We start from the raw sequence: 57,671 nt of genomic DNA, 5'->3' as shown, positions 1-57,671 counted from the left end.
AATCTGCATAGTCATTAGGAATGGCGCGGCGAATATCAAAATTACGACCGGTTGCCACTACTTTGGCATCAAAGCTGTTTTTCCAATCTAAAATACCTTGCGCAAATAAACGCCCAGCAGGAACGTCGGCATTCAGACTATCAATGCGTAGTTGACTGTTGGCAATGACTGCGCGCCCTTGATAATGTCCTGAAGGAATGTCTTTAGCGGTCAAGTCCGTATTGATACGCAAGCGTATCTCAGAGATAACGCCTGATGCCGTCGCTGTACCACTTTTTAGATGGATATTTTGACTGTCTGCATAGGGAACAAGGATATCATCCCACTGAAGTTTGGCTTGGAACGGTGCGCCATCATCTAGTCCTTGTACAACAATATCACCACTCACATCACTGTCATTATAGCGGCTACGTACCTTGCCTACGGTACGTTTTAGGCTACCAGTTGCTGTGATATTGAGCGGGTCTACGTAGACTTTCTCTAACGCACTGACTTCAGCAATTGCCGTAAGATCTAGCGGGTAGTCGCCTTGCAGATCGATATTACCTTTTAATGCACTGATTTTTACAATATCGGCGTAGTGTAGGTCGCCACGACCAACGGTGACTTCACTGCCTACCCATGTTAAATCACGCGCGGTAATATCATGAATGACGATATCATCTCTAGTAACCTGTTTATAAATAATGGTTTTTACTTTTGCTTGATCAAAACGCAGATTGACCGGCAAACTGAGGGTTTTATAGTCGAAGGCTTCGCCCGTTGGCGGCTTGTTATTGATAATTTCAATGGTTTGTATGTCTGCATCGCGCAAATGTACTTCTTTGGCAAAAACCGCGCGCCAGCCTATTTTGACGTATGCCTTATCTACCAGTACCTCAAGATCATCGGTCGCTCTGATGTCGATATCAGTGACCCAAATACCATCGCGCAGGTTACCGCGACCATACTTAAACCCAATACCCGTTTCCGCACTGATTTTCTCTAAAATAAACTTAGTACCTGATTCAGTACCAGCCGCATACAAAAATATGGCGAACATAATCGCCAGCACGATAAGAATGAGCACCATCAGTTTTAGCAAAAAAGACAGTGGGTACCATCGTCTTACTGCACGGGCATCTCGCTGTGCCGGATCTTCATCCAAAGGCTTATTAGGCAGGGTATTTTTGGTCAACATGACACTCAACTACGTTAAAGAATGATTACCAGCAATCGCTAGAATAAAAACAGCACTGTTTTTGATGTATATATTAGGTCATTAATCTCAAGTATCTAATACTAACGACCTCATACTAAATATTTATAGAGGCGATCCGATAAACAAATGTAACCTAACGGGAATACTCTCTTCTGTTACACCAGCCGCAACATCCACGCGCACAACGCCTACCGGCGACGCCCAGCGGATACCAACACCCACACCAACTTTGGTGTCTGTATCAAAATCTTTGTCATAAGCGTTACCGACATCGGTGAAAAATGCACCACGAAAGCCCGGTCTAAATTCATAGTTATATTCTGCACTACCAACCGCAAGGATTTGTCCACCCGTCAGATAACCTTTATCAATTGGCGATAAGCTTTCGTAGTCATAACCACGAATACTTTGATCACCACCGGCAAAGAAGCGTAATTTATAAGGTACCTCATAAAAGTCATCTGCCCAAATATAACCCGCATTGACGCTACCAAGTACTTGGTGTTTATCATCCGTACCAAAGCTATAAATACCGCTCACGCCAGCGCGAACGATTGCCAAGTCAGTATCACTCAGTGCTTTTTCAGCACCGGCTTCAATGGCATAATACTGGCGTATGCCGCGAGTAGGATTGGTTGCGCTATCCATATCAGCTTTACTGACGCCATAACCAAATAATAATGCTTGCTGGCGCGGTTTAGAGGAAGAAAAGCGTATAGGAAGATCGTCTATATCTGCCTCATCAACACCCGTTTCTAACTCATCTAAACGGTAGCGAGCAGAGTAGCTACGATTCCAGCCATTTTCACGGCGGATGTTACGTGTTAATGCCGCTTTTAAGGTTTTAGTAGACAAATCAAAAGTGCCTTCACCTTGATCAATGACTTCTTCTTCATAAGTTAAACGTGCCTCTAACTTATCATTTAAAGGATGGTTCCATGGCCGGCTCGCATAAACACCGACATTTTTAGTAATCCTTGAAACTTCTGTTTCCACCCCTGCTTGATAGCCTTTACGGTTGAGCAGATTATAATCTATTTTAGCGGTTGCGCGGACACCGGTATCCGTACCATAACCAAGACCGACTTGGGCGTCGCGTGGTTTACTAGCAGAAACGAATACGTATAATGGTACTTTTTTACTCTCTAACACTTCCTGTGGTGTTTTACGTCCTGCCAATGTAGGGGGGACAAAGTTTTCGTCAGCCAGTATGTTTTCCTCATCGGGAAATATTTTTTGCGCGATATCACTAATAGTGTCACTGATTTTACCTAAAATACTATTTGATTCTTGGTCTTTTTCGTCTAACACGCGATCATTTGGCAAACGACTTAGGCGCTCCGCTTTTTGTTTAATCGCTTGCAGCTTCTCAACTGTTTCTTCGTCAGCTTCAAACTCAATGGCTGCGATATCAGCAGCGTCGACTTTTTCTCCACTATTGGTGTAAAGAACACCATCATTACCAGTACTGTCATTTTGACTGGCACCACTAACATCGGAGGCGATATCAAGCTCGTCATTTGTCGTATCATTATCACCACTACTATTTGGTGAGTTATCAAATGCTAAGGTGCTACTTTCAGTGCGCTCATCTGGTGGAAAAATCGACTCAACGTTGACGGTATTAAAATAGCGGGTTGACGACAAATCATTACTGAACTTGGTCACGGCTGGGCGATAAAAAGGATCACCCGCCTTAAAGTCGAGCAATTGCCTTAATAATGATAATTCAACCGGTAGCTTTTCAGGGTCGCGAGTCAGCGTACCCGACTCTTCATCGTAAGTAAAAAATACCACTTCATCAAACTGGTAACGCTCACCGGTATTATAAACCAGCGACACATCAGCGGCATTATCCGGCAAGATAATATCGACTGATTTATTTAGCCAATATTGGTCGAAATAACCGTAGGTATTACTGAGTGATTCAAGGGCGGATTTACTGTCTTTATAGACGCGATGATTAAAGATATCGCCTTCTTTTGGCGGCAAGTCTTTCTCTAACGCGGCAAATTCTGCTTGTTCGCTACCTTCACCGCGAATATCAACAATACGGCTATCGACGCGTACCGGTTCACCCAATTTTTCAATGATGACATCGATAGTGTCAGCATTAGGCTGGCGCAAACGCAAGGTCACATCGTAGTAACCAACGGCTTTTGCCGCATCCAACGCAGTCTGACGTAAGCGCGGTAGCGCTGCCGTAAATTCAACGACAGATTGGACAGTGGTCTCATCGAGTGCCGCCTTAATGTTTTTAATTGGCTGCACATCATCATCGGCTTTAATTAACTTTGGTTTCGTATTAGCAGCATTATTGCTTGCATTGTCAGCCGCTGCTTGTTGTAAATAGATCGTTGTTTCGATATGCGGTAGCGTTATCGCGCCAGCATTAAACAAACGATTATAGAGTCGCTTAACGATGTTGCCTTTGTTACGCGCCATTGGTTTGGGCTTTTCGGCTTGCTCAATACTTTCACTTACTGCCTGAGTATCATTTTGATAATCGGGCAAATAATCATCAGGATCAATGCCATCTGACAGCGCGTTTTCTCCATTATTTGAACTATTAACATTGGCTAAAATGTCATTATCAACGGCTTGATTAGCGTTGCCGCTACTGACAGAGTCACTGACATTAATGGGACGTGCCATAATTTCAGCGGTCTCTGCACGTTCAGCTGCGCTTTCATTAATGCCTAATGTCTCTAGATTACTCGGTGTTGGAATATTGGTCGCATCCAAGCCCACGTCCAGCCCAATCGGCGGCGTGCTGTCATCTAAAGTGGCTACAGGCGCATCAAAGTCATTATTGCTATTACCAGCGTTGCCAATGCCTTCTATATCTTGCGCATTCTGCCTGTCCATCGCTGCCAGCTCGCGATCAATCTCTTCAGGGGTCATCATTTGATAACCTTGCTGCTGTATCGCTGCGGCTTGTTGTACTAAATCTTCATTAGTATCAGTTATTTGTTTGTTGTCCAAACCATCGATATCATTATTTAAATTATTATCGATACCATCCTTGATATCGTTAACGCTATCAAAGTCATTTCTATTTGATTGAGTGCCAGCGTTGCTGTTAGTCTTTTCATCTGATTTTTCTGAATTAGGCTTTTTAATGCCTAAGTTTTGCTCGCTATAATCATCCAATACGGACTGCTCAATAATACCTTGGTCGACAGCTTTCTTTAAGCGCAAAGCATCCAAAGCGATATCGAGCTGTCTATCGTCATTAGAAAGCGGCGGTAACTCAGAAGGTGCTTTTGCCGTTGCTGCCTGAGCCTCGAGGGCATTATTTTTGATGAGCTGGCTATTATTAACGGTGCTGCTATTCAAATCAGCAGTGGTAGCAGCAAAAGCGGCTGGCGCGATGCCAAAGCCGACCAAGCTCGTGGTCAAGGCACTAAAAAGCGCTGTGCGGGTAAAACAAAGACGCGAGCTATCAGGTGACATAACCGATAAGTTGCGCGCTTGCGTTGAAGGCTGGTATTTCATATTTATTCCCTATCACCTCACGCGGTACAAGGTTACTAACGATAGCAACTGTTAAGTCTTACCGGTGAATAAACTTATCGCAGTTCACTGAGATTATTTGCTTACGAATTTGCTTGGTATCGTTTGGGCCATGATCGCTTGAGCACTACTTTGAATATTAGCGCCTAAATGATGACCCGCAATAAACTGTGTTGAGTGCTGGCAAATCCTTGCTAGCGCTTGCTCTTTCAGGCTTTTATCCGCTAAAACTTACAAATCATAACTTAGTTAATTATTAAATCATAGCATTGGGCGCATGTATTTTTACCAAAGCCTTGCTATTATACGGCTTAACATTGATAAAACCTATGTCATATTTAGATAAGTTTTTGATAGCGTTGATAATTATCGATATTGCTTATTGATAAATTGACAGCTGCGTTATCTGTTTTCCTTCTCATTTATTAGCCGCGACCCATCTGTAGGAATTTTCATGGCCAATCAGTTTCAGTTATTTAAGCGCCGCCGTTTTAGTGCCATGTTTTTTACCCAGTTTTTGGGGGCGTTTAACGACAATATTTTTAAGCAAGCGCTGATATTAGTCCTGACCTACACTGCTGCTAGCCAGCTTGGGATTGAGGTCAGTATTTTGAATAACTTGGCAGCGATGCTGTTTATTTTGCCTTATTTCCTATTTTCAGCGCTCGCAGGACAAATCGCTGATAAGTTTGAAAAGTCTAAACTGACCCGCTTTACCAAGCTGCTTGAGCTGTCAATTATGGTGATTGCGGCAGTGGGCTTTGTATTTGAGTGGTACACACTATTGTTTGTCGCGTTATTTTTGATGGGCACACAATCTACCTTTTTTGGGCCTATTAAATACGCCTATTTACCACAAGCGATGAAAGAAGATGAATTGGTCGGTGCCAATGGCTTATTTCAAATGGGCACGTCACTGGCTATATTACTCGGTATGATTATGGCGGGCGTCCTAACCCAAGTACCGCAGCCACTATATTGGATTAGCGTGACGGTATTACTAGTCGCGATATTAGGTTATTTTGCAGCACGATCTATACCCACCATGCCAGCGATGCAGCCTGACTTAAAGATTAATTGGAATATTTTTACTACCAGTATGTCAGCCGTACGCTACTTATATTCGTTACGGTTTTTATTCTTTGTCATTTTAGGTAATAGCTGGTTCTGGTTTTATGGGGCAACATTTTTGACCCAAACACCTGAATTTAGTAAAGTTATCTTACATGGTGATGAGTCAGTGGTGATTTTCCTACTGACCTTATTCTCAGTTGGAGTATCCATTGGTTCATTGTTATGTAAAAGATTGACCAGAAATCAGGTCAGCTTACGCCTATTACCCTTTGGCATCGCTGGTTTAAGTATTTTTGCTATCGACTTATATTTTTCACTGTCAGGGTTATCTATTGATGTCGGTACGGATGCTTTAATAGGCATGAGCGGGCTATTTAATATCACTGGTAGCTGGCGTGTCTTTATCGACTTGTTCTTTTTGGGCTTTAGTGGCGGCTTATACATCGTGCCTTTATATGCGTCTATGCAGGCGTATGCGCCCAAAAGTCACCGGGCGCGCATCGTCGGTGCCAACAATATCTTCAATGCCATTTTTATGGTCAGCTCAGCGATTTTTTCTATCGTCGTATTAAACAGCTTAGGGATGTCACTACCACAATTATTCCTAGTCACGGGCTTGCTGAATATTGCCTTCGGGATATTTTTATATCTGAAGCTGAATAAGCATATCAAGCATGCAAGCATCCAAACTCATGATGATGAACTTAATAGAAACGATTAGAACGTTGGAAAATTTGAACCCACAGTACTGATAGCCACTGTCATTATAAGTTGGACGTTGAGCGCATAATTATAATGCTGACAATCTGTATTGTTTGCTATAGTAATGTTTGTGAGTAAGTTGTTATAGTCGATACCCTTTAAAACATTCAATAGTAAAAGTATATTCTTAGTAAACTTCGTAAATAAAGCCATCAGGAGTGAACCATGGCCCTGCGTCCCTTATCAAAAATCGATCAATTACTGCTTGGAGTAGACAAGGCATTGCGAGCTGTCGTACCGCATTCGAACCCTAGCACCCGTCCACTGCCTGTAAGCAGTGACGAGATTCCTGAGCTGAGTATCACTGAGGCGCGTCATGTTGCAGGATTGATGCGTATTAATCATACCGGCGAAGTATGCGCGCAAGGGCTGTATCATGGGCAAGCATTGACGGCAAAAGATGATAATGTCAAACAAGCTATGCAGCAATCCGCTGAAGAAGAAGTCGACCATTTGGTCTGGTGCGAGACCCGTTTAGATGAGCTTGGCAGCCATCCCAGTATTTTTACGCCATTATGGTACGGCATGTCATTTGGTCTTGGGGCGGTAGCAGGTGCCATCTCTAACGAGTTTAGTTTGGGTTTTGTTGCTGAAACTGAGGCGCAAGTCAGCGAGCATCTACAAGACCACATTGGACAGCTGCCGGTGCAAGATCAGCGCTCAAGAGAAATATTAGCGCAAATGGATATTGAGGAATTGCATCATCGCGAGTTAGCTCTCATCAATGGCGGTGCAGCATTGTCGCCACCCGTACGCCATACCATGCGTTGGATGGCCAATCGAATGAAAGCCACAGCTTATCATCTATAATCATCGATATAGCAAGCCATATTCTTTGCTATAAATGATGCAGATAATGGGTCAGTATTTACTTTTAACAATCCTACTACTGATAGCATTGAGAGTAATTTGCTACGGTATTAAAAATTTGTACGATTTTGCTATAACAATTCTATATTATCGCGACAGCACTATTCATCAATGGATTTATTAATAACGACCAAATAAACAAGATAATTATTAAACATAACTATTAAACAAGGTAACGATTTTTATGAAAGCAATCAGCCAACCGAATATCTCTAACAAAGCGCATAAATTTGCGACCTTAACGGCATTAGCTGCCGCATGTGCCATGATGCTACCTGCTCCTGTGAATGCTGCAGAAAACGATACCGCGGCCGCCTCTGCTAACGCCGCGGTCCCTAGCGCAATCGATTCAAGCAAACGCGTGATTCGCCGAGCTCAACCTAACGCTGCCGTCAGTACTCCTCAACCTGAGGCGCAGTTAAATACTAATACTGCTCAAGTAAATAATGCACAACAAAGCAATGTGCAACCAAACCGTACACCTTTAAACGAGGCTCAGTCGCAAGCCAATCAAGAGCTTGAATTAACAGGCACTACTCGGGTTTATGAGCGTGGACCAATGACTGCAACCGGCATTGATTTGCGCGGTGGTCAGCTAGCAAATATCCCAACACCACAAGTACAGCTGTCAGATATCAGCTTTGTACCTACGATGTTGATACCGCAACAAAAAGGCCTTGGCACCGATAAATTGGACGTTAGCTTATTAGATGACTTTATTAAAGACGTATCGCCAAATGCACGCCACTACCCACCAAACTTCCCTAACCGCACCCAACGTCACAACGCTCGTGAAAAAATCAAAGTAATGACGGATTGGATTGAGCCTTATGCCAAATCGCCAAATGCCTCGTATGATGTACTGCTTCGTGCGGCTAAGCTGAATGGTATGGGTCGTAACTTGGATTTGGGGTCAGAATATACGGTACGCGGCGGACAATATGTTGATCGTGCTATCAAAGTTAAGCCTGATAGCGGTGAAGCCAACTTTTTATATGGTTTGATGTTGTCAGAAGGTGGCGGTTTTAAAGAAGGACAAAAATATCTCGATAAAGCAGTCAGTCTAGGCTACACCGAAGCAGAGCAAAGTTTGGCACAATCAGATTTGTTAAGTGATCGTCGTGACAAAGCATTAGAGCGTCTACGTCGCCTTGAGCAACAAGTACCTAATAACGCCCTCATTCGTCAACAAATCAAGCTTGTAGAAGATGGCAAATTTTATATCTGGGACATCCCAGCACCAAATGTTAATGTTAAACCAACTATGTAAACATTATCCACTTAAAGATAATGGCTAACGTATAGTTAGCCATCAAAAAGCGCTCTCAAATTATAATCATAAATAATTTGAGAGTGTTACTTTAGCGTCTTTTTTTATCTTGTCACAACGGCAATATATAAAAAGACGCTTTTTTCTGCCTAGCATAAGCGCTAAGTAGACCACACCTGTATAACTCCTTATCGAACGATATTTTGAGTATATTTCTTTTATTTTGAACAAACTTTATTCATTTTTATTTAGCAAAATGTATCAATAAAACTTGGTAATATTTGAATATAAGGCATCAAATATAATAGTCGAACCACAAAAGTTACGTTACACTCATGCTGATATAGTAAGCACTTAATTATGCATTTCTGACCATTATTAACTGGAATTACCTATGATTTTTGCTGACCCTGTCAATAATGCGCTGACACCCACCAATAAAAACATCAAGCCTGTTGCCCTATTGGCATTGGTATCAGTAATGGCAGTATTGCCTGCTTGTAGCACCGTTTCTGTCAATAAACAGGCGTCCGCAAAGACCATTTCTGCCCAGCGCGGCAATATTGTTACTGATGATAAACTCAGCACTGATACTGCATCGGTCTTACTGTCAGCAGGACTTAATGAGCAAGCCTGTATGCAGCAATTTGACTTATGCCTAACGCAGCTGAATGACAGCATGCTCAATGAACATTACCGCCCAGCGTTGGCGGTTTTTTCGGAGCTATACTATGCTAAAGCGCGCGAGCTGGCAAAGTCGCAAGACTGCCAAAATGCGCTTGCCCGCCCGCCACTTGATCCTTATTATGCCAACGCGTCATTAGACGATGCTGCTGCCAAGGTACAAAAAGAAAAAACGAATAAATGCTTAGTGAGCTATCAAGGACAGCTATTTGACGCCATTAAATCAAGTTATACTTACTTGTTTTATGACAGTTTAGTCCATGATTTTGAAGGAGCGGATAAAGAGAAAGGCAGGACTAAACAGCAAAATCGTATCCCAAGCGATATCGACATCCAAACCCAAGACATCTATAACGCTGCCAGCAATGACGTCATTACCCAGCTATATCAACCGGAAGGTGGCACCAATAGAATGATGGGCGATATAAAAGTGGTGTATCTACCAACGACGGCTAATAGCAGCGATAACAGTGAGCAAGCAGCGATTGCTAATCGAACACCACTTAGCGGTAAGCCTACCGATCAAGTCAAAGTAATGAAGGTAAAACTAGACAATTATAACCTTAATGTCTATTTGCCCAACGAAAACAACTATCTAAAAAATGCCAATCAACAAACCTCAGCGCTTGCTGATTTGGTCTCAACTTACGAGCTGCGTCTGTCTGGACTCAACTCAATCAGCAAACGACCCGGATTGGGTATCAGCTTGGTTGCTTCATTGGACGATCGCTATACCACCACTATCCGTCAGTTATTGGTATCCTCGCTATCAGGTCGACTAAATAAAGAAGCCAGTGATGGCAGTATAGACAACAATACACGGGACAAGGCACAGGAAAGTGACGCCAGCTCACGCATTTATCCGACTGGACATTTATTGATGACGGGGCTGATTAAGCCAACTGGCGATAGCGTGCTCGACACCCTCAGTAGTGAGCAGCTCGATATACATCTGTACAATCCTTACCGCAGCGAAAGCGCTTCTATCTTAGGCGATGATTACCCACTTGCAGCCAACTTCTCTGCCGGTTATGGATTATGGCTGGCAGAAAACCAGCTGGACGGCGTGGGCTATTTAAACCTGATTACCCGCCAAAAAGAAGCCAGTCTGCCAAAACTCTTTATGCTCGAGCCTTATGATCCCGATAAACGAGTGATTATTATGCTGCATGGTTTGGCCTCGAGTCCGGCAACTTGGGTCAACTTAACCAACGATATTTTTAATGATGATAAGTTACGTAATAACTATCAAGTATGGCAAATATTTTATCCAACCAACTTACCTATTTTAGAAAATCGCTATCAAATTCAAAAGCTAATCAATACGACTTATCAGCAAACAGACCCTAAAGGGCAAAACCTCTCCAGCAAAAACAGCGTCATTATCAGCCATAGTATGGGCGGTATCATTGCTCGTATGATGCTGTCTGATGATAATTTGGCAAACAATTTGGATGCATTAGACGACAAGGATTTACTGGCCAACAGTAGCCAACGTCAGGTCGATGCGATGCTAAAACAAGCGCTTACTAATAAAGAGCTGCGTAACCGGTTTGAGTTAAGCGCGCTACCACAAGTCGACACAGCGGTATTCTTGTCCTCGCCTTTTCAAGGTACTGACTATGCCGATCGTTGGTTTACCCGCGCTTTACGCCGCATTATTTATCTACCCGTTGGTTTGGTAAAAACAGTCACGGACAATTTAGCGACTATTGCCATCCAAGGTGACTTGGCACAAAACCCTTTCGGCGCGCTATATTTGCAAAATGGTGCCAGTCAATTAAGTGATAAATCTTCTTTTATTCAATTAACGAAAGACATCAGTATTAATAAGCGTATTACGTATCATTCGATAATCGCCAATAACGATGCCGATATCACTAAAGGTCTTGCAGAGATGCAACCAGCGGGTGTCAAACTTGATTTATCGCAAGAAATTACAGAGGATGACGATAGTGCAATCGAAGCTACCGATACAAGTAATACAGATAATGCAGGCGCTGATACAGATAAGTTGTCGAGTAAAGCGCTTGTCGCCGCCGTCACAGTCGATGGAGAGATTGGCCAAGCATTAACCTCACGTCTATCAGATGGTATCGTGCCCTATACCAGCGCTCATCTTGATGATGCAGCGTCGGAGACCGTCATCAATGGCGGTCATAGTATTCAAGAGAATCCACAAACGATTTTGACTCTGCGACGTATCTTGCATCAACAATTACAGCACTAACTTAGCAAGTTATGTATTATCTTTCTTATAATCTATAGCGAAAATTGTTATTAAAAAATGTTTTTTTAGATTACTATTATGTGTCTATTAATAACCTTACTTAAACAATGGCTTTTTTAAAAATAACATTGTTGATAAATTATGACTAATAGGTGTGTATTAAGAAGTTCCCCTAACTTGCGTGTATGCATGGTCAGGCGCATAATACTTGAACAGTAGATATTATTAACACTGTCATAGAATGCATATTTAATAGTTTATAAGGACATAAATTATTTAATTTAACTAAATAGTGCTGATTAAAACTACCTTGGTTAAAATGTCATCTAAACGACAGTAATAGCTAAATAACACTTAGCCATTGTCCCTAGCAATTATCGTCCTGATTAATGGACCGTTACGGACAGTTACTTCAGCGTATCATGGAAGCTAGCGCTATTCAGCTAACAGATAAGGGTAACCATTTATGTTCGCTACATTTATGATCAGTCAGCTTGATGCGCTGATGCTCGCGCGAATTCAATTTGCTTTTGTTATTTCATGGCATATTGTCTTTCCGGCTTTCTCCATCGGACTTGCCAGCTTTCTAACTGTCTTAGAGTTTCGCTGGCTTAAAACTGGTGAGCCTATTTATGCAGAAGTTTATAAGCACTGGGTAAAAATATTTGCCGTAGTGTTTGGGATGGGTGTGGTATCGGGTGTGGTGATGTCCTACCAATTCGGTACCAACTGGGCGGTATTCTCTGATAAAGCAGGGAACGTCATAGGTCCATTACTCGCCTATGAAGTATTAACCGCCTTTTTCTTAGAAGCGTCGTTCTTAGGAATCATGCTCTTTGGTTGGGGACGCGTTAGTAAACGCATGCACTTTGCCTCTACGGCGATTGTCGCTATCGGTACGCTGATATCGGGTTTTTGGATATTAGCTGCCAACAGTTTTATGCAGACGCCACAAGGTTTTATGGTCGGTGCGGATGGTCTACTTTATCCGACCAATTGGTTAGAAATCATTTTTAATCCCTCATTCCCTTACCGTTATGCACACATGATGACCGCAGCCTTTTTGACCACTGCTTTTGTTATCGGTGGTATTGGTGCTTATTATCTACAATCAAAAAAACATATCGAACATCGCAAACATGGTCGTGTCATGCTAGGTATGGCAATGGTGATGGCCATTTTTGTCGCGCCAGCACAGGTACTTATTGGTGATATGCATGGTCTAAACACTTTAGAGCATCAACCAGCTAAAGTAGCGGCGATGGAAGGTCTGTGGGAAAATGAGCGCGGTGCGCCCTTGGTTTTATTCGGCATTCCAGATCAAAAAGCGGAAAAAAACCATTATGAAATTAAAATCCCTTATGTCTCGGGTTTAATTTTAACCCACTCATTAGACGGCGAAGTTAAAGGGCTTAAAAACTGGGCACCAGAAGACCGACCGTACGTTCCCATTGTTTTTTGGTCATTCCGCGTCATGGTTGCTATTGGTACATTAATGGTAATTGTAGGTCTATTTAGTCTCTATAAATACTTTAAAAAACAACAGTTCGATCCTGAAAGTAAATGGTTCCACCGTGCTTGGATGATGATGACGCCACTTGGTTTTATCGCCCTACTTGCAGGTTGGTTTGTTACCGAAACCGGTCGTCAGCCATGGACAGTATATGGGGTGATTCGTACTGCTGAGAGCATGTCTCCGGTTGCTGCCCAACAAGTCGCAACGACACTGATTGGCTTTATTGTCCTATATATCATCGTATTTGGCGCAGGTAGCCTTTATATTCTTCGTTTAATCGCTGAAGGTCCTAAACCTTATGAGGACCCTGCTGATGATAATTTCTATGAGCACTCCATCACTGAAGGTCAAGGTCGCACGTTAAGTGGTGATAGTAACGCCAGTGATAACATGGAACAAAACTCATCTGAAAACAGTTCAGATAAAGATCTTGATAAGCCTGCCGATGACGTCGATGACGGAGGATTACGCTAATGTTTAACTTTGGTGATGTATTAGATTTACCCCTCATTTGGGGCGGTTTAATCGCTTTAGCAGTCTTCATCTATGTATTACTCGATGGCTTTGATTTGGGCTGCGGTATCTTATTCCCGTTTGCTGGCTCTGATAAAAACCGTAGCCGCATGATGAACTCTATCGCTCCTTTTTGGGATGGTAATGAGACGTGGTTGGTATTAGGCGGCGGTGGCTTGTTTGCCGCATTCCCAGTTGCTTATGGCATCATTATGACCGGTCTTTATCTACCTGTTACCTTTATGCTGTTCGGTTTAATCATGCGTGGCGTGGCGTTTGAATTTCGTTTCAAAGCCTCTTCACATCGTTATGTATGGGATTATTTCTTTTTTATCGGTTCTGTCGTTGCAACCTTCTTCCAAGGAATCATGCTCGGTGCTTTAGTTCAAGGATTAGAGGCGAGCAATCGCTTATATACTGGCGGTCCTTTTGATTGGTTCACACCGTTTTCTATCGCTTGTGGTATTGCACTCATGATCGGTTATGCGCTACTCGGTTCAACGTGGCTGATTATCAAAACTGAGCATAAGCTACAAATATGGGCACGTAAAGTATCTGGTTGGATGTTGTCTGCATTGATTGTAGCAATGATTGCAGTCACGATATTTATGTACTTCTCAGATATTAATGCGCTTGAAGGCTGGTTTAGTTTCCCAGGTCTACTGTATCTTGCACCGATGCCAATTATCGTTGTGCTGTTATTTTTCTTGATGCGCAAAGATTTGACATCAGAGCGTGAATATCGCCCGTTCTTATTAACGGTAGCACTATTTTTAATGGGTTATATTGGCGTATGTTTTGCCATTTTTCCATATATCGTGCCGTATCAGATGACGATTTATGAAGCGGCTGCCGCTGATACCTCACTATCATTTATGTTAATTGGTGCCGGCATCATGCTACCGATTATCCTCAGTTATACCGCTTTTGCCTATTATACGTTTAAAGGTAAAACCGATCATGAGCATATGTATTAAGCAGCATTTTATATCCTAAGCTTTCAGGAGAATATTATGAAAAATCTTACTAAAAAACAATCGCAATGGGCATGGTTCATTGGCTTATATTTCGCAGGTTTTTTGACTATTTTTATTATTGCGCAGCTGATTAAACTGGCAATGGGCGTTTGATAGCCATTTTTATTTATCTTTGTATGCATAAAAAAAGCAGCGTCGATTATTATCAACGCTGCTTTTTTTATGTGAGGCTACTTATATAAAATTAGGGCGCATCATCAATTAGCACTTTTATATATTTAGTAGTCTTAAAATGGCTAAACTTTGCTAAAAATCGTTAGAAGTGTTATCAAGACATTCATATTTACAGTGATTTATTCCTTGTTTAGCGGTAACTTTCCTCATTTAAGCCTCATAATCTAAACGATAATAGCCCATAGTATATAAATAATGTTTATAGCCTATCATTTACCAGACAAGCAATAAAGCTAGGATCGGTATTACAACCTTTTTATTTGGAATAGGTTACTTTTTAGATTTAGTTAAGGCCAAGTCGATTAACCAGCCAATTATGACGTACTGCAAAGTGCCTAGCGTTAAAAAAGCGAGGAAAATGGCAGTTATACTATTAAGGGGTAGGAGGGGAAAAAGCAAAGAAGTGGGCAAATCTATAGCTGCTGGTATGAGCCAAAAAAGCTGGTGTTGTGCGTCTTTCTCACTAAATATATATATTACAGTTACCACGGGAATGAATAAAAGATGGGCAATGCCAAATGATTTCCAAAACCGCTTTTTGGTATAGCGACTGATAATTAGATGTGTAGGCACAATTAACAGTGCTAAGCCAACCCCTGCCATAATAACTAACGACCAATATGACATTTGATGGCTCTCTTATGTTAATTAGACGCTGTTTTTATTTTTATTTAAATTTACCCTTATTATCTAGCTATATCAATGATTTGCTATGCCCATTCCTTTACTTTCAATAAATTCATTTACTTGCGTCAAGCGCTCAGGCGTACCAACATCGATCCAGTTATCTTTAATCACTTCAGCGGTGATTTGGAACTTTATCATGGCTTGCTTGAGCAATGGTGCCAGTGCCGCTGGTTGACCTGATACCAAGCCATCGACCACTCTAGGCGACATGACGCTAATACCTGCAAAAGTATATTTATCAGCATCGCCGATCGCTTGCTCACTAGCCAAGCCATTGTTGATAACAAAATCGCCAGCATTATTATGCTCTGGATTATCAATCAATAATAAATGCGCACGCTGGTCTGCGCCTAGCTCATAAGTGGTTAGCTTAGTAAAATCAAACGTCGTCCACACATCAGAGTTGACTAAGATAAATGGCGCATCTTGTAGTTTTCCCGTTTGTAGCGCTTTGAAAATACCACCAGCCGTTTCTAATGGCTCATCATTTTCAAGAGACCAATGCAACTGCACGCCAAATTGCGAGCCGTCACCTAACGTATCCATCAGTTTTTCTGCAAGCCAAGACGCATTAACTGTAATATCCGTGATACCAGCCGCTTGTAACGCTTTGATGTGCCAGACAATGAGCGGCTGCCCGCCAACTTCTACTAAGGGCTTAGGTGTTTCAAGTGTCAACGGACGCAGGCGCGTGCCCTTACCCGCTGCCAAAATCATTGCTTGCGTTATTGCGGACATAACCGCTCCTTTTTCTTATTTTTATCACATTAAAAATTAAGATGAAAACTATCGATACTTTATAACAACCTATCAAATGACGTTCATTAAATGTATTGCTGCACAAACTTACTCTGATATGCGGGCAGTACCGTATCTCTCAACCATTCATTAAAAGGTGCAACCGTTTGTTGCATAGGATGGCTACCATACTCTTCAAGCCATTCCAGCTCAAAAATAAAATCACGCATAACCTTAGGAATATCCGCTAGATAGCGACTTTTACCATCGCGCTCATAAAGCCTGATAAAGATGCCTAATACCTTTAGATGTCGCTGTACGCCCATCACATTCACATCACTCTCAAACTGTTCTGCACTGTTTGCCGTCTCGAGCCCTGCTTGCTGCTGCAATTGCCAAAAATCATGAATCCAGCAGCTCACTTGATGCTCTGACCAATCGACATAAGCATCACGAAGCAGTGACACCAAATCATAACTATAAGCACCAATCACAGCATCTTGAAAATCAATCACCCCTAAATGCGTTTTATCCGCCTGATCTTGCATTAAATTACGGCTGTGGTAATCACGATGGACGATCACGTGTGGCTGCAATAAAATCTCATTTATTAAGGCTGATTTTAGATTTTCCCATAACGTTTTATTAAGCGCTACACCGATATGAGGAATAAACCAATCGCTAAATAAATCCATCTCACGGGTCAATAGTGCCGTATCATAGTCTGGCAATTGGTAATCTGATTTTGCCGTCGCGACTGGCACCGTTTGTAGCGCGATTAACGTATGCATCGCCAATTGATAGTAATCGTTAATCTGTGCAGGGGTCGCATCAACGAGTAAATGCGCAAACTCTACCGTACCAAAATCTTGTAATACCAAAAATCCCTTTGTCACATCTTGGGCTACCAGCGTTGGGACATTGATGGCCGGTGACATCAACTTTGCCACATTGATAAACTGCTGCAAAGCATCTTGTTCATCAGCAGAATCCATGACAATATAGCGCGCTGTTTTTGTCGCATTATTCTCATCATTATCCAATAATTGGATACGGTGATATTGGCGCGCGCTAGCATCACCAGGCAGGCTATCGAGAATAAATTTTTGCTCTATAAATACTTGCTGTAACCAGGTTTCTAGCTGCTGCTGGCGAGTATTTGTAACAGTTACGGTCGGCTCTAACATTGTTTTATCGATCATAGTTTTATCGGTCATAAAAGGCATCGCAGGTTAAATATAAATCGTAAATAACTAAATTAGTGATAAGTGTGGCAAATACTTGCTAAAATAGTGGGCACTTAACCCACAATAGCAGCTGTCTTAAATCTATTGATGCATTAGGCAATATTTGCGGCTCACTACAAATTCAGCCTCTCTCTCAAGAATGGCTTGGTTATCTGATAAATTTTGACAATTTGATAATTAGTGTAGCTGATTTGATTTTTTTTGACTATGATTAGTCGTCATTATATGTAAAACGTCCCAGATTTTAAGATTATATTATTTATTATTCATTTTTTAAGCGCCAAATATAGCTGAAATATGGTCAATAGACCAAATGTCGCAATCCAATAGGCTCTACAATCATAGGTGTGCCCTTGTTATATTCTCCGCTCTACCAAAGCATCCGTTTGATTTTATTTGGTGCCTTAGGCTTATCCAGCTTAACCGTGAGTGCTGCTATCACTAATACTGATTCGCTGACGCCTGAGCTATTGACCGCTGATAGCTCTAGCCGTTATGTCACTGACGGCGTGACGAATTCCACTAGTAATAGTGGTAATAATAATAGCGGCAATAGTAATAGCGACAACAATAACAGTATCAATCAAGACATCAGTTATCCAAGCGAGAGCAATCAGAATACGGACTATAAAGAAATAAATACTGCAGCTGATGCTAATAACACGGTTTTAACTAGCAACGCACCTTTGGATAATAGCAATTTAAATGTTACTGAAATTAATGAAAATAGTGATGATTCCTTTATACAGCCACTAGAGACCAACAACGACCGTCATCCAAATAATAGTACGGCGCGAGCAACTAACAGCATCACACCTGAGCCAAAAACTGACAACAGCAAACTTGATGTCAGCGACGAGAGTATTCAAGATAGCCTCATGCGTTTGGCAGAATTTTATGAATTGACTCCCGATACTGATACCTCAACGGTAAGCAATGCTGACAATGTGGCAGACTCTGAAGCAGATAATATTCAGAATACGCTGATGCCTACAGCGCAAGCTATTCCAACAGTAGGTAGAAATTTACAGCTACTGCCAAACACCGTCGATAGCGCCCAACGCTGCGAAGGTCAATGGGTCTATCCAAAGAAAAACCCTAATTATCAACGAGCTATCAATGAGACTGGCGCTAGTAATGGTCAACCAACACCCAATCTAAACGGTATTCCCAATAACCAAGCGCCGCTATTTGCAGAGTCAGATTATGGTTATTACGATAGTGTCGATTATGCCGAGCTATCAGGCAATGTCATTATCGACCAAGGTACCCAGCATATCGAAGCGGACAAAATCGTACTGGACTTGAGCAAAGGCGTGGCTGCGGCGCAAGGTAAAGTGATGTTTACTGACCAAGCTACTGGTAAAAACAATACGTCTACTACTCAAGCTCAAAATACCAATAATCAAAGAAACAACGCCCCAAATAACAATAGAACTAGCCTCACTGACAAGACAACACAAGGCGGTCTCATCGGTGTCGCGGACGGCTTAAACTACAATACTGAAACCGGACAATCAACTGCCACTAATGTGGCCTTTGCTAGTGTGGAATTGCAAGCACACGGCTATGCCAAGCGCCTAAATCGACCTAATGACAGCCAATATGAGCTAGATGAGGTAATGTATAGCACCTGTCCACCAACCAATCGTAAATGGCAATTTGAAGCCAAAAGTATTGACTTGGATACCGATACTGGCCGAGGCGAAGCCTATAATACGACTTTCCGTATCGCTGATGTGCCGGTGTTCTACTTGCCTTATTTTAATTTTCCTATAGATAATCGTCGCAGTACTGGGGTTTTATTACCTAGTGCTAGCTTTGGAAGTAAAAGTGGGCTTGAAGTTGATATACCGTACTATCTCAATTTAGCACCCAACTACGATGCGACGCTTAACACCCATATCTATACCAATCGTAATCCGATGCTCTCAGGTGAATTTCGCTATTTGACTGAGAATTATGGCGAAGGGATTTTTAACGGCTCCTACTTACCCAATGATAAAGAGTATGACGGCGAAGATCGCAGCAGCTTATTTTATGATCATTATTGGTCATCGACCAGCATTCCACGCTTAAGCGGTGATGCTAAGTATAGCTATGTGTCTGATGCAGACTATCTGAACGATTTTGATACGTTAGGTTTATTAGACAATACTTTAAACCTTCCTCGCCGTGCCCAACTTAATTATTATAACGATTATGTCGATGGCGAGCTAAAAGTCGAGACCTTTCAAACCCTCGATGCTTTTAACAATAATGGACAGCCATTACAAGATAAAGATAAGCCTTACTCGCGTCTACCACAGCTCAAACTTAACTATCGACTGCCTTGGGCAAAGAGTTTTGATATCACTGGTGTGAGTGATTCGGCTTATTTTAAAAAGTCCATCGATGACGGTTCTGAGAATGAGAAAAGTGGTGCACGTATTTACAATAAAATCAGCGCTGCTTATCCAATCGAAAAATCTTGGGGCTACATCAAGCCAGAACTGAGCTTACAGCATCTATATACGTCTTATGATGAAGACAGCTTAGCGGACAACCAACTCAATAAAGGCGATGGTAACCAGTCGATATTTGTACCACAAGCCAGTATTGATGCGGGTTTACATTTTTACCAAGCCGGCTCACCGTTTGGTGCATTTGACGATACATTAGGCGGTTATCGTTTACTTAGCCCACGCTTAAAATACACCTACTCGCCTTACAAAGACCAAAATGAGATTCCTAACTTTAATACCCGTATTGCTTCTATCAACTACGAGCAGCTGTTTTCGGACAGCTGGTTCTTAGGACATGACCGCCTGCAAGATTTACATGCTTTTACCCCTGGCATTAATTATCGTTACATCGATGCAACGGGTGTGACACGTTTTGATGGTAACATCGCAGAGCAGTTTTATATCGATGATGGGCGTGTCACACTTGAAGATGAAAAACCTGTCTTTACCTCATCTTCTTCAGGATTGGTATGGGATACCAGCACCCAACCTTATAATAACGTATGGGTTGACGTGAGTGGTGCTCTTACCAAAAGCTATGATTTAAATTATATTACTACTGAGCTACGTTATCAGCCATCTGATAATAGCTTATTTAATGTGGGTTTTGTTAAGCGGCAGGCTGATGAAAATACCAACCAGCTACCACTGTCTGCATTGACAGCATCCGCGGTTTTCCCCATTAATAATAACTGGCGTGTATTGGCTCAAGGTCAATATGATTATAATCGTGATAAAATACTCGATTCTTTAATCGGTGTTGATTACGAGGATTGCTGTTTTGGTTTTGCCGTTTATGGCCGTCGTTACTATAATGACTTAAATGTTAAAGACAAACCCACACAAGCGATTATGGCAGAGATTAGACTCAATGGTCTTGGCAGTGGCAGCAGTCGTTTAACACGATTACTTGCTGATAAAGTATTAGGTTTTGAGCCTGTCCAAAGCGCTTGGAAAGATTAATAGCGCGGCAGAAACAAGCCTAATTGCTAGCTAATTAAGTATTATATAAAAGCGTTTGTACCTTATTATAAACAACCAAAGTCGCTACTTGATTATTATTATTTAACAATCAAAGTATCATAAGCGGATTTAAACGATTACCATCCGATGCAATGACATTGATGAGGAGCATCATGAGATTTTTTTCTTTACGCCACACGAGCAAAGCCGTAGTTCTATCTATGGGGCTAACCACCGCGCTGGCATTAAGTGTCAACGCCCAAGCAGCCACCGTTAAACCTGCAAAAGCACAAGCGACTACCGCTGCTGAGCAAAATGGCATAACTCGTTTAACGCCTGCCAATAGTACCGACGGCATCATTGCATTGGTCAATGAAAACGCTATCTTAAAAAGTGATTTAGTCGCTGCTATTGCTCAGACTCAGGCGCGTGCTAAAGCTGCTGGTGAACCGATTGCTAATTCAGCACAGTTACAGTCCGAAGTATTAAATGCGCTCATTTTGCGTGAGTTACAGTTGTCATTGGTCAAACGTGTTGGGTTAAATCCTGATGAAGCGGCTATCAATCAACGCTTAGGACAAATTGCGCAAGCGGAAGGTCTCAACAGTATTGGTGCTTTGCAGCAGCGTTTAGATTCAGCACAGCCTGGTAGCTATGCCACTCTACGTGCACAATTGATTGAAGATGCCGCAATACAAGCCTTGCAACAACGTCAAATCACTAACCGCGTGCGCATTAGTGAACAAGATATTGATGCATTTTTAGCCTCCCCTGAAGCCAAACGTTTAAATCAAAGCGAATACCAAACGGTCCACGTTCGTGTTCCGTACATAGATGACTACAGCCGATTATCAGAAGCACAGCGTGACGAAGCGCTAAAGGTAGCACAGAAATTACGTACACGTCTGCTTGCACCAAATGTCGATGTTGCTGAAGCCATTGCGGCAAGCCAAGGCAGCTATCCTATTCCACTACAAGGTGGAGATATGGGCTTTCATAAAGCAGCTGCCCTACCTACAGAGCTGTCGAGCGAAATTACTAAACTTGATGTCGGCGCAGTGAGTGCACCATTAGTGACCCCAGAAGGCATTGATATCATCAAACTGGCTAATAAAAAATCCAGTGATACCACGCTTGTACCTCAGTGGAACACTCGTCATATATTAGTCAAAGTCGATGAGTTGCAGACTGATGCGCTTGCTGAGCAAAAGATTAACGATCTCTATAATCAACTACGTAGTGGTGCTGATTTTGCTAGTCTGGCATCAACTTACTCAGATGATCCCGGCTCAGCAGGACGCGGTGGCGATCTAGATTGGGTTGGTGAAGAGCAGATGATTGGACCGTTTGAAGCCATGATGAAGAATACTGCGGTTGGTGATTATTCTGCCCCGTTTAAAACTCAGTTTGGTTGGCACATACTAAAAGTTGAAGGTAAGCGTCAGCAGGATGTCAGCGATGAATACCGTCGTAATATGGCACGCCAAGCGCTATATCAACGCTTAGCACCACAAGCCAAGGAAGATTGGCTGCAAGAGCTGCGTTCAGGCGCTTATATTCAAGTGCTTGGTTAACCAATGTTTATTTAATGAGTGCTTGGCTAGCTCTTTATATGCTAGCTAACTAAATAGCAGCTAAAGCGTTTTATAAAAAAAGGGTATATGCCAACGCATATACCCTTTTTATTGTCTGAATAGCTTTATAGTTACTATTCATTCTGCGCGCGTTCACGAGCTTTTTTTACGCTTGAGCAATTAACTCATGTACTTTTTCACTTCCGGCTAACACACATCATTCATAAGCAGATTTTGGCTGAGGCTCAGCATTAGAGGTTTTACTCAAGTCTTCTTCAAGATTGTCTTTCTCAAGAGCATCTTTTGGAAAATCACTCATATTCCATTCCTTTCAATATGTATGAATATCTAAACGATAACAGAATAGCCAATATAGAAGCAGCAGAAGCATTGAGTTATTCGATATTTAGAATTAATCGTCTCAACATAGGTGTTTAGAAAACATTAGTATTTAAAAATAGCTCTAAAACTTACACACAAAGAAAAGCCCCGAACCTAGGGCGATTGGTTCGGGGCTATGGCGTTTCATATTATTATTGTTATTTCTTCCGTATTGACTCATCCTAAGTCATAAACAGTAACTTATAAGACAGCGGGCTGACCTGTCCTTTTATTAATACTGTCTCAACACTGCATCCTTACGTATCCTTGTGTTGATGGATGTATTCTAAGACAATTGATGTGCGGCGACTAGAGGCTAAAGACCTTATTTGATGTAAGCATTTGCTTACGTCTAGATGGCTCGCTTCAAGAGAGCTTATGACCCCATTTAAGTTTATTATTTATCGCTATTATTCTGTGTTTCTGCGTGCTCTTGAGATAGTTTGCTGCCCTCTTTCTTACCCGCTTTAATTTTATTTTCTGTCTCTTTAAAGTCTTCTGCTTGGGCGGTAGGAGCATTTTTCTCCTGTTTAACCTCCTTTTCTGGCTCATATTGCAATGTCGTCATAACAGGAAAATGGTCAGAGCCGATAGAAGGTAGGCGCTTGATATCCACTACGGTAAAACAAGGACTATGAAAAATATGATCGAGCGCCCAGCGTAGAAATGGGTAATTAGCGTGAAAAGTATTGATAAAATGCCGTCCAATACGTGGATCTAGCAGCCCTGAGATACGCTGAAAGCGACGGGTTGTCTTTGACCAAGCGACATCATTGAGATCCCCCGCCAATATGGCTGTTTGCTTATGATCTTTGATATGCTTTCCAACCATTAGTAGCTCTGCATCGCGGGTAGTAGATTTGTCTGCTTCCGTTGGACTTGGTGGCATCGGATGCAGACAGTATAGCCAGATGACTTGCCCTCCTTGCAAGCGCATCTGCGTATGAATCGAAGGGATATCATCAATTATCAAGTATTTAACCTCAGGGTCTATCAATTCAAGCTTAGAATATAGATGCATACCATACAAATTATCTAAGGGTACTTTTACAGTATAAGGATAATCTGTTTCAACTTGATTGAGCGCTTGCTCCCATTTTTCATCGCTTTCTAAGGTGATTAATATATCAGGCTGCTTCTGTTGTACTAATTCAACCAATTTGTAGGTATCGTCATTGGTCGTTAGTACATTTGAGACCATGATTTTTAACTGATACTCGTGCACATCCGGCTTATCTTTAGCATCTAGTACTTCTTTTTTCCATAGCATGGTATACGGCAACACCATTCTGAGCTGAAACGCTAAGGCAATACTCAACAACCCAAATAGCAGCCACTGTCCTAGCTGCCATTCTGAGCCAAACGCCACCATACCGATCCATGCAATGATGCCTAGTATCATAATTTGAATACGAGGAAAATCTACACCGCGTACCCACCAATGATCAAGTGGTAGCCAGCCCCAAATCGTTACAAAGGCGATTAGTCCCGCTAACCACTGTGCGCCATAATATAGTAGGGAGAAATCCATAATGTGTATCGACCGTTTATTAAATTAATGGCTAAGCCAATGATTATGCACATCGTCAGTTAGGTAATTCAGTACTGTTAATATTTAAACTGATAGTAGCTGCTTACTTTTAGTAGCTGCTTACTTTAGCATTTCATAAGACCAGCGCCTACTATTGAACATTAATTAGGCCATATCTACTATAAAACGTTACAGTTTCAGCCTTTCAGATATACTGAGTAAAATTTATAAATCTTCCTTCTACTGATTACTGACTGAAATCAGTAAACCTAGCGAATATCATCGTCATAACCATAACGTAACGTTATAATGAGCATAGCTATTAATGTATGAAAAACCCCTAGAACCGTCTAAAAAAACTTGCTTTTTGGCGCTATTCACGGCATTGTTATCGGTTGGTGATGCAACAATTTATTGTAAAAAGGATTAAGTTTCATGAGTAATTTAACAGTAGGCTTGGTAGGCTGGCGCGGTATGGTAGGGTCAGTATTGATACAACGTATGACGGAAGAAAAAGACTTCAACGGTATCACACCGGTGTTTTTTTCAACCAGCAATGCAGGCGGTGATGCGCCAAGCTTCGATGGTATTAAGACCAGCCAACTAAAAGATGCTCATGATATTGAAGCACTAGCTGCTTGTGATGTAATTATTACCTGCCAAGGTGGCGATTATACCTCAAAGGTACATCAACCCCTGCGTGATAGCGGCTGGAATGGCTACTGGATTGATGCGGCAAGCACATTACGCATGGAAGATGACAGCATCATTGTTCTTGATCCAGTTAACCGCAGTGTGATTGATAGCGCCCTAGCGAATGGCAAAAAAGACTTTATCGGTGGTAACTGTACCGTATCGCTCATGCTAATGGCCATTGGAGAACTATTTAATAAAGGTTGGGTCGAATGGGTCAGCGCCATGACTTATCAAGCGGCTAGTGGTTCTGGTGCCAACAACATGCGCGAGTTAATCGAAGGTATGGGTGTGCTACACAATGCGGTCAAAGACGAGCTTGCCAATCCTGCTAGTGCGATACTAGAGATTGATAAAAAAATTGCTGAAACTCAACGCTCAGCTGATTTCCCTAAGCAATACTTTGGTGTGCCGTTGGCCGGTAGCTTAATTCCATATATCGACTCGCAGCTGGAAAATAAACAATCACGCGAAGAATGGAAAGGTGGTGTTGAAACCAACAAAATCCTTGGTAATTCAGAAGCAGATAAGATTGCTATCGATGGCATGTGTGTACGCGTTGGCGCAATGCGCTGTCATGCACAAGGCTTAACCATTAAGCTTAAAAAAGACATTCCGCTAGAAGAGATCGAAGCTGCACTCAGAAATAGCGGTAATGAATGGCTAGATATGGTTGAAGATGATAAAGAAGCTACTATCAACCGTTTAACGCCAGTTGCAGTAACAGGTACGTTGACCGTAGCAATTGGTCGCCTGCGTAAGCTCAATATGGGGCCTGAATATCTAGGGGCGTTCACCGTCGGTGACCAGCTACTATGGGGCGCAGCTGAGCCATTACGCCGCATGCTCAATATCATTCGTGAACAAAATAACTAAGCTATATATTTTGAATATGAGATACAAAAGAGACAGCAAATGCTGTCTTTTTTTATGGGTTATTGTTGCTCATAAGCAATCATAATTTCATTGCGACGCATAAAAGGCAACGTCCAAGGTGGATTATAACGGGCCAGTTCAGGTGCGCCTGTAACCATTAATTTTTGCGTTTGCATCCAAGATTGCAACTCTGCAGTTTTAACAGCAACCTTCTCATTGCCAGCTAACCCCGAAAACTTAATAACACCATAAGTCTGTGCAGGCACTTCAATAATCGTGACGTCAGGATTGTTTGGTTTGGGCAGTGTTTGCATGGTGAATTGGCTTGGCATGGTAAATTGTACGCGCCATTTACCATCAGTTTCTTGCATACTCACTGGTGCAGTCATGGCAATTTTTTGCGACTCATTATCACCCTTCTTTGTTTCGGGCTGCATGGTCACAGGAGCTGTCATACTTATTTTACTACTTTCTCCACTTGGCGCCGTATTATTGCCAAATATATAGTCTGCTAAAATCTTAAATCCTGCACGACTAGCCGTATCTTGGTCACCGGAAACCCAAGTTTGTGCGACCAGTTGACTCTCATAGCGACGCAGCTCAAAATCTTCGATTTGTGACAAGATAGTATAATTCGGTTCTTCGGTAGCCATAGCTGCTCCTGATATCAATAATGTACTGGTGAATAATACGCCACTTAACGTCAAGCTACTCAACAAGCTGGTTGCTTTAATCATGTCATGCCTCAACTATCGAAAAGTATCATGTCACCGCTTTTATATTTCTTCTACTCTAGCAATGACTCGATAACGATGTCTGTAGCTTTTGGTTATGGCTAGATACGAACACCCCATAAAATCTGTATTAGAGAAACTTCGATGTCCAAAAAAAACCTAACAATGCTATAATTAGCGCCATTTCCATAGCTTACATAGCGGTTATTATATGCAATTTGTCTTACATAAAACGGCCAGCGGCGACACGCGTGCACGCCGCGGTACAGTTCATCTCAATCACGGCGACGTACAAACGCCTGCTTTTATGCCGGTTGGTACTTACGGTACGGTTAAAGGTATGCTGCCACGTGATATCGAAGCCATTGGCGCTGACATTATCCTTGGTAACACCTTTCATTTATGGCTGCGTCCTGGTACGGATATTATTGATAAATTTGGTGGCTTGCATAAATTTATGCATTGGGATAAGCCGATCTTGACCGACTCAGGCGGATTCCAAGTATTTAGTCTCGGTGCGATGCGTAAAATTACTGAAGAAGGTGTGACGTTTAAATCACCTATCGATGGTGCAAAAGTATTTTTGTCACCAGAAAAGTCTATGCAGATTCAATATAGCTTGAACTCAGACATCGTCATGCAATTTGATGAATGTACGCCCTATCCAGCGACTCATGAAGAAGCGAAAAAATCTTTAGAGTTATCACTACGCTGGGGCCAGCGCTGCGTTGATGAACATAAAAAGCTTGGTAGCACCAATGCTTTATTTGGCATCATTCAAGGTAGTATGTATGCCGATTTGCGTAAGCAATCACTTGAAGGTCTACTCGAGATTGGTTTTGATGGTTATGCCATCGGTGGTTTGTCTGTTGGTGAACCAAAAGAAGAAATGATAGACGTTCTAGATTATATCGCAGATGATATGCCAGCCAATAAACCACGTTATTTGATGGGCGTCGGCAAGCCTGAAGACCTCGTTGAAGGGGTACGTCGCGGTGTTGATATGTTCGATTGCGTGATGCCGACGCGTAATGCGCGTAATGGTCATTACTTTGTCACTGGTGACGCAGACAATGCGGGCGTGGTACGTATACGTAACAGCCAATATCGCACCGATGAAGGTCCTTTAGATCCTGAATGTGACTGCTATACCTGTCAGAACTTCAGTCGTGCTTATTTATCGCATTTGAATAAATGTAAAGAAATGCTGGGTGCGCAATTAGCAACGATTCATAACTTACGTTACTATCAACGTTTGATGCAAGGTATCAGAGACGCGATTGAACAAGATAAATTTGATGAATTTGTGCATGAATTTTATAGTAAACGCGGACAAATGGTTCCTGAGTTAAATTTACGCTAACTATTATTCATTTTAAAACCAAATTCTATCGCTATTATTTATATCTCATTTTCATTTCTATCATCATTAAAATACAAAAAGGGCTTAAGATAATCTTAAGCCCTTTTTTATTGCGTGTAGTTTACATGTCGCTATCGATGTTCGTTTTTAATTAAACATAATTCACAATTTAGTCTTAGCGTAACGCTTTTAACCTACTAGCGCTGCAACAAATACCACAATGATAGCAATTGGCGCAACAAATTTAGTTATGATCTGCCAAATTTGCCAAGTACTATTCGATAAATTAAGCTCTTGCTGGATGCTACGTTGATCCATTCTCCAAGCAAAGAATATAATGCCTGCAAGACCCGTTAATGGTAATAAGAACTTACTGGTTAATTTGTCTAACGCATCAAATATGCCGTTACCCATGATGGTAAAGTCAGCCCATAAGTTGAATGACAAGAGCGCTGCGATACCCAATAACCAAATCACCGTACTTGCAGTGATAGTCGACATGGTGCGGTTCATCGACGTGCGCTCTTCTAAGAACTCAACACTTGGCTCTAGTAACGATATTGACGACGTCACTGCAGCAAAAGTAATCAATAAGAAGAACAAAGTACCGATAATAGCGCCACCAGCCATGCTACCAAAGGCAATAGGTAAGCTCACAAAGATCAAACCAGGACCTGATGCAGGATCAAGACCATTATTAAAGATGATTGGGAAAATAGCCAAACCAGCTGCTAAAGCAATGACGGTATCTAAGATAACTACCGTACGAGCTGTTTTAAGTAAGTTTACTTCACGGCCTAAGTACGAACCGTAAGCAACCATGATGCCCATACCGATTGATAAGGTAAAGAAAGCATGACCTAGTGCTGCTAGCATCACATCAACGGTCAACTTACTAAGGTCAGGTGCAAATAAATAATTAACTGCTTCACCAAAACCACCATTCACCACGTTATAACCAACGATAACAAATAGGATCACACCCAATAATGGCATCATGATTTTAGCAGCGTTTTCAATACCACGAGTAACACCAATACCAACAATCAGCGCGGTAATAATCATAAATACCGTATGCCAGATAGTTAACGTACCCGCTGATGCTAGCATCGCGTCAAATGTCGCAGCGACAGAATCACTGTTTTGACCCGCAAAACTACCCGTTCCTACTTTGGTAATATAGTTAAGCGCCCAACCACCAATGACACTATAGAAGGATAGGATTAAAAAACCACCTAAAATACCCGTCGCGCCAACAATGCCCCAGCTACTTGATTTACCTTCGCTTGCGGCGACATCTTTAAAGGTATTAATAGGGTTTTTCTGACCACGGCGACCAATCAGCCACTCAGCGACCAGTACTGGAAAACCAACCAAGGCTATACAAAGCAGATAGGCAATAACAAAAGCTGAACCGCCGCTCTCACCTACCATATAAGGGAACTTCCAAATATTTCCTAAACCAACTGCCGAGCCTACTGCTGCCAACACGAAGCCAAAACTTGAGCTCCACTGGGCATGATCTTGTTTATTATTAGCCATTTCGCCTTCCTCATGCTTCAATTAATATTGCTTGTAATCATCCTTGATTATTATAAATAGCTGTCCATAATATTTGACTATTTAACTAACGCATCAATACAATGCATTCAGCAACATTAAGAAAGAATTGTTTACAATGTTGTAGAGGCTCAGTTTCTGCTAAGCGACCTAAAAAGTCAAGTAGTCATAAACACAAAAAACCATAACTATTAGTTATGGCTTAATAAGTTCTTGAGGACAACTTACAACAGTTTAGTTGTTTAGTAATTTCGACTGAAACGATGTTTTGCGTTTAATAAAACAATACTTAACGAACCACACCGCGACGACTTTTCTGTAGAGAATCAATCAGTAATTCCATTTTCGGCTCTTTTGGCAATAGTTCTTGCTTTAATATTTCAAGCGCTTGTACCGTCGTTAAGCCCGATCGAAAGACTATGCGATAAGCTTGACGCAGGACATCAATGGTATCTTGAGACCAGTCTTTGCGGCGCATACCTTCAACATTCAGCCCATGAGCTTTAGCAGGATTACCAGAAACCATCGTAAACGCGGCCACATCTTTTAGAATCAGACTAGCACCACCGATCAAGCTGTAATCATCAACGGTGCAAAACTGGTGAATGCCTGAATTACCGCCAATAATCGTATGATTGCCAATGGTCACATGCCCGGCGATACCGACATTATTAGCCAGTACATTATGATCACCGATTAAGCAATCATGCGCAACATGGGTGTTTACCATCATTAGATTGTGGCTACCAATCTTCGTCAACCCACCATCTTGTTCTGTGCCACGATGCAAGCTACAGGCTTCGCGAATCGTATTATGATCACCAATTTCAAGCCAGGTACGCTCACCAGCATATTTTAAATCCTGCGGGTCTTCACCAATGCTTGCAAACTGATAAAACTGATTGTACTCACCAATACGAGTTAGCCTAGTCACGACCACATGCCGATGCAAAACCGTGTGTGCGCCAATGGAGACTTCATCACCGACAATACAATAAGGGCCAATGGTTGCGGTTTCATCAATATTAGCAGACGGTGAGATGAGTGCTGTTGGATGGATCTGACTCATAATGTGGACCTTTGTATCATCTGATGCAAGTAAATAGTAAAACAAATACAGACAGTTTAGCGCTATTAATCACCCTAATACTAGCTCTGTTAAAAAATACAGCTATCATTCTAATTATTAACATTAACGGCATGCTTTGAGCACTCTAACTAATTATTCGCTCAAAGTGAATAAAAGCGCCTTATTGCTCCTGACGGGCAATCATAACCTGAGCACTGGCGGCAAGCTCATCTTCAACGTGTACCGTACAATCGAACTTATAAATACCTTGCTTTTGCATCACGGTTTTGGCACGGATAATCAGTTGATCACCAGGGATGACGCGACGCTTAAAGCGTACTTTATCGACCCCTGCAAACAGATACAAATAGCCATCTTCTGCCGTCAATCCCGCACTAATAAACCCTAGTACGCCTGAAACCTGCGCCATGCACTCAACCATCAATACACCTGGCATAATCGGCTCATCAGGAAAATGCCCATTAAAGAACTCTTCATTAATGGTCACATTTTTAATACCCGTAATGCACTCACCAGGTTTACAGGAAATCACCTTGTCTACGAGCAAAAATGGATAACGATGTGGCAGATAGTGCTTAAGGGTATGGTACGTTAATGGCAATGTTAAGCCTTGTTCAGCCAAGCTTTTGATGTCTTCATCAGTTGGGGTATCAATATCAGTGATGCTCATAATGGTGCTTCCTTGCTGGATTTTAAATCTTGCTGTGTTTTTAAATCTTATAAATAATCTTTTGTAGTGGTACTTTTTAATCGTTAAGCATTAACCACGACCGAGCTGGCGAAAACGTACAGCGGCACGGCGCCAATTAGCAGTTGGCATGGCAGCGGTTCCAGAGGAGTAAGAGCCCGCAGTTGTGATTGACTTGGTCACCATGGTCATACCAGACAAGGTCACATCATCTGTGATTTCAATATGACCGGTGATACCAACCGCACCGCCAATAATACAGCGCTTGCCAATAGTAGTACTACCAGCGATACCCGTTTGGGCAGCGATAGCCGTACCATCACCGATACGGACGTTATGGGCCACTTGTACGAGATTATCAATAATAACATGATTGCCAATCACCGTATCATCAATAGCACCACGATCAATACAAGTTTGACTACCAATTCGGACATGGTCGCCAATCACTACACGCCCTAGCTGAGCAATACGTTCCCAACCCGTGACACTAGGGTTGCTGGTCGGTGCAAAGCCAAAGCCTTCAGATCCTATGCTCACCCCCGCGTGCAATCTGACATGGTTACCGATGACACAATCATGCCCTATCATTACTTGGGACTTGATAACGCAGTCAGTGCCAATAGTAGTGTCTGCCTCGATAACCACATGAGCATCGAGGGCGCTGCGATCACTAATTTGCACCCGCTCACCGATGACGCAAAATGGCCCGATAGTCACTTGATTACCAATAATGGCACTTTCGGCTATTACTGCACTCGGATGGATGCCGCTGCCTGACTGTTGACGGGCAAATAGCTGACTGGCGCTGGCATAAGCCAAATAAGGCGTGGCGACTACTAATGCCACCGTACTTTTTGCCACTTTATCACGGTGCTCTGCAGTGGTAAGCACTGCACCTGCCTCACTATTAGAAAGGCTAGAGAGATAATGAGGGTTGGCTAAAAAACTTAACTGCTGGCGATTAGCCGTGGTTAAGTTACCAATACTGTCTAAATTTAGACGGTATTGCTCAGCGCTAAGCTCAGCCTTATTAAGAACCGGCTGACGCTGCTCAATTCGAGTGATGAGTTGCTCAATCGTTATCATAGTTAGTATTAGTATTGACATGAATAAGAGGGTCGCCAAGTTGAGTTATCATCTTGACGACCGGCTAAATCTAATAAACCCTTCAATTACTGAAAGGGCTCAATAATAGCTATCAAACCCTTTATCTAGCAACAAACAATTAGAAAGTGCTTAGAAAGTATTACCAATTTGGAACTGGACTTTTTCAGTTTCATCACCATCTTTATCACCGATAGGAACAGCATAGCTCAGAGAAATCGGACCGATTGGCGTATACCAAGTTACGCCTAAACCAGCACTAAAGCGGAGTTTATTATCTTGTGTTAGTAGTGGCACGCCTGTATCAGTATTATCAATAGGGTTAATAAACGTACGATCTTCTTTGTCCGTCGTATCAAAGACCTGACCACCTTCAGCAAATAGTACCGGACGCACCTGATCTGCCCAATCCCCTTTAAATGGCATTGGCAAGATTAATTCCGTACCAAAGCTTACTAATGCATTACCACCAATCTCTTCTGGCTTTAATGTACCAGGTTTATCACTGACGGCATCATAGTAGCTTTGCGATTTTGGTCCAAGGGTTGAAGCTTCGTAACCACGTACTGAACCATAACCACCGGCATAGAAGTTTTCATAGAAGGGTAAGTCATTACCATAGCCAAGCTTAGTATAGCCGCGCGCGACCCAATCTTTATAAATAGGTTGATAAATATTGCCACGATAAACCAGTTTTTGATAACTGGCATCACCCAGACCAATGGTCGCATCTACCGTATGGCTCATGCCTTTATTTGGAAATACTGGGCGATCTAGGGTGCTGTAATCCCAGCCAAATAGTAGGTTGTAACTTTGATATTCATTTTTAAAGCCAGTACGACCAGAGAACTCATTGTCATCGTTAATGTATTTCTCGAACGTACCACCATCATCAATGATCTGCTGAACGTTTGATACACCAAGACGGCTACCACCACGTACAGTCGTGTTATCAACGTTTAAGCCGGCACTAACGCGTTTGGTTTCATCAACCGGATAGCTGTAATTAAGCGTTGCACCATAAGCATCGGTGACATAGTTACTAACGTTTCTGTCATCGTATTTGGTCTCACGATAATAGGCACTGATGCCTTGTGATACACCATTTTCTGTAAAGTATGGATCGGTATAGCCCAAGCTATAAGAATCACGCGTTTCTGAGCGTGACAAAGCAGCTTTAACGCGGTTACCGGTACCCATAAAGTTGTTTTGGGTCAGGTCTAACTGGAAGGTCACACCGCCACTTTGTGAATAACCGGCGGCAATGGTTGAGCTACCAGAAGGCTGCTCTTCAACCGTGTAATTTACATCCACTTGATCTGGCTGATTAGGGACTGGCTTCACATCGACATTGACGCCTTTAAAGAAACCTGTGCGCATTAGACGCGTACGTGACAGCTGAATTTTGTCACTAGAAGCAAGTGATCCTTCTAATTGACGCATTTCACGGCGCAGTACTTCATCTTGGGTTTTTAAGTTACCGGTAAAATTGATACGGCGAACATAAATAGGACGTGCAGGATCAATATAGTAATCAATATCGACTACTTTAGTCTCATCGTTGATACGCGGTACAGGTCTAATTTGCGCTAAATAATAACCTTCATTACCATAACGGCTTTTAAGAGCGGCTGTTGTGGCATCAAGTTTGGCTTGTGAGTATTTTTCATTAGGGGCAAAAGTGACCAGCTCTTTTAGCTCACTGGTTTCAAAAGTTGGCTTGCCTAAGAAATTAATTTCGCCAAACTGATATTGTTCGCCTTCGCTAAGACTGACCTCGATAAAGACACTGCTTTTATCTTCACTGATATTGAGCACCGCATTGTCTACCGAAAAACGCACATAACCATCGTTTTGATAGAGGGCTTTTAGACTTTCTAAACTGGCTGCTAGCTTTTCTTTAGCGTAACGATCAGACTTAGACAACAGACGTGTCCATGAAGATTCTTTTACCGCAAATACCTCTTTAATCTCTTTATCACTAAAATGTTTGTTACCAATGATATTGATATCGACAACTTTAGCAGGCTTACCTTCAATAAAGCGCACGTCAAGTTTTACGCGATTGCCATCAAGCAGCGTCTGATCGACTTCAATATTACTATTGTAATAACCTTGGCTAATATATTGCTGTTGTAGCTCGTTTGCCACGCCCTGTAAAGTAGCTTGCTTAAGCACATCGCCAACAGACAATCCAGCGTTGCTAAGCCCTTGCTCGAGCCCTTCTTTTGGGATGAGTTTGTTGCCTTCAAAGTTCACTTCAGCGATCGTTGGGCGTTCAACAACGTCAAAGCGCAGCTTACCACCTTCAATACGACTTTGAATATCTGCAAAGTTTTCAGTCGCATATAACGCTTTGATACTAGCGGCAAGGCTCGCATCATTGACCGTATCACCCACCGAAATAGGTAATACCGGATAGAGACTATCAGGAGTTAGGCGTTGTAGACCATTAAAGCCAATATCAGTGACCACAAATTCTGCAGCTTGAACCGGCATACTCATCATCGCTACAACTAACGGCAACCCAGCCGCGCTCATAAATAAAGGCGTACGCATAAACACTATCCGTCAATAAAAAACTTGCTTAAGTTAAGTTAAAAAGCACATGTTGTCCAGCCTATTTCGCGTAACGTCGTTAACGCGCTCATGGCAGACTCAGGACACTTTATATAAAACGCATCATAAAATAAACTAAAAAATAAAATTAGTACAGTAGCGACGCTATAAAAGCGATGGCATATTAGCCTAATAATCAATACATGATAAGCGCACAACCGTTAGGTTATCGTGCCTTACCTACTAAGCCAGCCTAATCCCAATCAAAATAGTCGACTGATATCATTACCAATTGCTAACACCATGAAACCTGCCAGCAAGAGTAAGCCAATATTCAATCCCACCATTTGTACACCTTCAGAGAGTGGCTTACCCCGTATCAGTTCGATGAGGTAGTACACAATATGACCGCCATCTAATACAGGAATAGGTAAAAGATTCAATACAGCGAGGCTTAAGCTGATCAAAGCGGCCGTAGATAATACCATTTGCCAGCTAATATCAAAGCTTTGTTTGGCAACTTTTGCAATGGTTATTGGACCTGATAAATTCTCAAGACCAATCATACCTGATAGCATCTTGCCCATCGAGCTGACGGTCATGACTGCTAATTGCTCAGTCTTCTCAAACGATTTGACTAATGACTCGCCAGGACCATAAACGACAGTGGTTTTATAGGCATCAGGAATGACAATTTCAGACTGTGCCACCATAGCACCAATCTGCCCATAATCGTTACCTAAATTGTCTTTTTTACCTTGCGGCATGATCTGTAATTGTACAGATTTACCGTCACGTAATACGGTGAAGTTAAGCAAAGCCTCAGGACTATCTCGGATAATACGGGTGGCACTGATCCAATCTTTGATTGCTTCTCCATTAATCGCAGTGATACGGTCACCAACCTTTAAGCCTTGACGACTAGCAGCGCCATCAGGCGTCAAATCACCAACGATCGGTTCAATCTGCGGCTGCCACGGTATCATACCAAAGCTCGACAAGGCATCTTTACCTTGTGCCGCGCCTTGCATAAACTCTTTAACGGGTGCTTGATAAGTTTTGGTCGAATCAGTCGAAGCATTTAAACCATTGGCTTTTGCCTCTGATTGCAAAGTGACACTCACATTATCCGTCTCGCCCATGCGCCCAGCAAGGCGATAGTTAATGCCTTCCCATGTTTGTACTTCATGACCATCAATGGCAATGATTTTATCGCCGACAGGCAGCTGTGCTATCGCAGCAGGCGTATCTGGTAATACTTGACCAATCTTGGTAGCGAGCTGCTCTGATGGGGTCATAAACAACACCCAAAACAGTACAATCGCAATGACAAAATTCATGATAGGACCAGCGGCGACAATCGCTATTTTCTTTAGTGGATGCTGACGATTAAATGCTAAATGCTGCTCTTCTTTTGCCACCTCGCCTTCACGCTCATCAAGCATCTTGACGTAACCACCGAGTGGCAAGGCTGAAATACGATAATCAATGCCGCTTTTTTTGCTGGTCCAGCCAAAGAGTTTGGGCCCAAAACCGATAGAATACGTGAGCACTTTCACGCCGCAGAGTCGCGCCACAATATAGTGACCCCACTCATGTAAAGCAATGAGCGGACCTAAGACAAATATTGCCGCAAGCAGCGTTAATAAAAACGTCATGATCTTTTCTCAGTATTTTTATCAGTATCTTTTATCAATATTTTTTATAAATTGAATAATGGTGCTTGATACGCTTAGGTCATTTTTGCTACAAACTCATTGGTATGACGACGTGCTATTTTATCAATGGCTAAAATCTCATCAATATCGGCAGTTTCATTTAATAGTGGCACTTGTATCTCATTCAGCGCTTGCTCATTAAGATCAGCAATATCAGTCAAGCGAATTTTACCTTCTAAAAATGCAGCAACCGCAATCTCATTAGCAGCGTTTAATACAATCGTCGCTTGTGTACCAGCTTGCATTGCTTGACGCGCAAGATGCAAACAGGCAAATTTCTGCAAATCTGGTTTAATAAACTCTAGACCACTTAACGCAAATAAGTCTAATGGCTGCGAGCCACTATCAATACGATTGGGATAGCTGAGCGCATGAGCAATGGGCGTTTTCATATCGGGACTGCCCAGCTGCGCCAAAAAGCTACCATCACTATATTCTACCATTGAGTGAATGATACTTTGTGGATGAATGACCACATTTATCTTATTTTCAGGTAAATCAAATAAATGGCAAGCTTCAATCAGCTCAAGTCCCTTATTCATCATCGTGGCAGAGTCGACTGATATTTTTTGTCCCATCGACCAGTTTGGATGTTTGACTGCTTCAGCAACGCTAGCTTGCTGCATCTGAGCAAACGACTGCTGCAAAAATGGCCCACCAGAGGCGGTCAACCATAACTTGCGTACACCATGATCTGACTGATGAATTTGGGTATTGTCTTGTTGAATAGCAGACGGTAAACATTGGAAAATAGCATTGTGTTCTGAGTCGATGGGCAACAAGATTGCATGATGCGTTTTGACAGCGCTGATCATCACTTGCCCTGCCATCACTAGCGCTTCTTTATTCGCCAGTAAAATACGCTTGCCTGCACGGGCTGCTGCTAATGTAGAAGGCAGTCCTGCAGCACCCACGATAGCCGCGACGACGGTATCGGTTTGCGAGTCAGTAGCAATATCTATCAACCCTGCTGCGCCGCCTACCACCTCAATATTCAGACCTGCCGCACTGAGACGCTGGGCGAAGTCATCGACTGCTGCTGTCGGTACGCTGACACGCTTGGGCAAGAACTGCTGGCAGAGTGCAAATAGTTTATCTAAACGATGATAGCCTGATAAGGCATAAACGTCGTAATGCTGTGGTTGCGCCGCCAAGATTGCTAACGTGCTATCGCCAATCGAGCCTGTCGCGCCTAGTACGGCGATGCGTTGGGTCATAACCATCGGTGCCTATAAATAATACGGTGGAAAATTAAATAAGAAATCAAGAAAACACTTGATAAATGAGACTAAAAATCAGCTCAGCTTACCTACTATAAAATAAGCATACGCTTCAATCTTAAACCACTATTAACCCTAACTGCTGTAGCGCCCAAAAACCAAGCGCAAATATCGGGGTGGCAGACAACAGCGAATCAATACGGTCAAGTACACCACCATGTCCAGGTAGTATCGTTCCTGAATCTTTGACATCAGCGCGACGTTTGAGCATCGACTCAAATAAATCACCCAGTACTGAGGCCAAAATCGTCAGCGCTGATAATGCCACAAATGCGATTAAAGGCAGGCCAGTCAGTTGCAGCTTAAACACACTGATCACCACAACGACTAGTAAACCAGTGACTAAGCCGCCCGCCAGTCCTTCCATACTTTTATTAGGAGAGACATTTGGTGCCATTTTGCGGCGACCGAGCTTGCGTCCAACAAAGTAAGCGCCACTATCGGCACACCATACCAATAAGAAGACATAGAGCAGCCACCATGCTGACAATTGCCATAAGTAGAACATAGCAGTAATGGCTGCCGTTAAAATAACTGCGCCCATCAATGCCAATTGCTTACCATACCAATTGGTCTTTGTTGGAAAAACCCTTACCCAAGAAAGCGCCATTAACCATATAACGAGAGAGGCAACCCACCAAAACAACCAAGTCACTTTGAACATGAGCGACACTAATGTCAGTACCAACACCAATAGTACAAATAGCGCAGGCTGCCGCCATTTTGGCATCAACTTCGTCCACTCATGCGCCGCGATAATCACGCCGATGGCCAATAGCGGTGCAAATAAAATAGGACTTTGGCTCGCAAACATTGCAATACCAACGATAATAACGAGAACAATTGCCGTCTTAATTCGTTGCCACATACGTATCGAGCCTTATAATAATGAAGAACATTTGGTCAAAATACAGTATAACTGCTCACTATAATAGTCCATTGATAGCGATTAATGCTAATTAAAGCCGCCTAATGTTTCCTAAACAACGGGAAACTGAGTCTTTAATGCGCTCTAATAAAGCGTTTTTAAGACTGTTATTATTTTAAAAATCCTGTTGTTCTGTCACTATTTGTTCGCTAGTTTTACCAAAGCGGCGTTGACGTTGGGCGAATTCCTCTATCATCGCTGCAAGCTCATTTACGGTAAAGTCTGGCCACAGTGTTTGAGTAAAAAACAATTCAGCATAAGCTGATTGCCATAGTAGGAAATTAGAGAGACGATACTCGCCGCCAGTACGTATCAACATATCTACCGCTGGCGCATCTGCCAACTGCACGTATTGATCCAGCATCTCTTTATTAATATCTTCAGCACGCAACTGCCCTGCCTGCACTTGCCGTGCCAGCTGTTTGGCTGCATGAGCGATATCCCACTGACCACCATAACTGATTGCAATTACTAATGTCATGGCTTCAAAATCTGCTGTTTTTGTTTCAGCATCTACCATCAATACTTGCAAGTCATCACTAAGCTGACTACGATCACCGATAAAACGCAATCGAATGTGGTACTTCAACATCCGTGGCATTTGCTCGTTGATGGTCAAGCTGAGTAGATGCATAAGCAATGCCACCTCAGTCGGTGGCCGTTGCCAGTTTTCACTTGAAAAGGCAAATACCGTTAAAACCTCAATACCAGTACTCACACAATACTCGACAATAGGATCTAGCGCATCTTTGCCAGCGACATGTCCTTGACCTTTGCCTAAATTATTGACTTTACCATAACGGTTATTACCGTCCATGATAATAGCGATGTGCCGAGGAAGAAGTGCTGGAGCTAAAGTATCTGAAATAGACATAGGCTAACTTGCTTGTTGTTGAAGTAAAATAATCATAGCGCACGCTATAGCACATAAAAACATACTACGTAAAATTCACAGATTTATCATAAACCAGCTATAAAATAAAAAAAGTGCCTGCAAGCAGGTTAACGGCAAGCATTAAAAACACCTTACCTTGCTTAATGACATCTCAGTCGTCTATAGGTCAATAAAAAGCCAATAGCAATGCAGTATTGGCTTTTTAATTAACAGCTGACTTTAAATGACTTATCTTAGATGGCTGCGTACTTATAGTACGTGCATTTTAAACGAAAACGAACAGACGAATAACTTTTACACGGCCATTAACTCGGTTTCTTTTTTACTCAGACGGCTATCGATAGTCTCAATAAATTTGTCAGTAATTTTTTGAATATCATCACTGGCGCGGCGCTCGTCATCTTCTGATATCTCTTTTTCTTTTGCCAATTCTTTAATATCATTCATCATATCACGGCGGATATTACGGATAGAAACACGGCTGTTCTCTGCTTCTCCGCGCGCAAGCTTTTGCATATCGCGGCGTGTATCTTCTGTCAACGCTGGCATCGGTACACGAATCACATCAGCGGTCATTGGATTCAAACCCAAATCTGCTTCGCGAATGGCTTTATCGATCGCTTGTACCATCGTACGCTCAAACGGCTGAACGAGTAGCGTACGCGAGTCTTCGACGTTAACACTCGCCACTTGATTCAAAGGTGTAGGCGACCCGTAGTAGCTAACCATCACACCTGACAACATACCTGGATGCGCGCGTCCTGTACGGACTTTACTAAAGGTACTCTCAAGCGCTTCTAAAGTTTTTTGCATGCGCGCTTCGCCGTCTTGCTTAATTTCATTAATCATCATGTATCCTTATTTATCGCTATCGATAAATCATTCATTATTGTTAATTATAAAAACTATTAAGGTATTCATTGCCAGATAAGTAATTACTGAATCTCTACTCGTCTTATTATCATGCCAACGACTGCTATATTAATGATAAACACGTGTGCCTTCATTTTCGCCCATGATGACATTTAATAAAGCATTAGGCTTGGTCATATCAAATACTTGTAGCGGCACGTTATGCTCACGGCATAAAGCAATGGCTGTTAAATCCATCACGCCGAGTTTCTGCTCTAACACTTCATCAAAAGTTAAACCGTCATATTTAACCGCATCAGCATGTAAGCTTGGGTCTTTGTCATAAACACCATCAACTTTGGTCGCTTTTAAAATTAAGCCAGCTTCGATTTCAATACCGCGCAAGCAAGCAGCTGTATCAGTGGTAAAGAAAGGATTGCCGGTACCCGCAACAAAGATACAAACTTCGCCGTTTTTAAGGTAGCGAATCGCATTACGGCTGCTATAGCTTTCGGTCACTTCACCAATCGGCAGTGCTGACATCAAACGTGTTTTAATATTACGGCGCTCAAGGGCATCACGCATCGCCAGACCATTCATGACAGTCGCTAGCATACCCATTTGATCGCCGGTAACCCGACCAACCAAGCCTTCTTTTTGTAATTGAGCACCGCGATATAAGTTACCACCGCCGACCACGATACCAACTTGCACACCAAGACCACGCAGATGGGCGATAGATAAACTCATTTTATCGAGCACTTCGCTATCAATACCCATTTCTTTACCACCGGCTAAAGCTTCACCAGAGAGTTTAAGCAAGATACGTGAGTAACGCGGGTTTTTGTCAGACATGAGGTCACCTTGTTAGCATTAAATTATAATTAAAGTTATCGGTAAAATACAAATAGATTTTGGCTTTGGGCTCGTCTATAACGCCATAATCGATGGTAAGCGTATAAAAGACTAAATTGCGCTAATTGTAGCAAAAACTGCCCACTGTTGGGCAATTTTCACGCGCCTATCGTGTTGGATGGTTAACCCTTATAACTGGCAAATAAGTCATATTCGCTGGCATCATCAATAGTAACCGTTAAGAACTGCCCTACTTTCACCGCAGCAGTAATGTCATCGACATAGACGTGACCGTCAATCTCAGGCGCATCAGCATAGCTACGGCAAATCGCAACACCCTCATCAAAATCAATCTCATCGACCAATACCATTAAGGTTTTACCGATTTTTTCTTGCAGTTTTTGCGCAGAGATATCTTGCTGTAACGTCATCAAACGCTCGTAACGCTCTTGCTTAATGGCTTCAGGTACATGATTAGGCAAGTCATTAGCAACCGCGCCTTCCACTTCCGAATAAGTAAAAGCACCAACGCGATCAAGACGTGCCTCGACTAACCAGTCAAGCAGACATTGGAAATCTTCTTCAGTCTCACCTGGGAAGCCAACAACGAAGGTTGAGCGAATCACGATATCAGGACAAATCTCACGCCATGCGTGAATACGCGCCAAGGTATTTTCGCTATGCGCAGGACGCTTCATGGCTTTTAAGATGCTATGACTGGCATGCTGAAAGGGAATGTCAAGGTAAGGCAGCAGCTTCTTTTCACCCATCAATTGAACGACTTTATCGACATGCGGATACGGATAGACATAATGCAGACGTACCCAAATACCCAAATCGTTCAACGCTTGGCATAAGTCATAAAATTTAGACTTCAGCGGCATACCATTCCAAAAGCTGGTTTTATATTTTAAATCTAAACCATACGCTGACGTATCTTGCGAGATAATTAGCAGCTCTTTGACGCCAGCGTTCTTCAGCGCCATGGCTTCATTCATCACGCTATCAATCGGACGCGAAACCAAATCACCGCGTAAGCTTGGAATAATGCAAAAAGTACAACGATGATTACAGCCTTCTGATATTTTCAGATAAGCATAATGACTGGGCGTTAATTTGATACCCGCCTCATTAATCAAATCTATCTTAGGATTATAATCTTTATCATTACTGCGATCAGGCTTAGGCACATGCAGCGCAACTGCTCTAATCACTTCGTCATAAGCGTGCGCGCCGGTCACTGCTAATACCGCAGGATGCATTGCACGGATTTTATCCGCTTCTTTACCGAGGCAACCAGTAACGATAACTTTACCGTTTTTGCTAATCGCCTCACCGATGGCATCTAGCGACTCTTGTACCGCTGATTCAATAAAGCCGCAAGTATTGACGATGACTAAATCTGCGCCTTCATAGTCGCTGGCGACTTGATAACCATCACGGCTCAGCTCAGTAATAATGCGCTCACTATCCACCAAGGCTTTTGGGCAACCTAGCGATACAAAACCAATCTTTGGCGCTGCCGTTGTTGGACTAGAGGCTGTCGCGCTGGTGGTTGCATGTATAGTCGCATCACCACTTTGGGCAATACTACGGTTTTGATTATGATTGGCTTTATGATGGTAAGGCTCGACATTATCTGTCTTAAGCTGCTCTTGCACCATTGCTGGCTTGGCAGGATTAAAAATGGTGGCAGTGTCTTTTGGCATAGAAGCTGTTGACATAGAAGCTGGCTGTGAGGTAGTGATAGTCGTGTTAACGGACTCGGTAGAAGTTTTGGGCATGGCTGACCTTGCTAGAGATAAATTGGCTGTGCGCATTGTACGTTTTTTTTGTGATAATCACCAGTTTTGCCGCTCTATAGTGTTGATTTATGGTTAAATATTATATCGAGTATCTCGCTATCCTAGGCATTACTAATGACAGCTGATTTTGTAAGCGCAAAACCGACCCCTGACCTAGCATTTATATCACAGCATTTGTTTACGGCTATCTTATGGATCAATGACGAGCTGTCTATTACTTGGCTAAACGCCCAAGCTGAGCAACTACTCGCTATCAGTAGTGGACGATTACTCAATCAATCTATATTGATACTGCTTGCACCTAATGAGTTAACGTTAAAAGAAAACCCTAACATTAATAACAGCGATGGCGATGAGCAAATTCGCCCTTTAACGGCAAGATTTAATCAGGCGCAGCATTATCAACAACCCTTTATCGATCATGATTACCTTATAAACAGCCAATTAAATGGTCATTCACCCCTCTCAGTCGACTATAGCGTCACGCCTGTCGTTTATCAGCAGCGAAGCTATTTTATTATCGAGATGTGGGGCAAAGATCGCCAAAGTCGTATTTCAGAGGAGCAGCGCCAACAGCAGCAATATAGCGTTGCCCGGCATATGCTGCGCTCAGTCGCCCATGAAATCAAAAATCCGCTTGCTGGCATACGCGGCGCGGCGCAATTATTGCAACGTCAATTTATCAAATTTAGTGACATTTCTATTGTTAACAGCAGTCCTTCTACTCTTAATAGCAATTTCCCTGCTGCTATTAACAATGCAAACTCTGTTTTAAACCCCCTTTCAAACGCTAATAACAACCTACAAAAAACTGCATCAAAACTACGTAGCTATACCGATATCATCATCTCGGAGACCGACCGCTTAACTGCACTTATTGGGCAATTCCTTGGCCCCAGTCAATTACCAAATTGGCAAATCCTCAATATTCATGAACCGTTAGAACATGTTTTAGCCTTGATAGTCCATCAGTATCCACAAGTGATACTACAGCGTGATTATGACTTGTCGTTGCCTGAATTATGTGCTGATAAAGACCAGTTGATTCAAGTGTTTTTAAACCTGATTAATAACGCTTGTGAATCGATGACCGAATTTGAACAAGTACTTCAGCAGAATACGTCTACTGAATTGAGTCGCTTACCATCAAATATCACGCCATTGAGTACTAACGGTAACTATGGTAGCTATCAACCCAAACTATATATTCAAACACGAGTTGTCTTTCAGCATACGATTGGTGGGCAGCAGCACAAACAAGTCCTGCAAGTCACTATCACCGATAACGGCCCAGGGATTGATCCAGCATTGATCGGACAAATATTTTTCCCCATGGTGACCAGCCGTGCTACAGGGACTGGCCTTGGCTTATCGATTGTGCAGGATATCATCAGCCGTCATCATGGTATGATTGATGTTAGCTCTAACCAATCACAAAACCCTAACTATAGTCGTCAGAATAACCAAAAAAAACATCATAACAATACCAATAGTCAGACGTGTTTTACACTTTACCTGCCTTTTCGTCAGCCCATAATTGAGGCGTAAGCGACAGTGCTATTTAACACTGCTCACTCGCAAAATGCTGAATCATAAACTGAACCAATCCATTGCTCATTAGGCCTGATAAATGACTAAATATAACGACAACCATACACCTAAAAGCGATAATCAAACGTCAAACGATCAAATAATGAGTGACCGAGCTATTAATAATAAAACAATAAAAGTAACGGTCAATAATGCCACTGATGATAATACGGCGACTTTATGGTTGATCGATGACGATCCAGCACTGCGTTTGGTATTGGCGGACACTTTTGAAGATGCTGGTCTTATCGTTATCAGCTTTACCCAAGCGCAGGCAGCATGGACACGTCTCAATGATATCTTGCAACAGCGAGAGTCAGCCGCGCAGTTACCTGATGTGATATTGACTGATATTCGTATGCCTTTAATGGATGGCTTGTCCTTTAGTGATTGGGTGAATCAACATTTTCCTAAGCTGCCAATCGTGATTATGACGGCGCATTCAGACCTTACTTCTGCCATTAATAGCTATCAGACAGGTGCATTTGAATATCTGCCGAAGCCCTTTGATTTGGATGATGCCGTCGCAACGATTTATAAAGCGATTAATTATCAACCCAATATGGTTGTAGAAAATCATACAATTGGGTCTGATACGCATACAAAACCCAATGCCAAAACTAAGCATCAAAACCGTACTAATAAAGAAGCTAAAAATAACGTTGAGGTTAAAACTGATACCAAAGCTAACGACAACCCGAGCGGTATCATTGGTCAATCGCAAGCGATGCAGACGGTATTTCGCGCCATTGGCAGATTGGCGCACTCGCCTATTACTGTCTTAATCACGGGTGAATCAGGTACGGGTAAAGAATTGGTCGCTGGCGCTTTGCATCAGCATTCACCGCGTCAGCAGCAGCCTTTTATTGCCCTTAATATGGCGGCAATTCCACATGATTTGATTGAGTCTGAGCTATTCGGCCACGAAAAAGGGGCGTTTACTGGCGCGACGACGATGCGTCAAGGTCGTTTTGAGCAGGCGGATGGCGGCACGTTATTTTTGGATGAAATCGGTGATATGCCGTTTAGTACCCAAACACGGCTGCTAAGAGTACTGGCCAATGGAGAGTTTTATCGCGTGGGTGGGCAGCAGCCTGTCAAAGTAAATGTACGTATCATCGCCGCTACTCACCAAAATTTAGAAGAGCTGGTCAAGCAAGGCAAGTTCCGTGAGGATTTATTTTATCGGCTTAATGTCATACGTTTACCGCTGCCACCACTACGAACACGGCGCGAGGACATTCCAGCGTTAGCGACTTATTTTATGCAGCGCGCTGCTGAACAGATGCATACAGCACCAAAGCAGCTACATCCTACGGCGCTAGAGATTATGCAGTTTTTTGAATGGCGCGGTAATGTCCGTCAACTTGAAAATGTTTGCCTATGGTTGACGGTGATGACAACTGGCGATACGGTCATGATTGATGACTTACCACCAGAGCTGCTCGAAAGTCTCTCCTCTACTCTAGAGCCGCATCAAGAACAAAGCTTAGCGTCATTGCAACTTGCTCAAAACCATCAAATTCATGAAAGCCCAAGTTGGCAGCAAGCCTTGGCTGACTGGGCTGAGCAATCGCTAAAGACTGGAGAAACCGACATTTTGCAGACGGCAACACCTGAGTTTGAGCGTGTCTTAATTACGGCAGCGCTCAATCATAGTGGCGGAAAAAAGATAGCAGCAGCCAACTTGCTCGGTTGGGGGCGCAATACACTGACACGCAAGTTGCAGCAATTAGATATCTCTTCATTAGAACAACAAAGCAAATAAGAATTAAAGACGCAAAAATATCAGATAAAAATCATAGCAATATCAGCTATTTATAATAAATAGTAAAATTAATTGTTAAATAACTCAAAATAGTTGCAAATAGGGGTTGCCAAACTACTCAAACTCTATATAATAGCCAACCACTGAGACGCACTACCGAATCAGTTAACTGTCTAGATAGCATTTGAATTTAACTGCTTTTGATGATAGAGTAACGAAAATGGGGCTGTGGCGGAATTGGTAGACGCACTAGATTTAGGTTCTAGCGCCGCAAGGTGTGAGAGTTCGAGTCTCTCCAGCCCCACCATTTTCGGATAGTACATCTTAGATCAAATATCAAAACCTGCTTTTTAGCAGGTTTTTTTGTGTTTGGGGTTTATGTAAAATACCTATTAGAGGCATAAAATGACTGGTTTAAAACGATGAATAAAGGATTTTGGCTGACGGTAGGTCTACTGGTGCTATTAGCAGCTAGTCTTTTTGGGCTTCGCAGCCTATATAAACCCGCTATTTCAGCTGGTGCAGGTACAGACTCGAATACCAAGGTTATGATGAGCTTAGATAAATTTAGTGGCTTTCACCATGATGCAGAGATACTTTTAGAAAAGTTAACCGTTCTAAAGACAGGGATGGAAAGCGCGATTGCTACCCAAGATAGCAAACTATTAACAAGCACTATAAGCAACACTTATAGAATCATAGATAATGTGAATGTCAATCGTCTGCCAACCATTGCACCTTTTGAGGTTTGTGATGAGGCATTAAACACATTGAGCCTCTATACTATTAGCGCTAAGGCAAATTACTCCCATACTAACAAAACAAATATAGATCAGGTTAATGAATTGAGAGATACGTTTAATATTCAGTTTGCTCAGTGTCAAAGCATCGTTAATGATAAGTCTGTTGAAGCGCTCTATCAAGACTATCAGTAGTACGCTTTACTTATTTTTCAATAATGTTAAATCCCTCAAAATCTCCTTCATATTTTGATATCGCCTCTCCATTTGCTTCGCCAAGGCCTTATCAATAATATATTGATAACGACTGTATTCTGATGGAAATTTTGGTACAGGCTGTTGGCAATGCTGAGTTGCCCACTCAATCATTGGATCGCTACTTTCAATATTTACCTTAAATGGGCGCTTTCCCATTAATATCTCATACATCATTATTCCAAACGCATAGATATCACTTTGCAGTGTTGCACCCTGTCCTTGCCAGCGCTCAGGTGCAAGATACGCGGGCGTACCGGCAAGATTTACCGCCATTGATTTATTAATTGACGCGGCTAAGGCAAAATCGGTCAATAATAAATTAGGCATGATGCTGCTATTATCAGCATCATTCGTCAAGAAACCATCGAGTAAAATATTACTCGGTTTAATATCATTATATAGCCAGCCCGCTTTATGTAGATTGGCTATCAGATGTGCAGTCTGCACGATGAAACGATGCTTTATTTTATCAGTTAATAATAAATGCTTTTGAGCGCTAAGCTGATTCGCCAAGCTACCGTTTGGATAATAAGGCATGACAATGATAGTCAGCTGCTGAGACTGCTCTAATATTTGAACTGTTAGGTTTTCATAAGCTAACATTAGCGGTGCGATAGCGGCATGGTTATTTTGATTTTTTGATAAAGCATTTAAATATTTTAAAACGTCGGCTTCATGAATTAAATGAGATGCGCCTTGACTGACATCAGCACTTAACTGCCATTTAATCATCACGCAACCAAACTGCGGATGCTGAGCGCGCGTTAACCCTTGATAAACGATTAATATCTTAGCGTCGATTTGGTTTTTTTGCTGACTATCTTGCTGACTAATACGCTGATGCGTTATTTCATAATATAGCAATGCTGATAACGCTTGAGTAATAATTGGCAGTAGCTGCTGAGATTGCGCCTGTAACGCTTGTATAATAGACGGATTACTGGCACTATTTTTCATAGTATTCTTTTTAATAGTGCTGTTTTTAATGGCCCTATTTTTAATGGTGCTGTTTTTCATGCTACAGTGAAGCCCTTATTAAATTGCTATTGCCTAACTTAAACACAACCTTAACTGCTAGAGTCATTATGTCGCAACCATCTAATTTATCTCAGAATCCTGCTAATTATGCCCTGCCTGACCATTTATTGGAGTTACTCAGTCAATATTTGCAAGCGCAGGTCACGCCAACGATTGAGATTGATCCTACACAATTGGCTTATCGCTGGGTCGGTGGTCACAATGGTCACTTGGAGCCATTAGCGGTCAACTTGTTTTTAAGTTTAGATGACTTGCATGGTATCGACACTCAAAAGTCAAAACTGGTACAAAATACGCGCCAATTCCTAAAAGGCTATCCAGCCAATCATGTCCTGATGACAGGAACACGCGGCGCTGGTAAGTCTTCATTGATTCGAGCATTGCTACAAGCCTATCATAATCAAGGTTTACGCATTATTGAAATTGCCCGTGATGATCTAAAAGTGCTGGATAAAATACGTGCAGCGATAAAGGCGCTACCAGCTGATTGTAAATGCCGCTACGTGGTGTACTGTGATGATTTGGCATTTAACGGTCAAGATGAAAGCTACCGTACGCTAAAAAGTGTCTTGGATGGTGCCCTTGATTCAGAGCAAGACAAATTATTGGTCTATGCCACCAGTAACCGCCGCCACTTATTGCCACAATTGATGAAAGACAACGTCAATATTTATAATGGTCAGACTGATGAGGTCAATCCTTACGAGACTATTGATGAGACGGTGTCGCTATCTGATCGCTTTGGCCTCTGGCTATCCTTTCATCCGATGGATCAAACGACTTATTTACAAATAGTTCGCCATTACTTATCTATCCAGCAAAAGCACATCATAGATAGCGTGGGTAATACGACTGTTAATGGTGATAGCAATCTTGAAACACAGGACGTTGAAATAGCTAACATCGAAGTAACTAATAAAGCACTCCCTGATAATATTAGAGCAGCGGCACTACGCTGGGCAGCAGAGCGTGGTGGTCGCTCTGGTCGAGTGGCTTATCAGTTTAGCCGTTACTGGATAGGACAATCAAAGCTGGCTGCTGAAGACAGTCTTAACGTTTAATTGTTTCTCATTTAGTTATTTCTCATTGTCGCGTGCAGATCCTACATACTGCACGCGGTTATTCTCTTTACCGTCTCCCAAATCAGCTGCACCATTGACCGCATATTGTGCAAAGTCTGCCGCTAGCCATAAATTACCTTTATAAGCACTCTCGGCATCTATACGGATATGCGCCATGTTTGGCGTACGGCTACTCGCATTATCAAAGCTTTGATAACGAGCACTAAAATGGGTCAAAATTAAATTTTTGAGTCCGACATTCTGAGCAAATTTTCCAAGCAATTGCGCACTGCTGTGCATGGGATCAAAGTCTGGGTTTTTACCCTGAATCTTAAGTAACACTTCATGAGTATAAGTGGCTTCATGCACCAATAAATCAGCATCTTTGACAACGTCGAATAGTAAATTTGGACTGTCATTATCCCCAGCTATTACTACCCGTGTACGCTGTACATCATTATCAACGTAGTCTCCTGAAAGGATTTTACGTCCATTATCGGTCATCACATCTTCACCGTGTTGCAGTTTGCCCCACAGTGCGCTTGCTGGAATGCCATCTGCTGTCAATTTATCTTTATTAAGCGTGCGACGATTAATAGTTTGAGTAATACCAAAGCCATAAGAGGCGACTCGATGTGATAACGGCGTGATATCAATATCCAGCTGATGCTGTGAGTCCAGACAGAGACTAATCTTGCCATCTTGCTGAGATAATAAATCTTCTATCGCCATAAAGTTGATGACAAAGGGTAATTCTAATTCTGTGGTTAGCATAATAGCATCAAGCAGCGTAGCAATTGCTTTTGGCGCAATGAGTGTTAGCGGTGCGTGGCGGCCTGACATCGCCGCACTCGCCAGCAGCCCTGGCAGACCATAACAATGATCACCATGTACATGGGTGATGCAAATCACGGCTAACTGATGTAAAGATAACTTGCTATGTAATAGCTGATGCTGGGTGCCTTCACCGCAATCAATCAATAACCACAGTCGTGACTTTTTATTTTGGCTAGCATTTTGGCCGGTATGTTGGTTGTTATCCTGATCCTGCTGTCGACTCGAGCCAACCAAATAAGGATTAAGACACTCAATCGCCAACGCCGTCACGTTACGCTGCTTGGTTGGCACACCTGCCGAGGTACCCAAAAAGGTTAACTTTAGCATCGACTATCTTCCTTACTTATTAATCTCACTTTTTATGACAATTGACATAGCATGGTTCTTTGCCCTTCAACCATTTGCCCGCCATTGGCAGTGCACTCATTAATCATATTGGACTCATAGGATTTCCAACCGCCATAAAAGCTGGCCAGGCACAGCAAAACCACCAGTAATTTTTGTGACCATGCTTTGACAGATACCTGCTGGCTATTGGCATGTACAGTATCAATTTGTTGTTCAGCAGCACTATCTGTATGAGTATTTTTGGGATTATATTTATTCAGGTCTGTCATTAATTTATCCTAAAAAAGGTTTTGCTTATAAATAAACAAAACCTTTTATTTTAATATTAAACTCAGTGTTTATCACTGATATGGTTGATTAAATGCTAGTACTTAAAACTTAACACGACCACCTTTATCTTCTGCTCGCTTAAAGGCATCACGTTCTTCACAGCGTTTGAGCCAATTTAAGATATTGGCATATTTACTGCTATTTAAGCCTGAACCTGCATTGGCACCAACGACTGCAAGGTGCATCTGAATATCAGCGGCGCTAAATTCTGTACCAGCAAACCAATGATTATCTTGTAAATGCTGCTCCATCATCGTCAATATAGCATCCAAGCTATTGCTTATCATGCTTTTTTCGACTTGATTTCTAATGCTTTTACTCACAGGCTTGATGAGCATAGGCGACTGCTCAACCACTTTAGTGAAGACCAAACGCATGACCAATGGCGGCATCACTGACGCTTCAGCAAAGTGTAGCCAAAAAGTATAAGCTTCCCACGCGGCCTCATTGTCATCAGCTGGCTTAAATTGCTTTTCTGTATCATAGTGCTTTAATAAATACTCGATGATAAATCCTGATTCAATCAGCACACGGTCGTCTACTTCTAACATTGGTGCATGACCGAGCGGATGGATTTGCTTCAAACTATCCGGTGCACGATACGCCTTATTGCGCTCATAACAAGTCAATTTATAATCGATGTTAAGCTCTTCTAACAGCCATAAGATGCGGAATGAGCGTGAGTTTGCTAAATGATGAAGGTGTAACATAAACAATCCTTGTAATAAGTTTTTGTAGTTCGCTATTATACTTTATAGATAGCTTTTAAACAGAAAATCCCGATTTAAGTCAATTATAACAGTGATTGATAATAATGTACTTAATTGCTGTTTTATCGCCTTGCCATATAGCCTTGTAGCTTAGTAGTTAGTAGTTAGTAGTTAGTAGCTTAGTAATAAAAAACAGTCATAAAAGCAGCGATAACACTTGATGATAAACAATATTTCTTAAGTGAAGTTTAAATATTAATACCATATACAATTAACACTGGTCTCAATACTTATTTTGAATCTAACGCTTCAATTTTACGAGTAATCTTATCTATTTTTTGTTGATACTTTCTGATTTTACGGAAACGACGCGCCTTTAATACACCCTCTATACGATAATCTTTTAAACGACGACGCGGTGGAAATCCGCCCACTTGCGGCTCTCGGTAGCCATGTAAATGATTGTCACGACGACGAATAAGATAGCCTTTGATACTATCAATAATCATGATACATAATGCCAAAGTAATCATGCCATACATAAATAAAGAACCACCTTCATCCAAGCTTTGATTTAAGATGGTAATGGATAATACAAATAACAGCATGGGCTCTACATAGCTGAGCGCCCCAAATAGCGAAACAGGTAGCTTACTACTGGCAATCATGGTCAGCGACATGGCAAGCGCACTAAAAGCACCGAGCAGTGGCAATAAATACCAAAACTTGCTGGCTTGTGCCGCCATGCTAAAGCCGCCACTAACATAAAGCATAATCAGTACCACAGGCGTGAGCAAGGTCAAATCTGATAACAAACCCGTAATTGGCGGTACAGCAAGCTTACGTCGTAAAAGATAATAAGGCGGATAACCCAAGCACACAAACAAAGTCACCCAAGATACGCTACCGTATTGAAATATATCATAGCCAATACCAAGCGCTGCACAGAGCGCTGCGAGCCACTGTAGTGTACTCATATCCTCATGATAAAAAAAACGTCCGACTATTATCATCACCAGCGGCAATAAGAAATAGCCCAACGTGACATCAAGACCGAAACCATTCACCGGTCCCCACATAAACAGCCAAATCTGCCCACCCAAAATCGGTGTTGGTAATATAAAGATAATCCACTCTTTTATGGACTTTAATGTTTTTAGATAATCAAAGACATGTTGCCACTGCTTGGTGAAGCTGACTAATATCACTAAGCTCAAGAGCATCATTAATATGCGCCATGAAGCTACTTGCGTACCCGATAACGGCAGCATAAATAGCCCAAATAAGAACATCAATGAAAATAAAAAACTTGATGATATCGAAGCTAAAGTTCCCTGAAAGGTTTGGTTGGTCGTAAGCATAACAACAGCCTTAATAAATAGAAAAAAACAAAAGCCTCCAACGATAACGTCAGAGGCTTTTTCTAGAACAGTGATGCAAAAACCAGATCAAAAAGCTATCTAATAAAAGCGTTATTCGTCAGTGTCAGTTTCTGAATGATTAGACTCATTGACATCTGTTTCTGCAGCATCAATATTTGCCGCATCAATATCGATCTGCTCTTGACCTTCTACATCAAACGTACCGTCTTCTCTCATCGCATCGACTAGCTCGTTGTCGCCTTCTTCGTGTTCAACACGCGCCATAGCGACCAGCTTCTCATCTTTTGACAGACGAATTAAGGTAACACCTTGAGTATTACGACCCGAACTGGCGACATGCTGCACTGGCGTACGGACTAGTGTGCCTTTATCTGATATTAAGATAATATCGTCTTCAGGCTCGACCTTGGTCGCACGAACTAGCGCACCATTACGCTCACTAGTTTTAATAGCGATAACGCCGCCACCGCCACGTCCTTGCTTATTAAATTCTTCAATAAAGGTACGTTTACCAAAACCGTTTTCACAAGCAATCAGAATTTCGCGTACGTCATCTTCGATAACCACCAATGACTTAATAAACTCATCATTAGCCAAACGCATACCACGAACGCCTTTTGCCGTACGACCCATAGCGCGCGCATCATTTTCATCAAAACGGATGGCTTTACCACTTGAGGCAAACAACATCACCTCTTGGCTACCGTCAGTGATACGAGCGCTTACCAATTTATCGCCTTCTTCTAGACCAACGGCAATAAGACCGTTTGAGCGAATATTGGCAAACTGCTTGAGCTCTACACGCTTCACCGTACCATTGGCTGTCGCAAAGAATACAAACGGTGGCTGTGCTTCATTGCTGCTTTCTAATGAATCATCATCACTATCGCTATCTGTATGATCGGTAGCATCTACTATTGACATCTCGTCTTTTGCAGATAACTCTTCCACTATTTTTGGAATGGGCAATATCGTCGTGACTGTCTCATCAGCATTCAAGCCAATAAGATTGACTAATGGACGACCACGGGCGCCGCGACTGGCAATAGGTACTTCAAAACCGCGTAAGCTAAACACACGACCCGTATCTGTGAAGCACAGTACTGTCGAGTGAGTAGAGGTTACGACTAAATGGTCAATCACATCGTCTTCTTTCATGGCGGTCGCAGATTTACCTTTACCGCCACGTTTTTGCGCCACATAATCGTCGATAGGCTGCGTTTTAGCATAACCCGTACGCGATACGGTCATCACGACGGTTTGTTCAGGAATCAAATCTTCGCGGCTAAAGTCAGTACGCGAATCAACGATATCCGTACGGCGCTCATCACCAAAGTTGTCACGAATCTCAATCATCTCGTTAGAAATAATGGTCATTAGCTTGTCAAAATCACCAAGAATAGACTCTAAATTCGCGATTTCACGTAATAGATCCTGATATTCTTCGGTCAATTTATCTTGCTCAAGACCCGTTAGACGATGTAATTGCATGTCTAAAATGGCATTGACCTGCTCCAGTGATAAACGATAGCGCTGCTCACCTGCATTTTGATCATCAATGAGACCAAACGGTGCTTTTGGATCTTCACCTTCGATATAATCAGGTCGTACTGACTGGCTACCAGCCGCCTCTAGCATGGCGACTACACTACCTGAGCCCCAGGTATTGTCTAGTAAGTTTTCACGAGCCATAGCGCGACTAGCGGACGCTTTAATAGCCGCAATAATCTCGTCGATATTCGCCAGTGCAACGGTTAAGCCTTCGAGCAAATGACCACGAACGCGCGCTTTATTAAGCTCATAAATAGTGCGGCGGGTCACGACTTCTTGACGATGGCGTACAAAGGCAGCAATCAGCTGACGCAACGTCAATAGCTTTGGCTGACCATTATCGAGCGCCACCATATTGATACTAAAGCTGGACTCAAGTGGCGTTTGTAGAAACAAGTTATTAACAATAACTTCGGCTGTTTCGCCGCGGCGCAAGTCAATAGCAATACGCATACCGTCTTTATCAGACTCATCACGTATTTCGCTAATGCCTTCAATCTTTTTGTCGCGTACTAGTTCAGCAATACGCTCAATCATCTTAGCTTTATTAGATTGGTACGGTACTTCGGTGAAGACAATACGCTCACGATCACGATTGACACCGGTGTCCGTCATTGGCTCAATATGATAGCGACCGCGAATATGTAAACGACCTTTACCCGTACGATAGGCGTCTAAAATACCCGCGCGACCATAAATAATACCGCCTGTAGGAAAGTCAGGACCTGAGATATGCGTCATCAGCTCCTCAGCAGAGATTTGCGGATTGTTGGCATACGCCAAGCAAGCATTGATGACTTCGGTCAGGTTATGCGGCGCCATATTGGTCGCCATACCAACGGCAATACCAGTTGCACCATTGACCAGCAAGTTAGGAACGCGTGCCGGCATGACGCTAGGCATACGCTCAGAACCATCGTAGTTATCTTCCCAATCGACGGTGTCTTTATCCAAATCTGCCAGCATTTGATGGGTCAGCTTGGTCATACGCACTTCGGTATAACGCATTGCTGCCGGTGGATCATCATCGATCGAGCCAAAGTTACCTTGACCATCAACCATAGGATAACGCAAGCTAAAATCCTGCGCCATCCGCACAATTGCATCATAAACCGCACTATCGCCATGCGGGTGATATTTACCGATGACGTCCCCGACCACACGCGCTGATTTTTTGTATGGCTTGTTGTAGTCGTTAGATAGCACGTGCATAGCGTACATCACACGGCGGTGTACAGGCTTGAAGCCATCACGCACATCAGGCAGCGCACGTGAGACGATCACGCTCATCGCATAATCCAGATAGGATTGCTTTAGTTCATCTACGATGCCAATAGGACTGACCGATTCGCTCATATACACTCCCTCACTCATATTTTTTTCTAATGTTGACACTTTTTCTAGAGACTCTTTTTCTAGAGACAATTATAACTTATACAAAAATATAGCGACATAAATGCGCAGCTACTATCAAAATATAAACCATAAAAAAAGCACTGCTAAGCGTGCAAAACAATAGGAAAATGGCGATAGTTTTAATGTTTAATAAAAGAAGCTATTTTAGCACAAATTTGTTGATTTAGGGGTATCTAGATGCCATTAAAATCAAGCAAAACAGCTCATTAACGGTCTTTTTTTAATCTAATCACAACTGTTAAAACGACTTTAACGCCATACTTGTTTGGACTGGCTGATTTTGCTATTTCTACAAGCAAATTGACCCTCTTTTAAACCGTTGAATACCTCGAGTATGATGTAATAGCAAACATGCTGTATCTCTCAACCAACCCTAGCTTAGCCCCATGCTTTATTGTACGATACACCACAATATGCAACTTGATAAAATATCATACTCTAAGACAAATAAGCCTTATGCAAAATCACAATCAAGATATTAACAATAGCCAAAAAGCAGATGCAGAAGAAACTGCGCGCACCGATCGCAGCTTTGATGCGATTGCTGATCATTTTGAAAAAAAGGTCTATGGTGGCTTAAAAGGGGATATTCGGCTGGCAGTATTGCGCCGTGATATTTTTGAATATAGCGTGCAGATGAGTAAAACGCTTGGGCGACCCTTACGTATTTTAGATGTAGGCGCAGGGCTTGCACAGATTGCGATTGAGCTTGCCACTCAAGGACATACGCTGGTTATTAATGATATCTCAGCCAATATGCTGGAAAAAGCAAAAGTAAGTGTCGATCAAAATAAGGGGAAATTGGATATCACTTGGTATGTATGTCCGTATCAAGAACTCGAAGAGAAGCTTGCTGATAAAACGGAGAAATTCGACTTAATTATGTGCCACGCCCTGCTTGAATGGTTGGCGGAACCAGCGGCGGTGATGGATTTTTTTGACCGCCATCTGACTGAGAATGGTGCCATTTCGCTGTGTTTTTATAATCCAGCCAGCTTTGATTATCGCAATCTCATTATGGGTAACTTTAACCTATTAGATAACACTGAATATAAAGCGGACAACAATAAAAGCCTGACGCCAAATCATCCAGTCGCAAAAGAAGAAGTGGAATCTTGGTTAGAGGCGCATCATTATCATACGGTACTTACCAGTGGTCTGCGCGTA

Annotated in this window: 41 protein-coding genes and 1 tRNA gene (1 of these 42 running past the window's edge); 17 read left to right on the top strand and 25 right to left on the bottom strand. The window is 42.3% G+C overall.

Annotated features, from left to right (window positions below):
- Together CAN34_RS00660 and CAN34_RS00655 are read right to left on the bottom strand one after the other, a co-directional pair.
- Window positions 1-1,180, bottom strand: the start of a protein-coding gene (locus tag CAN34_RS00660) for a translocation/assembly module TamB domain-containing protein (protein WP_089554013.1). It extends 3,815 nt beyond the left edge of the window; 1,180 of the gene's 4,995 nt are visible here — the first part of the coding sequence; the start codon lies at window positions 1,178-1,180; the stop codon falls past the left edge of the window.
- A 123-nt stretch (window positions 1,181-1,303) separates the two neighbouring features.
- A complete protein-coding gene (locus tag CAN34_RS00655) occupies window positions 1,304-4,699 on the bottom strand; it encodes an autotransporter assembly complex family protein (RefSeq protein ID WP_089554012.1) in 3,396 nt (1,131 codons plus the stop codon).
- Between the two features lie 472 nt (window positions 4,700-5,171).
- Between CAN34_RS00655 and CAN34_RS00650 the strand changes: the two genes are divergently transcribed.
- From CAN34_RS00650 to CAN34_RS14025, 7 genes are all read left to right on the top strand, one after another.
- Window positions 5,172-6,512, top strand: coding sequence for an MFS transporter (locus tag CAN34_RS00650; RefSeq protein WP_089554011.1), 1,341 nt, complete (start codon window positions 5,172-5,174; stop codon window positions 6,510-6,512).
- 212 nt (window positions 6,513-6,724) lie between these two features.
- Window positions 6,725-7,363: a 2-polyprenyl-3-methyl-6-methoxy-1,4-benzoquinone monooxygenase gene (coq7, locus tag CAN34_RS00640; RefSeq protein WP_254423036.1), complete on the top strand. Its 639-nt coding sequence runs from the start codon at window positions 6,725-6,727 to the stop codon at window positions 7,361-7,363.
- A 244-nt stretch (window positions 7,364-7,607) separates the two neighbouring features.
- A complete protein-coding gene (locus CAN34_RS00635) occupies window positions 7,608-8,693 on the top strand; it encodes a hypothetical protein (protein WP_089554008.1) in 1,086 nt (361 codons plus the stop codon).
- A 394-nt stretch (window positions 8,694-9,087) separates the two neighbouring features.
- On the top strand, window positions 9,088-11,607 hold the full coding sequence (locus tag CAN34_RS00630; RefSeq protein WP_089554007.1) for a triacylglycerol lipase: 2,520 nt from the start codon (window positions 9,088-9,090) through the stop codon (window positions 11,605-11,607).
- A gap of 481 nt (window positions 11,608-12,088) precedes the next feature.
- Window positions 12,089-13,597 carry a cytochrome ubiquinol oxidase subunit I gene (locus CAN34_RS00625; RefSeq protein WP_254423035.1) on the top strand — a complete coding sequence of 503 codons (1,509 nt, stop codon included), beginning with the start codon at window positions 12,089-12,091 and terminating at the stop codon, window positions 13,595-13,597.
- Window positions 13,597-14,613 carry a cytochrome d ubiquinol oxidase subunit II gene (gene cydB / locus CAN34_RS00620; RefSeq protein ID WP_089554005.1) on the top strand — a complete coding sequence of 339 codons (1,017 nt, stop codon included), beginning with the start codon at window positions 13,597-13,599 and terminating at the stop codon, window positions 14,611-14,613. The genes CAN34_RS00625 and cydB overlap by 1 nt, the downstream gene beginning before the upstream one ends.
- A 36-nt stretch (window positions 14,614-14,649) precedes the next feature.
- A complete protein-coding gene (locus CAN34_RS14025) occupies window positions 14,650-14,766 on the top strand; it encodes a DUF2474 domain-containing protein (protein ID WP_121509209.1) in 117 nt (38 codons plus the stop codon).
- Between the two features lie 351 nt (window positions 14,767-15,117).
- On the opposite strand, the gene CAN34_RS00615 is transcribed toward CAN34_RS14025, so the two are convergent.
- From CAN34_RS00615 to CAN34_RS00605, 3 genes are all read right to left on the bottom strand, one after another.
- Window positions 15,118-15,474 carry a hypothetical protein gene (locus CAN34_RS00615; protein ID WP_089554004.1) on the bottom strand — a complete coding sequence of 119 codons (357 nt, stop codon included), beginning with the start codon at window positions 15,472-15,474 and terminating at the stop codon, window positions 15,118-15,120.
- Window positions 15,475-15,546: 72 nt separating this feature from the next.
- Window positions 15,547-16,272, bottom strand: a complete 726-nt coding sequence (gene murU / locus CAN34_RS00610; protein WP_089554003.1) for an N-acetylmuramate alpha-1-phosphate uridylyltransferase MurU — start codon at window positions 16,270-16,272, stop codon at window positions 15,547-15,549.
- 86 nt (window positions 16,273-16,358) lie between these two features.
- Window positions 16,359-17,489 (bottom strand): aminoglycoside phosphotransferase family protein, encoded by a 1,131-nt coding sequence (locus tag CAN34_RS00605; RefSeq protein ID WP_254423034.1) that lies wholly within the window; start codon window positions 17,487-17,489, stop codon window positions 16,359-16,361.
- A gap of 383 nt (window positions 17,490-17,872) precedes the next feature.
- Between CAN34_RS00605 and lptD the strand changes: the two genes are divergently transcribed.
- Together lptD and CAN34_RS00595 are read left to right on the top strand one after the other, a co-directional pair.
- The gene (gene lptD, locus CAN34_RS00600; RefSeq protein WP_089554001.1) at window positions 17,873-20,986 is read left to right on the top strand and encodes an LPS-assembly protein LptD; all 3,114 of its coding nucleotides are present in this window, start codon (window positions 17,873-17,875) and stop codon (window positions 20,984-20,986) included.
- A 173-nt stretch (window positions 20,987-21,159) separates the two neighbouring features.
- Entirely contained in the window at window positions 21,160-22,560 is a 1,401-nt protein-coding gene (locus tag CAN34_RS00595; RefSeq protein WP_089554000.1) for a peptidylprolyl isomerase, read from the top strand.
- A gap of 778 nt (window positions 22,561-23,338) precedes the next feature.
- Here CAN34_RS00595 and CAN34_RS00590 read toward each other — a convergent pair.
- Window positions 23,339-24,472: an endonuclease/exonuclease/phosphatase family protein gene (locus tag CAN34_RS00590; protein ID WP_174668328.1), complete on the bottom strand. Its 1,134-nt coding sequence runs from the start codon at window positions 24,470-24,472 to the stop codon at window positions 23,339-23,341.
- 435 nt (window positions 24,473-24,907) lie between these two features.
- On the opposite strand from CAN34_RS00590, the gene asd reads away from it, so the two are divergent.
- Window positions 24,908-26,041 (top strand): aspartate-semialdehyde dehydrogenase, encoded by a 1,134-nt coding sequence (asd, locus tag CAN34_RS00585; RefSeq protein WP_089553998.1) that lies wholly within the window; start codon window positions 24,908-24,910, stop codon window positions 26,039-26,041.
- Between the two features lie 59 nt (window positions 26,042-26,100).
- Here asd and CAN34_RS00580 read toward each other — a convergent pair whose 3' ends face one another.
- Complete coding sequence (locus tag CAN34_RS00580) at window positions 26,101-26,694, bottom strand: heme-binding protein (RefSeq protein WP_254423033.1); 594 nt, start codon at window positions 26,692-26,694, stop codon at window positions 26,101-26,103.
- Window positions 26,695-26,986: 292 nt separating this feature from the next.
- On the opposite strand from CAN34_RS00580, the gene tgt reads away from it, so the two are divergent.
- A complete protein-coding gene (gene tgt, locus CAN34_RS00575) occupies window positions 26,987-28,138 on the top strand; it encodes a tRNA guanosine(34) transglycosylase Tgt (RefSeq protein WP_089553996.1) in 1,152 nt (383 codons plus the stop codon).
- A gap of 189 nt (window positions 28,139-28,327) precedes the next feature.
- Here tgt and CAN34_RS00570 read toward each other — a convergent pair whose 3' ends face one another.
- The 12 genes from CAN34_RS00570 to rimO form a co-directional block, all read right to left on the bottom strand.
- Window positions 28,328-29,680, bottom strand: a complete 1,353-nt coding sequence (locus tag CAN34_RS00570) for a sodium-dependent transporter (protein ID WP_089553995.1) — start codon at window positions 29,678-29,680, stop codon at window positions 28,328-28,330.
- Between the two features lie 307 nt (window positions 29,681-29,987).
- Entirely contained in the window at window positions 29,988-30,767 is a 780-nt protein-coding gene (gene lpxA, locus CAN34_RS00565) for an acyl-ACP--UDP-N-acetylglucosamine O-acyltransferase (protein WP_089553994.1), read from the bottom strand.
- Window positions 30,768-30,948: 181 nt separating this feature from the next.
- Entirely contained in the window at window positions 30,949-31,458 is a 510-nt protein-coding gene (gene fabZ, locus CAN34_RS00560; protein ID WP_089553993.1) for a 3-hydroxyacyl-ACP dehydratase FabZ, read from the bottom strand.
- Window positions 31,459-31,548: 90 nt separating this feature from the next.
- Window positions 31,549-32,565, bottom strand: a complete 1,017-nt coding sequence (lpxD, locus tag CAN34_RS00555; RefSeq protein ID WP_089553992.1) for a UDP-3-O-(3-hydroxymyristoyl)glucosamine N-acyltransferase — start codon at window positions 32,563-32,565, stop codon at window positions 31,549-31,551.
- A gap of 150 nt (window positions 32,566-32,715) precedes the next feature.
- The gene (bamA, locus tag CAN34_RS00550; protein ID WP_089553991.1) at window positions 32,716-35,142 is read right to left on the bottom strand and encodes an outer membrane protein assembly factor BamA; all 2,427 of its coding nucleotides are present in this window, start codon (window positions 35,140-35,142) and stop codon (window positions 32,716-32,718) included.
- A gap of 263 nt (window positions 35,143-35,405) precedes the next feature.
- Window positions 35,406-36,800 carry an RIP metalloprotease RseP gene (gene rseP, locus CAN34_RS00545; RefSeq protein ID WP_089553990.1) on the bottom strand — a complete coding sequence of 465 codons (1,395 nt, stop codon included), beginning with the start codon at window positions 36,798-36,800 and terminating at the stop codon, window positions 35,406-35,408.
- Window positions 36,801-36,874: 74 nt separating this feature from the next.
- Window positions 36,875-38,083, bottom strand: coding sequence for a 1-deoxy-D-xylulose-5-phosphate reductoisomerase (gene ispC / locus CAN34_RS00540; RefSeq protein ID WP_089553989.1), 1,209 nt, complete (start codon window positions 38,081-38,083; stop codon window positions 36,875-36,877).
- A 115-nt stretch (window positions 38,084-38,198) separates the two neighbouring features.
- Window positions 38,199-39,008 (bottom strand): phosphatidate cytidylyltransferase, encoded by an 810-nt coding sequence (locus tag CAN34_RS00535; RefSeq protein WP_089553988.1) that lies wholly within the window; start codon window positions 39,006-39,008, stop codon window positions 38,199-38,201.
- Between the two features lie 175 nt (window positions 39,009-39,183).
- Window positions 39,184-39,942: a polyprenyl diphosphate synthase gene (gene uppS / locus CAN34_RS00530; RefSeq protein ID WP_089553987.1), complete on the bottom strand. Its 759-nt coding sequence runs from the start codon at window positions 39,940-39,942 to the stop codon at window positions 39,184-39,186.
- 315 nt (window positions 39,943-40,257) lie between these two features.
- Complete coding sequence (frr, locus tag CAN34_RS00525; RefSeq protein ID WP_079692226.1) at window positions 40,258-40,812, bottom strand: ribosome recycling factor; 555 nt, start codon at window positions 40,810-40,812, stop codon at window positions 40,258-40,260.
- A 132-nt stretch (window positions 40,813-40,944) separates the two neighbouring features.
- Window positions 40,945-41,670, bottom strand: a complete 726-nt coding sequence (gene pyrH / locus CAN34_RS00520) for a UMP kinase (RefSeq protein ID WP_079692227.1) — start codon at window positions 41,668-41,670, stop codon at window positions 40,945-40,947.
- Window positions 41,671-41,852: 182 nt separating this feature from the next.
- Window positions 41,853-43,454: a 30S ribosomal protein S12 methylthiotransferase RimO gene (gene rimO, locus CAN34_RS00515; protein WP_089553986.1), complete on the bottom strand. Its 1,602-nt coding sequence runs from the start codon at window positions 43,452-43,454 to the stop codon at window positions 41,853-41,855.
- 135 nt (window positions 43,455-43,589) lie between these two features.
- Here rimO and CAN34_RS00510 point away from each other — a divergent pair, with 135 nt between their 5' ends.
- From CAN34_RS00510 to CAN34_RS00495, 4 genes are all read left to right on the top strand, one after another.
- A complete protein-coding gene (locus CAN34_RS00510; protein WP_089553985.1) occupies window positions 43,590-45,023 on the top strand; it encodes a nitrogen regulation protein NR(II) in 1,434 nt (477 codons plus the stop codon).
- Between the two features lie 82 nt (window positions 45,024-45,105).
- On the top strand, window positions 45,106-46,833 hold the full coding sequence (locus tag CAN34_RS00505) for a sigma 54-interacting transcriptional regulator (protein WP_174668327.1): 1,728 nt from the start codon (window positions 45,106-45,108) through the stop codon (window positions 46,831-46,833).
- Window positions 46,834-47,055: 222 nt separating this feature from the next.
- Window positions 47,056-47,140, top strand: a tRNA-Leu gene (locus tag CAN34_RS00500).
- Between the two features lie 115 nt (window positions 47,141-47,255).
- Window positions 47,256-47,768, top strand: a complete 513-nt coding sequence (locus tag CAN34_RS00495; protein WP_089553984.1) for a hypothetical protein — start codon at window positions 47,256-47,258, stop codon at window positions 47,766-47,768.
- Between the two features lie 6 nt (window positions 47,769-47,774).
- Here the strand turns inward: CAN34_RS00495 and CAN34_RS00490 are convergent, their stop codons facing one another.
- On the bottom strand, window positions 47,775-48,848 hold the full coding sequence (locus tag CAN34_RS00490) for a serine/threonine-protein kinase (protein WP_254423032.1): 1,074 nt from the start codon (window positions 48,846-48,848) through the stop codon (window positions 47,775-47,777).
- Window positions 48,849-48,916: 68 nt separating this feature from the next.
- Between CAN34_RS00490 and CAN34_RS00485 the strand changes: the two genes are divergently transcribed.
- Window positions 48,917-49,930 carry an ATP-binding protein gene (locus CAN34_RS00485; protein ID WP_089553983.1) on the top strand — a complete coding sequence of 338 codons (1,014 nt, stop codon included), beginning with the start codon at window positions 48,917-48,919 and terminating at the stop codon, window positions 49,928-49,930.
- Window positions 49,931-49,945: 15 nt separating this feature from the next.
- On the opposite strand, the gene CAN34_RS00480 is transcribed toward CAN34_RS00485, so the two are convergent.
- The 5 genes from CAN34_RS00480 to gyrA all read right to left on the bottom strand — a co-directional run bounded on the left by CAN34_RS00480 (window position 49,946) and on the right by gyrA (window position 56,444).
- The gene (locus CAN34_RS00480) at window positions 49,946-51,094 is read right to left on the bottom strand and encodes a ribonuclease Z (protein ID WP_089553982.1); all 1,149 of its coding nucleotides are present in this window, start codon (window positions 51,092-51,094) and stop codon (window positions 49,946-49,948) included.
- 32 nt (window positions 51,095-51,126) lie between these two features.
- Window positions 51,127-51,384, bottom strand: a complete 258-nt coding sequence (locus CAN34_RS00475) for a hypothetical protein (RefSeq protein ID WP_089553981.1) — start codon at window positions 51,382-51,384, stop codon at window positions 51,127-51,129.
- A 102-nt stretch (window positions 51,385-51,486) separates the two neighbouring features.
- Entirely contained in the window at window positions 51,487-52,155 is a 669-nt protein-coding gene (locus CAN34_RS00470) for a glutathione S-transferase (protein ID WP_079692235.1), read from the bottom strand.
- 290 nt (window positions 52,156-52,445) lie between these two features.
- Complete coding sequence (rarD, locus tag CAN34_RS00465) at window positions 52,446-53,516, bottom strand: EamA family transporter RarD (protein WP_089553980.1); 1,071 nt, start codon at window positions 53,514-53,516, stop codon at window positions 52,446-52,448.
- A gap of 111 nt (window positions 53,517-53,627) precedes the next feature.
- The gene (gene gyrA, locus CAN34_RS00460; protein ID WP_089553979.1) at window positions 53,628-56,444 is read right to left on the bottom strand and encodes a DNA gyrase subunit A; all 2,817 of its coding nucleotides are present in this window, start codon (window positions 56,442-56,444) and stop codon (window positions 53,628-53,630) included.
- 516 nt (window positions 56,445-56,960) lie between these two features.
- On the opposite strand from gyrA, the gene CAN34_RS00455 reads away from it, so the two are divergent.
- Window positions 56,961-57,671 (top strand): methyltransferase domain-containing protein (locus CAN34_RS00455; RefSeq protein WP_089553978.1); only part of this gene is annotated, 711 nt, incomplete at its 3' end.

This window comes from Psychrobacter sp. DAB_AL32B (assembly GCF_002224105.1).
Lineage (GTDB): Bacteria > Pseudomonadota > Gammaproteobacteria > Pseudomonadales > Moraxellaceae > Psychrobacter.
The sequence above is the reverse complement of the archived record's forward strand: the minus strand, read 5'-3'. Positions and strand labels throughout refer to the sequence as shown.

Excerpts from the sequence above, each read along its gene's own strand:
- CAN34_RS00570 (WP_089553995.1), bottom strand. The coding sequence starts at position 29,680 with ATGGCTAATAATAAACAAGATCATGCCCAGTGGAGCTCAAGTTTTGGC.
- CAN34_RS00475 (WP_089553981.1), bottom strand. The coding sequence starts at position 51,384 with ATGACAGACCTGAATAAATATAATCCCAAAAATACTCATACAGATAGT.
- bamA (WP_089553991.1), bottom strand. The coding sequence starts at position 35,142 with ATGCGTACGCCTTTATTTATGAGCGCGGCTGGGTTGCCGTTAGTTGTA.
- rseP (WP_089553990.1), bottom strand. The coding sequence starts at position 36,800 with ATGACGTTTTTATTAACGCTGCTTGCGGCAATATTTGTCTTAGGTCCG.
- CAN34_RS00605 (WP_254423034.1), bottom strand. The coding sequence starts at position 17,489 with ATGACCGATAAAACTATGATCGATAAAACAATGTTAGAGCCGACCGTA.
- CAN34_RS00635 (WP_089554008.1), top strand. The coding sequence starts at position 7,608 with ATGAAAGCAATCAGCCAACCGAATATCTCTAACAAAGCGCATAAATTT.
- rimO (WP_089553986.1), bottom strand. The coding sequence starts at position 43,454 with ATGCCCAAAACTTCTACCGAGTCCGTTAACACGACTATCACTACCTCA.
- uppS (WP_089553987.1), bottom strand. The coding sequence starts at position 39,942 with ATGTCTATTTCAGATACTTTAGCTCCAGCACTTCTTCCTCGGCACATC.
- CAN34_RS00650 (WP_089554011.1), top strand. The coding sequence starts at position 5,172 with ATGGCCAATCAGTTTCAGTTATTTAAGCGCCGCCGTTTTAGTGCCATG.
- CAN34_RS00495 (WP_089553984.1), top strand. The coding sequence starts at position 47,256 with ATGAATAAAGGATTTTGGCTGACGGTAGGTCTACTGGTGCTATTAGCA.
- murU (WP_089554003.1), bottom strand. The coding sequence starts at position 16,272 with ATGTCCGCAATAACGCAAGCAATGATTTTGGCAGCGGGTAAGGGCACG.
- CAN34_RS00490 (WP_254423032.1), bottom strand. The coding sequence starts at position 48,848 with ATGAAAAACAGCACCATTAAAAATAGGGCCATTAAAAACAGCACTATT.
- CAN34_RS00535 (WP_089553988.1), bottom strand. The coding sequence starts at position 39,008 with ATGTGGCAACGAATTAAGACGGCAATTGTTCTCGTTATTATCGTTGGT.
- cydB (WP_089554005.1), top strand. The coding sequence starts at position 13,597 with ATGTTTAACTTTGGTGATGTATTAGATTTACCCCTCATTTGGGGCGGT.
- CAN34_RS00615 (WP_089554004.1), bottom strand. The coding sequence starts at position 15,474 with ATGTCATATTGGTCGTTAGTTATTATGGCAGGGGTTGGCTTAGCACTG.
- CAN34_RS00505 (WP_174668327.1), top strand. The coding sequence starts at position 45,106 with ATGACTAAATATAACGACAACCATACACCTAAAAGCGATAATCAAACG.
- ispC (WP_089553989.1), bottom strand. The coding sequence starts at position 38,083 with ATGGTTATGACCCAACGCATCGCCGTACTAGGCGCGACAGGCTCGATT.
- fabZ (WP_089553993.1), bottom strand. The coding sequence starts at position 31,458 with ATGAGCATCACTGATATTGATACCCCAACTGATGAAGACATCAAAAGC.
- CAN34_RS00580 (WP_254423033.1), bottom strand. The coding sequence starts at position 26,694 with ATGGCTACCGAAGAACCGAATTATACTATCTTGTCACAAATCGAAGAT.
- tgt (WP_089553996.1), top strand. The coding sequence starts at position 26,987 with ATGCAATTTGTCTTACATAAAACGGCCAGCGGCGACACGCGTGCACGC.
- frr (WP_079692226.1), bottom strand. The coding sequence starts at position 40,812 with ATGATTAATGAAATTAAGCAAGACGGCGAAGCGCGCATGCAAAAAACT.
- lpxA (WP_089553994.1), bottom strand. The coding sequence starts at position 30,767 with ATGAGTCAGATCCATCCAACAGCACTCATCTCACCGTCTGCTAATATT.
- pyrH (WP_079692227.1), bottom strand. The coding sequence starts at position 41,670 with ATGTCTGACAAAAACCCGCGTTACTCACGTATCTTGCTTAAACTCTCT.
- CAN34_RS00470 (WP_079692235.1), bottom strand. The coding sequence starts at position 52,155 with ATGTTACACCTTCATCATTTAGCAAACTCACGCTCATTCCGCATCTTA.
- gyrA (WP_089553979.1), bottom strand. The coding sequence starts at position 56,444 with ATGAGCGAATCGGTCAGTCCTATTGGCATCGTAGATGAACTAAAGCAA.
- CAN34_RS00485 (WP_089553983.1), top strand. The coding sequence starts at position 48,917 with ATGTCGCAACCATCTAATTTATCTCAGAATCCTGCTAATTATGCCCTG.
- CAN34_RS00480 (WP_089553982.1), bottom strand. The coding sequence starts at position 51,094 with ATGCTAAAGTTAACCTTTTTGGGTACCTCGGCAGGTGTGCCAACCAAG.
- CAN34_RS00510 (WP_089553985.1), top strand. The coding sequence starts at position 43,590 with ATGACAGCTGATTTTGTAAGCGCAAAACCGACCCCTGACCTAGCATTT.
- CAN34_RS00630 (WP_089554007.1), top strand. The coding sequence starts at position 9,088 with ATGATTTTTGCTGACCCTGTCAATAATGCGCTGACACCCACCAATAAA.
- CAN34_RS00655 (WP_089554012.1), bottom strand. The coding sequence starts at position 4,699 with ATGAAATACCAGCCTTCAACGCAAGCGCGCAACTTATCGGTTATGTCA.
- CAN34_RS00595 (WP_089554000.1), top strand. The coding sequence starts at position 21,160 with ATGAGATTTTTTTCTTTACGCCACACGAGCAAAGCCGTAGTTCTATCT.
- CAN34_RS00625 (WP_254423035.1), top strand. The coding sequence starts at position 12,089 with ATGATCAGTCAGCTTGATGCGCTGATGCTCGCGCGAATTCAATTTGCT.
- lpxD (WP_089553992.1), bottom strand. The coding sequence starts at position 32,565 with ATGATAACGATTGAGCAACTCATCACTCGAATTGAGCAGCGTCAGCCG.
- rarD (WP_089553980.1), bottom strand. The coding sequence starts at position 53,516 with ATGCTTACGACCAACCAAACCTTTCAGGGAACTTTAGCTTCGATATCA.
- CAN34_RS14025 (WP_121509209.1), top strand. The coding sequence starts at position 14,650 with ATGAAAAATCTTACTAAAAAACAATCGCAATGGGCATGGTTCATTGGC.
- asd (WP_089553998.1), top strand. The coding sequence starts at position 24,908 with ATGAGTAATTTAACAGTAGGCTTGGTAGGCTGGCGCGGTATGGTAGGG.
- CAN34_RS00590 (WP_174668328.1), bottom strand. The coding sequence starts at position 24,472 with ATGGATTTCTCCCTACTATATTATGGCGCACAGTGGTTAGCGGGACTA.